Genomic DNA, 54,155 nt, shown 5'->3' with positions numbered 1-54,155 from the left:
TGAAATCTGCGGACAGCCAGCGGGACAGCGGCCCGGCCGGATGACGGTCGGTTCGCCCGAAGTCACCGACGGCAACACCGCATCGGCTGAGGAGGAGCGGATATGGGATACGATCGCGGCAAGCTCGACGCGCTGCGTCGCAAATATGGCGAGAGCCATGGCGGCGAGATGTTCGACCCGAAATTCCGCAAGGTCGCGGACAAGATTTTTTCCAAGAGCGGCACGCGGCTGGCGCCCTATTCCGGCATCCCGACCTTCCTCACCGCGCCCTATCGTGAAATCGCCGCCGAAAATCCGGACTTCGGCGACCTGCAGGTGGCGATCATTGGCGTGCCGATGGATCTTGGCGTCACCAATCGGCCGGGCTCGCGCTTCGGGCCGCGCGCATTGCGGGCCATCGAGCGCATCGGCCCCTACAACCATGTGCTGGAATGCGCGCCGACGCATGAGCTCAGGGTGGCCGACATCGGCGACGTTCCGTTCCAGAGCCGCTACCGGCTGGAGACCAGCCATGAGGATATCGAGCGGCGCATCAACCAGATCGTCGACGCCGGTGTCATTCCGCTGTCGGTCGGCGGCGACCACTCGATCACGCACCCGATCCTGAAGGCGGTCGGCAAGAAGGCGCCGGTCGGCCTGATTCACATCGACGCCCATTGCGACACCAGCGGCCTGTTCGACCTGACCAAATTCCACCATGGCGGCCCCTTCCGCAACGCTGTGCTCGATGGCGTGCTCGATCCGACGCGCACCATCCAGATCGGCATCCGCGGCTCGGCCGAATATTTGTGGGAGTTCACCTACGAATCCGGCATGACCGTGGTCCATGCCGAGGAGGTGACCGGACTCGGCATTCCAGCCATCATCGAGAAGGCGCGCAGAATAGTCGGCGATGGCCCGACCTATGTGTCTTTCGACATCGACAGCGTCGACCCGGCCTTCGCGCCGGGCACGGGCACGCCGGAAGTCGGCGGGCTGACGACACGCGAAGTGCTTGAACTGCTGCGCGGCCTCAAGGGCCTCAACATCGTCGGCGGCGACGTCGTCGAGGTGGCGCCGCAATATGACGCGACCACCAACACCGCGCATGCCGGCGCCCAGGTGCTGTTCGAGATCCTGAGCCTGATGGTGTTCAGCCCGGCCCTCAGAAGCAAGGGCGCCTGACGATCAAAGCAAGGCGGCCGCCGCGCTGGAGCCGGCGGCCGGCCCAAACAATCAAAAAGCTTCCAGAAGGGGAATGACAATGACAATCCGCTCGACATTCAAATCATCCATCGCCGCCGTCCTGGTCCTGGGCGCGGCAGGTTTCAGCCTTGGCACACAGGCGGCCAAGGCTGACGCGCTGGCCGATATCACCAAGGCCGGCACCATCAATGTCGGCGTCTTCGCCGATTTCCCGCCCTTCTCCTCGGCCAGCGCAGACATGAGCCTCAAGGGCTATGACATGGACGTCGCGCAGTACATCGCCGACACGCTCAAGGTGAAGCTCAATCCGATCGCCGTCACCGGCCAGAACCGCATCCCCTATTTGAACGATCATCGCGTCGATATCCTGATGAGCGTCGGCTACTCGAAGGAGCGCGAGCAGGTCATCGACTTCGCCGCCGCCTACGCGCCCTATTACATCGCGGTGATCGGTCCGGCGGCGATGTCGGTCAAAGGCAAGGAAGATCTTGCCGGCAAGTCGATCGCCGTCAATCGCGGCACGCTGGAAGATACCTCGCTCACCGAGGCAGCACCCGGATCGGCCGACATCAAGCGCTTCGACAACTACAATTCGGTGATCCAGGCCTTCATCTCCGGCCAGACCCAGCTGATGGTCGTCGGCAACGACGTCGGCGCGCAGGTGCTGGCCAAGCAGGACGTGCTCAAGCCCGAGCAGAAGTTCCAGCTTCTGACCTCGCCCTCGCATATCGGCCTCAACAAGAACGAGGACGCCCTCAAGAAGGCGGTCAACGACGCCGTCGCCAAAATGTTGGCCGACGGCAAGCTGGACGAAAGCTCGAAGGCCTGGCTGAAGACGCCGCTCAACCCCGACAACCTCAAGGATTGAGTTTTCCGTGGCCTTCGGCTGGCTTCCAGGTGCCGTGGGCGACATCGCGCACGGCGCGGCGACGACGATCCTTTTGATCGCCGTCACCACGCTGGCGGGAACGCTGCTCAGCATCCTCGGTGCTGCCGGGCGGCGAAACGGCCCCGCGCTGCTGCGCCGGGCCATCGCCTGGTATGTCGAGGTGATGCGCAACACGCCGTTCCTTGTGCAGCTGTTCTTCATCTTCTTCGGCCTGCCGAGCCTCGGCATCAGGCTTGACCCGATCCTGGCCGCCATGCTGGCGATGACGCTCAACATGGCGGCCTACACGATCGAGATCGTCGGCGCCGGGCTCGACGCGGTGCCGAACGGGCAGACGGAAGCGGCGCTGGCGCTCGGGCTGAGGCCGCGCCAGGTATTCATCAAGATCGTGCTGCCGCAGGCGCTCAAGATCATCTATCCCGCGCTGACCAGCCAGATCGTCATCATGATGCTGGAATCCGCCGTGGTGTCGCAGATCGCGGTGCGCGAGCTGACCTATGAGGCGGACATGCTGCAGGCGCGCACTTTTCGCTCGTTCGAGACCTATTTCGTCGTGACGCTGGTCTATCTCTTGATGTCAATGGCCTTGCGGCGGCTGCTGGTGTCAGGCGGACGCCGCGCGCTCGGAGCGGGCGTGTCATGATCGAGTTCACGCTCTGGGACATCGTGCGCAACCTTCTGCTTGCCGCGCGCTGGACGGTGCTTTTGTCGCTGGCCGCCTTCGTCGGCGGCGCGGTGGTCGGAATGGCGGTGCTGTTCCTGAGGATCGCCAAGAACAAATGGAGCCGGCGCCTTGCCTCCGGCTACATCGCCCTGTTCCAGGGAACGCCGCTTCTGATGCAGCTGTTCCTGATGTTCTTCGGCCTGCCGATGCTCGGCCTGCGCATCGAGCCCTGGACCGCGGCGGTGCTCGGCCTGACCTTCTTCGCCAGCGCCTATCTCGCCGAAATCTGGCGCTCCGGTGTCGATGCGCTGCCATTGGGCCAGTGGGACGCCGGCGCCAGCCTCGGCCTGCACTATCTGCAGGAACTCAGGCTGATCATCCTGCCCCAGGCGTTCTCGATCACACGCGCGCCGACGGTCGGCTTCCTGGTGCAGCTGATCAAATCGACCGCGCTGACCTCGATCATCGGCTTCGAGGAATTGGTGCGGACTTCGAATGCCATCAACAACGCCACCTTCGAGCCATTCAAGGTCTATGGGCTGGTGGCGCTGATCTTCTTCGTCATGTGCTTCCCGCTGACGCAATATGCGCGGTCGCTGGAGAAGCAGACATTGACGCGCTGAACCGCGAGCATGTTGTGTTGACCAACATCGACGCGACCGCAAGCTGGGAAGCTGTGTGCTGTTAGAGCGCTTGAATGCTCCATTTGGGCACGGATGACAGCTTTGCGCCGCATCCCAGCCGTTCAGACGACATCTGCGAGTTCCTTAGAGCGGACGGTCAACTAGGCGGGAGATTACGACGGCATCGGGGTGGTCTTCGAGCTCGGCCAATCATTCGCGTTGGCAGTGGAGTTGGATCCAGGGCGATACCACCACAATCGGTCCTGTCACATTGTTGGCGATGTGACGGACATGTTGGCTTCGATGAGTCTGTTAGGTAAGTAGCCATCCTAATTTTCAGCATGGCTGAAGACGACAGTGCCATTGTCCTTGCGAACTTCAACGCAAATGATCCCCTCGTCACCCCTTCGGGTCTGAAACATGGAGATTGCGTGATCTTTTGCCACCTTTTCGGCGTCAAAGATCACCTTGTCGATGATGCCCTGTCTTCCATACCAAATAACGGTGAACGCCATTCGCCGCCTCCATTCGAGGCACCATAGGCGCTCTTACCGGTACCTTCAAACGGCGTCTGTGGCCAAAAGGCGGCGCGAAACGGCCGCCTTTCCCCCAAATTCAGCCACCCATCTTCTTGGCCATCGCGCAGAAATCCGCATGCGACTTGTTGATCGTGGCGTCGCCGCAGTCTTTCAACACCGCCTTCTGTTCATCTGGCTTCATGGACATCCATGCGGTCTTGAAATCCGCTTCCGACCTTAGTGTTTTCATGCCGGCATCGGTGAAGAACGGCGACATCTTTGCCGGGTCGTCGAGCGCGGAGGTCCCGCCGCTGGAAGCGGCCAGAGCCGATCCAGTTATCATTGCGATCGCCATCGCGCTCATAGTGAGCATTTTGAAGTTCATTTCTCATCTCCTCACGCTTTACGTCGATCGTATGCAACGATCATCCCTCGAAACGTCATCGTGCAGGAAAGGTTGCCCGCCTGCGTCGAAAGATGGAATTCTATTCCGGGAATGCAGTTTGGACGCCAAGGGCGCGGAGACTCAGCCTGAACCGAAGTCCTGCCGTTGCTCGTCCAGCCGCCGACCTGACCTTCGTGCCCAGCGGTCGTTTCGCGGCAGTTCTGAAGGCGCCATTTGATGCGCCACAATGTTGGGACGAGCGACCGCCGAACCGACGGCCGTCTTGCGTTCAGTGCCCGAGCGCCAGCGACGGCGCGATGCGGTCGCGCCGTAGCCAGCGTGCCAGGAGCAGGGCCGCCACCACGGCCAGTCCCGACGACAGGCCGATCCAGATGCCGACGCCGTGGAAGCCGAAATGGAAGGCCAGCAGCACGCCAAGCGGCAGGCCGACGCCCCAGTAACCAATCGCGGCATAGATCATCGGCACCTTGGTGTCGTGCAGGCCGCGCAGCATGCCGGCGGCAACCGCCTGCGCGCCGTCGAAGACCTGGAACAGGGCAGCAAACACCAGGAACGACACGGCAAGCGCGATCACCCTGGCATTGGCCGGATTGCCGAGGTCGATGAAGGCGCTGATCAGGAGATGCGGCCAAAGCACCATCACCAGTCCCATCAGCGCCATGAACGAGACGCCGATGACGAAGGCGGTCCAGCCGGCGCGCGACACGCCCTCGGGATTGCCGGCGCCATGCGCGAGCCCGACCCGCACCGTCACCGCCTGGTTGAGGCCGAGCGGCACCATGAAGGAGATCGAGGCGATCTGGATGGCGATCGCGTGCGCGGCCAGAGAATCCGCGTCGATCAGGCCCATCAGCAGGGCTGCCGCGTTGAAGATCGTCACCTCGAAGGCAAGGATGCCGGCGATCGGCAATCCGAGCCGCAGCAGGCCCTTGAAGCGCGGCCAGTCGGACCGCCAGAAACGGCCGAACAGATGGTAGCGCCGGAATTTCTTCTCCAGCATCACCACGACAGCCATGCCGACGAACATCAGCGTGCTGGACAGCGAGGTGGCAAGACCGGAGCCGGCGATGCCCATGGCCGGCACACCGAGATTGCCGAACATGAACAGCCAGTTGAAAAAGGCGTTGCAGGCGACGGCGACGAACACGATGATCAGCGCCCAACCCGGCCGCTCCAGCGCCGAGATGAACGAACGCAGCACGATATAGCCGTAGAAGGGCAGCACCGCCCACTCCAGCCAGCGCAGATAGATGCCGGCCTGATGCGCCAGCGCGGGCTCCTGCCCCATGGCCAGCAGAATGGCCTCGCCGTGCCAAAGCACAAGCCAGATCGGGATCGCGATCAGGATCGCCAGCCACAGGCCCTGGCGCACGGTGCGGCGCAGATCGCGCACTGAGTGGCGGCGGCGGCCAAGCTCGGTGGCGATCATCGGCGAGGTCGCCAGCATCAGGCCGAGGCCGAAGATCAGCGGCATGAAATAGAGGTTGGCGCCAAGCGCGCCGCTGGCCAGCGTGTCCGCGCCGAGGCGCCCCATCATCATGACGTCGGTGGCGGTCATCGCCGTCTGGCCGAGATTGGTCAGCACCATCGGCCAGGCCAGCGCCAGCGTCGCCCTGATTTCCCGACGCCAAAGATTTTCCGGCGCGCGAGCGCCGGCTTCGATCGCAGACATTGTCCTGCTCTTTCAGAACACGGCGCGTCGGGCCACGCCCGGAAGCCGCACAGCAACGGCACGAAATGGCACCGTTTGCGCCGTCTATTGAACGAAATGCGACATGAAGGCAAGGGAGGAGGCGTCAGAACAGATTGAGCCAGCGCCTTGCCCGGGAACCGCCGCCTCGTTCCCTTGCCGGCCAGGGACTGCTACGGATCAGACATCGGCAACCGGCGAATTGTGGGAGGCAGGATGGCGTTCAGACGCAGAAAGAACACGGCAGCGATCCCGCGCACGGCGCCTTCCTTCGAGCATATCGTCACCGAGGCGAACGACAGTTTCCTGTGGCGGCTGGACGACTATCCCTGGGAGCGCAATGTCTGGAACTTCCACCCGGAGTACGAGATCCATCTGCTGCGGAAATCCTCCGGCGTGGTCCTCGTCGGTGACCATATCGGCGAGTTCGGGCCGGGCTACCTCACCATCGTCGGCGGCGGCCTGCCGCATGACTGGGTCACCGCGGTGCAGCCGGGCGAATTGATCGATGGCCGCGACATCGTGCTGCAATTCGATCCCGAGCGGCTGCGCGGGTCGGCTGACATGCTGCCCGAACTGCGCGAACTGGAGCCGTTCCTGGAACGGTCTCTGCGCGGCATCGTCTTCCACGGCGGGACCGCGCTTGAAGGCGCCGCGCTCATGGAACGGATGGGCACGGTGCATGGGTTGGCCCGGTTCTGCCTGTTCCTCGAACTGGTCGATCTTCTGGCCAGGACCGACGAGTATGAGCTGTTGTCGTCGCCGGACTTCCAGCCGGTCCTAGACGCCGCGTCGCTCGACATCGTCCAGCGCACGCTGACCTATCTGTTCCAGCATTTCGCCGAAGATCTGAAGCTGCCTGAGGTGGCCGAGCTGGCCGGCATGAGCGAAAGCACCTTCTCGCGCTTCTTCCAGAAGAACACCGGCAACTCCTTCAGCGACCATCTTGCCAAGCTCAGGCTGTGGCAGGCGTGCAAGCTCCTGGCCGACACCGATATTCCGATCACCGACATCTGTTTCCAGGTCGGCTACATGAACATCTCCAACTTCAACCGCGCCTTCCTGCGCAAGCACAAGATGACGCCGTCATCCTATCGCAAGCTGTCGCGGCAGCGCCTGGCGATGCGCGCATAAGCGCATCCTGAATCATCGTTTTGGACCAGATCGATACTCATGTGACGCGCTCCGTACTTGGGCGCAGTTTTTTGCGCTGCACAATGCATAAAAGTACAGGTCAGCTGCAACGGGGCTTCTAGCGTCGCCCAACGCAACTGCGCATTTTGGCGATGGGTGGCATGTCGTTCGGGCGATGGTGAGGATCGCGTAACCCGAGGACCTGCGCTTCCTGCGACGTATTCCTGGAGGAGAAAAGATCGTGAAACCAGTTCGGCTCGCTGCCAGCCTTGGCGCAGCTTTCGTGCTTTCCGCTACCGTTTCAACCCTAGCCCTGGCGCAGGCGCCGGTCTGCTCGGCACCGGTCAAGGTGCTGGCGCAGCCCCGCGATGGCCTGACGCTTCTGGAGGACTCCAAGGCCGAGTTCGAGAAGCTCTCCGGCGCGAGCTTCAAGATCGATTACCTGAACGAAAACGACCGCCGCGCCAAGTCGCGCGCGGACGCGTCCACCGTCGGCAACTACAACGTCTACTATGTCGATGAAGCCAATGTGGCGCTTTTCGCCTCGTCGAAGTGGATCGTGCCGCTGACCGATTATTATCCGGCTGATTACGACTATGCCGACTTCGATCCGGGCCGCCAGAAGGTCGCCACCTATGACGGCAAGGTCTGGTTCGCGCCGCTGACCGGCGGCGGCGACCTGATGGTCTACCGCAAGGACGTGCTGGAAGCCGCCGGCATCCAGCCGCCCAAGACGCTGGACGAGCTGATCGCCGACGTGCCGAAGCTGACCAATGCCGACAAGGGCATGTACGGCATCGCGCTGCGCGGCGCGCGCGGGTCGGGCGCAAATGTCTGGCGCTGGATGCCGTTCTTCAAGGCCTATGGCGGCAAGTGGTTCGACGGCGACAAGCCGGCCTTCAATTCGGACGCGGCCGTCAAGGCGACCGAGGCCTATCTGAAGCTGTTCAGGGATTCGGCACCGGGGACCCAGACCGGCAGCTGGGACGAATCGACCGGCGCCTTCCTGTCGGGCCAGGTCGCGATCCTCGTCGAATCGACGCCGCTTTCGGGCATGGCGGTCGACCCGAAGACCTCGCAAGTGGTCGGCAAGATCGGCTTCCTGCCGCCGCCCTCGCCGCTTCCCGGCGGCGGTTACGGCCACGGCCTCGCCATTGCGGCGAAGGCCAATGCCGACGACGCTTCGAAGAAATGCGCTGGCCTGTTCATCGCCTGGGCAACCTCGAAGGAAAATGAGAAGCGCCGGCTCGACGCCCACCAGTTCGGTGAGCTGAACCGCACCAGCATCCTGTCCAGCAAGGAGTTCGCCGACATCTACGGCGCCGATCTCGGCCAGGCGCTTGCCGAAACCGGCAAAGTCACGGCGGTGAACTTCTGGCAGGATCCGCGCTGGCCGGATCTCGGCGACCGCTGGGGCATCATCCTCGAGGAATTGATTGCCGGCACACGCACCGATGTCAAGGGCAGCCTTAACGAGCTCGAGGCCTACGCCAATGAGCTGGTGAAGAAATAGGCCCCTCCCTCTTGCGGCGCGCGGTTCGCGGCATTCCCTGGGAATGCCGGGACCTGTGTGTCGCAGGAGGGCCTGCCCTGTCCCGCGCGCGGGTTCCGCCATGTCCGGATATCAGAGACACAGCAAGGCCTGAGACCAATGCCTCGACGTTCATCCCTGCCGGTCACCTTTGTCGTGCCGACACTGGTCATTCTGCTGATCCTGTCGATAGTGCCGACGCTCTACGCGATCATCATCGCTCTGCAGAACCGCGAGCTGAGCTCGGCTGCCTATTCCTGGGTCTGGTTGTCGAATTTTGTCGACCTGTTCTCCGACCGCCGCTTCCTCAACGCTGTCTGGGTGTCGGTGAAGTGGGAGGTCGTCACTGTCGTCGCGACGATGGTGGTGGCGATCGGGCTCGGCGTGCTGATGTTCGAGGTCGCCTCGCCGCGCCTGCGCAACCTCTACTGTCTGCTGTTCATCATTCCGGTGCTGTTGCCGCGCGTGTCGGCGGCCTTCGTGTGGAAGTTCGCCTATCATCCGCTCTATGGCATCGCCACTTATCCCTACCGGCTGCTGACCGGCGGGCTGATCTTCGACCCGCTGTCCAAGCCGTCGACGGCGCTGTTCGCCGTCGCTTCGGTCGATGTCTGGCAGTGGGGCCTGTTCTTCGCGGTCATCGTGCTGAAGCTCTTGGAAACCTTGCCGCCGCAGCCGATCGAGGCGGCCCGGCTCGACCATGCCCGGCGCTGGCAGATCCATGCCTATGTCACCTTGCCGATGCTGAAGGCGCCGCTGATCAGCCTGATGTTCGTCAAGATGATCGAGTCGCTGCGCTCCTTCGACCTGATTTATGTGATGACCCGCGGCGGGCCGGGGGTCGCGACCGAAACGCTCGACATGTACGCCTTCTCGCAAGGCTTCATCGAATCCGGCAAGGTTTCCTATGCCTCGGCGATGGCCGTGCTGATGATGATCGCCACCGTCATCACCTTCACCATGCTGTGGAAGCGGGTGCAGGCATGAGGCTCGGCCGCATCATCGCCAAGGCCGTCCTGGCCTTCGCCGGCTTCCTCGCGGCGTTTCCGCTGCTGTGGACAGCGCTCAATTCGCTGAAGAATAGCGTGGATATCATCACCCGCGTTCCCCGCCTGGTGTTCACACCGACGCTTGCCAACATCAGCTACATAGTTGGCCGCGACAGCGTCGTCACCGGCCTCTACAATTCGGTCGTCGCTTGCGGCACAGCCGTACTGATCGGCGTCGTGCTCGGTTTGCCCGCGGCTTACGCGGTGGCGCGTTATCCCAACCGCTGGGCCGGCGACATCCAGTTCTTCGTGCTGTCGCTGCGCTTCCTGCCGCCGGTGGCGGTGGCGATCCCGCTTATGGTGATCTGGCTGCAACTCGGTCTCTACGATACGCTGCCGGCGCTGATCGTCACCTATTCACTGCTCACCATCTCGGTGATCATGTGGCTCGCCATTCCAGCCTTCCAAGGCGTGCCGAAGGAGATCGAGGAAGCCGCCTTCGTCGACGGCTACGGCGCCTATTCGGTGTTCTGGCGGATCGCGCTGCCCGTGGCTGCGCGCTCGCTGATCGGCGCGGTCGCCTTCAGCTTCGTGCTGGTCTGGAACGAATTCCTGATCGCGCTGATGCTGTCGAGTTCCAACGCCAAGACCTTGCCGATCGTCGCTTCCGAACTCTCCCAGCAAGGCATGAACGTGCCGTGGGGCATTCTCAACGCCTCGGTCGTGCTCCTGTCGCTGCCGCCGCTGCTGTTCCTCGGCGTGCTCAGCGGCTTCCTGAATTCTGTTTTCCGGCAAAAAAAGACTTGAAGTGAGGACTTACCCGATGCGGGCTTTGGTGCTTGAGAAAAAAGGTGAATTGTCGCTGCGCGAGATCGCGTTGCCGCTCGATGTCGGCCCCGACGATGTCAGGATCGCCATCCACACGGTCGGCGTCTGCGGCAGCGACGTGCATTATTACACGCATGGCGCCATCGGCAGCTATGTCGTGCGGGCGCCGATGGTGCTCGGCCACGAGGCTGCGGGCACAATCGTCGAGGTCGGCGCCAATGTCAGGAGTCTGAAGGTCGGCGACCGCGTCTGCATGGAGCCGGGTGTACCGAATCTGTCGTCGCGCGCGACAAAGCTCGGCATCTACAATGTCGACCCCGACGTCACTTTTTGGGCGACCCCGCCGGTGCATGGCATCCTTGCTCCCTATGCCGTGCACCCGGCCGCCTTTACCTACAAGCTGCCGGACAATGTCTCCTTCGCCGAGGGCGCGATGGTCGAGCCCTTCGCCATCGGGATGCAGGCGGCTAGCCGCGCCCGCATCGTCCCGGGCGATGTCGCCGTCGTCGTCGGCTGCGGCCCGATCGGCATCATGGTCGCCCTTGCCGCCCTTGCTGGCGGTTGCTCGAAAGTGCTGATTTCCGATTTTTCCGCGCCCAAGCTGAGGATCGCCGCGCAATATGCCGGCATCGTGCCGGTCAATGTCGGCGAGCAGTCGCTGGTCGATGCCGTCGCGGCAGCTACCGACAATTGGGGTGCCGACATCGTCTTCGAGGCGAGCGGCAGCGCCAAGGCTTTCGCCGATCTGTTCGACGTCGTGCGGCCAGGTGGCGCGGTGGTGCTGGTCGGGCTGCCGGTGGAACCGGTGGCCCTCAATGTGCCGGCGGCGATCTCGAAGGAAGTGCGCATCGAGACGGTGTTCCGCTATGCCAACATCTTCGACCGCGCCCTGCAGCTCATCGCCTCCGGCAAGGTCGACCTCAAGCCGCTGATCACCGGAACCTATGATTTCGCCGACAGCATCAAGGCGTTCGAACGGGCCGCCGAAGGCAACCCGCAGGACGTCAAGCTGCAGATCCTGCTTACCGGCGAAAAGGGCTGACCATGTCCGCGATCGTTTGCTCCCATGTCGACAAGGCCTATGGCGCCACCACAGTGATCCGCGATCTCAATCTCTCGATCGAGGAGCACGAATTCGTCGTGTTCCTCGGCCCGTCCGGCTGCGGCAAGTCGACCTTGCTGCGCATGCTGGCGGGGCTGGAGGACATCAGCGGCGGCGAGGTATCGATCGGCGGCAAGGTGGTCAACGACCTCAATCCGGGCGACCGCGGTATCGCCATGGTGTTCCAGAACTACGCGCTCTACCCGCACATGAGCATTTTCGACAACATCGCCTTCGGGCTGCGGCGCCAGAAGGTCCCCGCGCCCGAGATCCGCAAGCGGGTCGAAGCGGTGTCGAGGACGCTTGGGCTCGACCCCTATCTCGGCCGTAAGCCAGCCGAACTCTCCGGCGGCCAGCAGCAGCGCGTGGCGATCGCGCGGGCCATGATCAAGACGCCCAAGGTGTTCCTGTTCGACGAGCCGTTGTCCAATCTCGACGCCAAATTGCGCAACCATATGCGCGTCGAGATCGCGCGGCTGCACCAGTCGCTGAAGACCACCACCGTCTATGTCACGCACGACCAGCTGGAGGCGATGACGCTCGCCGACCGTATCGTGCTGCTCAAGGATGGCATCATCGAGCAGATCGGCTCGCCGGCGGAAATCTACGGGCGGCCGGGCAATATTTTCGTGGCCGGTTTCATCGGCACGCCGAACATGAATTTTATCGATGTGACGGTCGGTCGGGCAGGGAACGGCTGGACGCTGACTGGCGCCGGGACGGTGCTTTCGATAGACGGGGCGGGCTTTCATCTCCAGCCGGGCGATCGCGCTGTGCTGGGCATCCGGCCCCCGGACCTGAAGACGGCCGGTGTCGGCGCCGCCAGCCTATTGCAAGGCACCGCCGATCTCATCGAATTCCACGGCAATGACGCGCTGGTGACATTCGGCTCCGGCGGCAAGGAAATCAGCGCGCTCGTTCCGGCACGCGACTGCCCGGTAGTGCGTGCTCCCGTCCGCTATACATTCGAGGAGAATGACATTCACCTGTTCGACGCGACATCGGGCGCGTCCCTGCGCAGGCAATAGCGTAAAAGCCTACCGGATCGCGTCAAGCATCTGCCGCTGCCGGTGCATTTCCAGGAAAATCCGGTAGTCGCGATCGAAGCGGACGCCGGCCGCCGGATTGGCGGCGCGTGTCTTGCCACCCTGCTGCATGGCAAGGCAGGCGGCGTTGAGATCGGGGAAAAGCCCGGCGGCGGTCGCCGCCACCATGCCGGTGCCGAGCAGCACCGCCTCGTCGGCCAGCGGCTCGACCACCGTGCAGCCGGTGGCGTCGGCATAGAGCTCCATCAAAAGCGGGTTCTTGGTGTGGCCGCCGGTGACATGCAGCGTGTCGATCAGATAGCCGTTCTCGTTCAGCGCCTCCAGCACATGGCGCACGCCGAGCGCGATGCCGACGGCGGTGCGCCAGTAAAGCTTGCACAGGCTGTCGAAGGACGAATCTAGCGTCAGCCCGCTGACGACGCCAACGGCATGTGGGTCGGCAAGCGGCGAGCGGTTGCCGTGGAAATCCGGCAGCACATGCAGCCGGTCGGCAAGGCTCTCGCCCTCGGCGGCGCGCAGTTCGGCGACGCGCGCGGCGATCCTGGCATGCATGGCCGCATTCGGCTCGCCGCCGGCGCCGTGCCAGCGGATGATGTGGTCGAGCAGCGCCCCGGTCGCCGACTGACCGCCTTCCGACAGCCACAGCCTCGGCAGTGCGGCGCCGTAATAGGGGCCCCAGACACCGGCGAAAGGCTGCGGGTCGGGCGACATTGCCATGACGCAGGATGAGGTGCCGGCGATCAGCGCCAGATGGCGACCGATATTCTGGTCGTCGCCGGCAAAGCCACCGAGCACGCCAAGCGCCCCGGCATAGGCATCGATGACGCCCGCGCCGACCCGGCAGTTTTCGGTCAGACCGAGTTCTGCCGCTGCCTGCGCCGTCAACGGACCGATATCGGCGCCGACCGGACTGGCCCGTTCCGGCAGATTGCCGTGCTCAAAAAGATCGTCGAGGCCGACGAGTTCGAAGAAATCGCGCTGCCACGCGGTGTCCTGGTGCGCCAGATAAGTCCACTTCGCTGTCAGCGTGCATTGCGAGCGGGCCAGCGAGCCCGTCGCCTGCCAGGTCAGGAAATCGGTCAGGTCGAATAAATAGCCGGCTTCGTTCCACGTCTTCGGCAGATTGCGCTTCAACCACATCAGCTTCGGCGTCGCCATCTCGGGCGACATAACGCCCCCGATGTAGTTCAGCACCTCGTGGCCGCTCGCGGTGCATTCGTCGGCTTCGGCGATGGCACGGTGGTCGAGCCAGACAATGGTATCCCAGCGCTTGTCGCCGCTGGTCGACACACTGAGCTGGACGCCCTGCCTGTCACGCACGACCAGCGAACAGGTGGCATCGAAGGAGATACCGGCAATATGCTCGGCGGCGACGCCGGCCTTTTCCCGCGCCGCACGCACGGCGGTGCAGACGGCGGCCCAGATATCGCGTGAATCATGCTCGGCATGATCTGGCTTTGGCTGGTTCATGGCGATCGGCCGCTCGGCGCGGCCAAGCAAGGTACCACTGGCGTCGAGAATGCCCGCGCGAGCGCTCCCGGTGCCGACATCGACCGCGCAGACAAACTGTTTCGTCAAGATGCTCTAACTCTCGCTTCCAGGCCTGCAATCAAATCGGGCAATTGCAGCATGTCAGCGAATATAAAGTCCGGTTCGGTCGACGCAAGCCGCGCTTTCAATCCCGGATTGCCGGCGTGTGCGCCGCCGGTGAAGGCGAAGACGCGCATATCCGCCGCGAGCGCGGCCGCGACGCCGGCCGGGCTGTCCTCGATGACCAGGCAATTTCTCGGTTGCGCCCGCATGGCGGCGGCCGCGTGGAGGAAAAGGTCCGGTGCCGGCTTGCCCCTGGCAACCATGGCAGCGCTGAACAGATGCGGCTCCATTAGCGTGAGCAGGCCGGTGACGTCGAGCGCGTAACGAATACGTTCCAGCGTTCCGGAGGAAGCGACGCAGTACGGCAGGCCGAGCTTCGGCAGCATCGCCTTGACGCCGGCGATCGGCTTCAGCTCCTCACGGAACTTTCGCATGAGGTCGACGCGCATGGCGGTGAGATGCTGATCGGTGATCTCCAGGCCGAAGTCGCGGCCGAGGATTTCGCGCACGCTCTTCATGCTCTTGCCGAGGAAATGCTCGTAGGCGGCGTCTTCGCCGACGCTGCCGCCGGCAAGTTCGATCATGCCGAGCAGCGCCGAGACGGAGAGCGCCTCGCTGTCGACCAGCACGCCGTCGCAGTCGAAGATGACCAGTTCAGGCGTCATGATGCCGGCTGGCTCTCAGAGCTTGCCGGCGAGATAGCGCGTCAGCGTGGCGCGGGTGCCATTGGCCCAGAGCACGTTGAGCGCGTGGACGAAGGCGTCGACGAAGGCCGTGGCGCGGCCGACATCGCCATAGATATCGTCCATGGCAAGCCAGGCGGCGGGCGCGTCCTTTGCCGCCTTTGCCGTTGCCTGCAGCCGGTCCCAGCTCGGGTCGTTGGGCTCGATGACCGCCCCGCTGTCCGTCGTGCCGAAGCAGTAGCGGCACCACAGCGCCGATTCCAGCGCCAGACCGGCAACGCCTTTGCCGGCCTTCAGCCGGTCGGCGATGGTCGGGATGATGAATTTCGGCTGGCGGTTGGAGCCGTCGAGGCAGAGGCGGCGCACCGTGTCGCCGATCTTGGGATTGGAGAAGCGCTTCTCGATGAGCTGGTAATAATCTTCCAGCACCGTGTCCGGCACCGGCGGCACTGTCGGGATGATCTCGTCATGCTCGAGCTTGTCGAGAAAACCGAGCACCAGCGGCTCCTGCATCGCCTCATGGACGAAGTGGATGTCCATCAGCCCGGCCGGATAGGCGATGGTGGCGTGGCCGCCATTGAGGATGCGGATCTTCATCAGCTCGTAAGGGGCGACGTCCCTGACGAACTGCACGCCGACCTTTTCCAGCGGCGGGCGGCCATCGGTGAAATGGTCTTCCAGCACCCATTGCCGGAACGGCTCGCAGAACACCGGCCAATTGTCCTCGAGGCCGAAATCATCGGCAAGGATCTTGCGCTCACGGTCGCTGGTTGCCGGTGTGATGCGGTCGACCATGGCGTTCGGGAAGGCGACGTGGTCGCTGACCCAGCTCGCCAAATCCTCGTCGATCAGGCGGGCGAGGCCGATAACGCCATCCGACGTGACATGGCCGTTGTGGGGGATGTTGTCGCAGGACATGACCGTGAACGGCACGATGCCATCCTGGCGGCGTCGCGCCAGCCCGGCCAGGATGATGCCGAATACGGTTTTCGGCGTGGCGCCCGGCTGGGCGTCGGCGACGATATCGGGATGGGTCGGATTGAACACGCCGGAGGCCGGATCGATGAAATAGCCGCCTTCGGTGATGGTCAGCGATACGATCCTGATGGCCGGGTCGGCAAGGCGATCGATGATACCGGCCGCATCGCCCGGCATCAGGAAATCGATCATCGCGCCGGTGACGCGGGCACTCATATGGCCCTCGTCCTGCTCGACAACCGTGGTCAGCCAGTCCTGCTCTTCGAGCTTGCCGCGGCCGATCTTCTCGCCGTCGAACACGCCGGCGCCGACCAGCGCCCAATCATGACCGACGCCTTGACCGAACAGGTCGTCGAGATAGACGGCCTGATGTGACCGGTGAAAATTGCCGACACCGAAATGCACGATGCCGGCTTTCAACGCCGACCGGTCATAGTTCGGACCTGCGACCTTGGACGGAAGCGTGGCGAGGCTCGAGGAAGAGAGTTTCACGGTCATCTGCTTTACCCTTTGGCCGATTTGCAGCCCGACTGTTTCGCCTCCTTCGGGAGGGCGAGGATGAGGGGCCGCACCTGGTTTTCCAGTATGCTGCCCCTCATCCGCCCCCGTGGCGTCTTCTCCGGAGGAAATGAGAGAAGCGCCTTCCCCCTCAACTCGTCCTTTTCAACTCATCCATTGGCCGCCATCGACGTTGTAGGTCTGGGCGACGATGTATTCGGCCTCGTCACTGGCGAGAAACACGGCCATGCCTGCGAGGTCTTCCGGCTTGCCCATGCGGCCATACGGCACGCCTTCGCCGACCAGCCGTTTCTTTTCGCCTTTCGGCCGGTTCTCGTATTTGGCGAACAGGGCATCGACCTCGTCCCACATGTCGCTGTCGACGACGCCGGGCGCGATGCCGTTGACATTGATGCGGTGCTTGATCAGGTCGAGCCCGGCCGACTGCGTCAGCGAGATGACCGCGGCTTTGGTGGCGCAGTAGACCGCGACCAGCGGCTCGCCGCGACGCCCGGCCTGGCTCGCCATGTTGATGATCCTGCCGCCCTTGCCCCGCGCGATCATCGAGCGGGCGGCTGCCTGCAGCATAAACAACGTGCCGGCGACATTGACGGAGAAAAGCTTTTCGTAGCTCGCCCGAGAGATCTCCACGATCGGCGCCAGGTCAAACAGAGCGGCGTTGTTGATCAGGATGTCCAGACCGCCGGTTTTGCTCTCCACCGCTTTGACCGCAGCCTCGATGGATGCCTGGTCGGTGACGTCGAGCTTGACGGCATAGGCGTTGTCGCCGATCGCGGCCGCCGTTTTCTCGGCGGCTTCAAGGTTGATATCGGCAATCGCCACCGTGGCGCCTTCGCGCACATAGGCTTCGGCGAAGGCTTTGCCGATGCCGCGCGCCGACCCGGTGATCAGCGCCGATTTGCCTTTCAGCCTCACTACCCCACCCTCACTGGGCCATCGCCTTGCCGTCAGCGCCGAAGCGATGCAGCTTGGCCTTGTCGGGTGTAAGGTAGATCGTGTCGCCATGATGCACGGCCAGTTCGCCGTCGGCGCGCACCGTCAGCGGTCCGACGCCATCGGCCTGGACATGCAGAAACGTGTCGGAGCCCAGATGCTCGGCAACGCCGACCGTCGCCTTCCAGTCGCCCGCCGTGGTCGAGATCTGCATATGTTCGGGCCGGATGCCGATCGTCTTCGCGCGGTATTTGTCAGCCGGCGCGCCCTCGATCAGGTTCATCTTCGGCGAGCCGATGAAGCCGGCGACGAACAGGTTGCGCGGCGTCTTGTAGAGCTCCATCGGCGAGCCGACCTGCTCGATGTTGCCAGCGTTCAAGACGACGATCTTGTCGGCCATGGTCATGGCCTCGACCTGGTCGTGGGTGACGTAGATCATCGTCGTCTTGAGCTGGTGGTGCAGCTCGCTGATCTCGAGCCGCATGGTGCCGCGCAGTGCCGCGTCGAGGTTGGACAGCGGTTCGTCGAACAGGAAGGCCGAGGGCTGGCGCACGATGGCGCGGCCGATGGCGACGCGCTGGCGCTGACCGCCGGAGAGCTGGCCGGGACGGCGTTCGAGATAGTTGGTGAGATTGAGCACGCGCGCCGCGTCCTTCACCTTCCTGTCGATGGTCGCCTGGTCCTCGCCTGCCATCTTCAGCGGAAAGGCGATGTTCTTGGCAACCGTCATGTGCGGATAAAGCGCATAGGACTGGAACACCATGGCGAGCTTGCGCTTGGCCGGCGCCTCGCCGGTGACGTCACGGCCATCGATGTTGATGGTGCCACCGCTGGTGTCTTCGAGGCCGGCGATCAGCCGCAGCAATGTCGACTTGCCGCAGCCCGACGGGCCGACGAAGACGACGAACTCGCCATTCTCGATCACCAGGTCGAGACCGGGGATGATGGACGTCGATCCAAACGATTTGGAGACGTTCTTGAGCGTGATGTTTCCCATGGTTTCCTCCCCGAGAGCTATTTTTCGCCGATTGCTTCAGGCAATTTCCGTTACTTCACCGCACCAAAGGTCAGGCCGCGCACCAGCTGCTTCTGGCTGAACCAGCCCATGATCAGGATCGGCGCGATGGCCAGCGTCGAGGCCGCCGAAAGCTTGGCCCAGAACAGGCCTTGCGGGCTGGAGAAGGAGCTGATGAAGGCGGTCAGCGGAGCAGCGTCCGTGGTGGTCAGCCGGATGGTCCAGAATGCCTCGTTCCAGGCCAGAATGATGTTGAGCAGCATGGTCGAGGCGATGCCCGGCACCGCCATCGGCGTCAACACGTAGATGATCTCGTTCCACAGCGACGCGCCGTCCATGCGAGCCGCTTCCAGGATCTCGCCGGGGATCTCGCGGAAGTAGGTGTAGAGCATCCACACCACGATCGGCAGGTTGATCAGCATCAGCATGACCATCAGGCCGAGGCGCGAGTCCAGCAGGCCGAGATTGCGGAAGATCAGGTAGATCGGAAACAGCACGGCAACCGCGGGCATCATCTTGGTGGACAGCATCCACATGAGGATGTCCTTGGTCCGCTTGGTCGGCGAAAACGCCATCGACCAAGCCGCCGGAATCGCGACCAGCAGCGCCAGGATGGTCGAGCCGACGGAGAGCAGCACCGAGTTCAGGAAGAACTTGAAATAGCCGCTCTGCGCCTGGACTTCGGCATAGCTTTCGAAGGTCCCCGACGGGATCAGGTTGAAGCCCTGGATCGCCTCCTGTTCCGACTTGAACGAGGTGATGATCGTATAGAGGATCGGGAAGAAAATCAGCAGGGCGACGATCCAGGCGGCGACGGTCGCGATTGTCTTGTGCTGGGTGGTGACTGCGCGTGCCATGATCAGGTTCTCCCGTATCGGCGATGGTGGCGGCAGGGTCGACCCCCACTCCGGTTTGCTGCACAAACCACCTCTTCCCCGATCGACGGGGTAGAGGAAGGGCGCAGCTTCGATGCAGGCATTTCCTCTCCCCCGGGCCGGGGGAGAGGTGTCCCGCGCAGCGGGACGAAGTGGGGGTGGTTCAGCGCACGTGCCATCTTGACCTCCCTTACTTGTCCAGGTTCTTGCCGACGGCGCGCATGGCGAAGAAGGCGACGATGTTGGCGAGAATGACGGCGATCACACCGCCCGCGGATGCCTGGCCGATTTTGAACTCCAGCAACGCCTTCTGGTAGACAAGGAAGGGCAGGTTGGTGGAGGCATAGCCCGGGCCGCCATTGGTGGTGACCAGGATCTCGGCATAGACGGAAAGCAGGAAGATCGTCTGGATCAGGATGACCACGGTAATCGCCCGCGACATGTGGGGCAGCGTCAGATAGATGAAGCGGCTGATGAAGCCGGCGCCATCCATCTCGGCGGCCTCCTTCTGCTCGCCGTCGAGCGACTGCAGCGAGGTCAGGAGGATCAAAGTCGCGAAAGGCAGCCACTGCCAGGCGACGATGATGATGATCGCCGTCATCGGATGCTGCCCGAACCAGTCGATCGGTTGCGCGCCGAAGAAGCGGGCTATGTCGGCGAAGACGCCATATTGCGGGTGCATGATCATGTTCTTCCACACCAGCGCTGCCACCGGCGGCATGACGAAGAACGGCGAGATGACGAGAATGCGCACGATCCCCTGGCCCCACATCGGCTGATCGATGAGCAGCGCCAGCAGGATGCCGCCGATCACCGTGATCAGCAGCACGCTGACCACCAGGACAAGCGTGTTGAGGATCGACTGCAGGAAAGCCGGGTTGGAATAGAACAGCGCGTAGTTCGAGAGGCCGACGAAGCCATCGCGCATCGGATTAAGCGGATTGTACTGCTGGAAGGAGAACCACAGCGTGAGAGCGAGCGGAACAACCATCCAGACCAGCAGCAGCACCACGGATGGCGCCATCATGAATCGGGCAAGCGAACGGGTCTGCTGAGTAGCCATGACGGTCACCCTTCAAGGATCAAACTGAATTATCAGAGGCGTTGAAGGCGGCCGCCCGAACTGGGTTTCGGGCGGCCGTTGCCGGTCATGATCGTCGGCCGGCATTCGGCACCGGGAGGAGCCTTACTTGATATAACCGCCCTCGGTCATCGCCGCGGTCGCGGCGTCCTGGGCCTGCTTCAGCGCATCGTCGACGCTCGACTGACCGGCAAGAGCCGCCGAGAAGAGCTGGCCGACAGTGGTGCCAAGGCCCTGGAATTCAGGGATGGCGACGAACTGCACGCCGACATAGGGCACCGGCTTGACGGTCGGATGCGTCGGGTCGGCGGCGTTGATGGAATCCAGCGTCATCTTGGCGAACGGAGCCGCCTTCTGGTACTCGGGATTGGCATAGAGCGAGGAGCGCGTGCCCGGAGGTACGTTGGCCCAGCCTTCCTTCGACGCGACGAGCTCGGCATAGTGCTTGCTGGTGGCCCAGGAGACGAACTTCTCGGCGGCGTCGGCCTTCTGCGTGCCGGCCGGGATCGCGAGCGACCACGCCCACAGCCAGTTGCCGCGCTTGCCGAGGCCGTTATCGGGCGCCAGGGCGTAACCGACCTTGTCGGCGACGGTCGAGTTCTTCGGGTCGGAGACGAAGGACGCCGCCACGGTGGCGTCGATCCACATGCCGCACTTGCCCTGCTGGAAGAGCGCCAGGTTCTCGTTGAAGCCGTTGGACGAGGCGCCCTCGGGACCGTCGGCCTTCATCAGGTCGACATAGAACTGCAGCGTCTTCTTCCACTCGGGCTGATCGAACTGCGGCTTCCAGTTCTCGTCGAACCAGCGGGCGCCGAACGAGTTCGACATGGCGGTCAGGAAGGCCATGTTCTCGCCCCAGCCGGCCTTGCCGCGCAGGCAGACGCCGTTCACGCCACTGGCGCGATCGGTCATCTTATCGGCGGCCTGCTTTACAAAGTCCCAGGTCGGCGCGTCGGGCATCTTGAGGCCGGCCTTCTCCATCAGGTCCTTGCGGTACATGACGAAGGAGCTTTCGCCGTAGAAGGGCGCGGCATAGAGCTTGCCATCAACCGAGAGGCCGCCGGCGATGGCCGGGATGATGTCCTTGGCGTCGTAGTCGTCGCCGAGCTTGTCGAGCGGCAAGAGCCAGCTCTGCTTGGCCCAGATCGGAACCTCGTAGGTGCCGATGGTCATCACGTCATACTGGCCGCCCTTGGTGGCAATGTCGGTGGTGACGCGCTCGCGCAGCACGTTCTCTTCGAGCGTGACCCAGTTGAGCTGAATGTCGGGGTTGGCCTTGGTAAAGTCGTCGGTCAGCTTCTGCATGCGGACCATATCGCCATTGTTGACTGTGGCGATGGTGATGGATTCGGCGTGTGCGGCGAACGCAAGCGCGCTGGCGGACAACAAGCCCAGGGTGAGCGTGCGAAGTTTCATCAAATTCCTCCCATAAACCAAGATGAGCATTTGCCTTGGTTATGAGCAATTACTCACTTGGTGTGAATTATGTCAAGCCGGATTCGATGCTGCAGCGCAGCACGCAACCCGGCGCATGGCGGCAAACGATCGGCAATAGGGCTCGGATTGCCACCGCCTGGGATCCGGGCGGCAGGGCCGAAAGCCTCCTGAACGAGATGTGGTTTTCTTGCCCGGTCTGCCGGTCAGCTTGTCTGCCAGTCAACTTGTCCGCCGGTCAGCAGGCGATCTCGGCCAGCAGCCAGTCACGGAAGGCGCGGATCTTGGGCACGTTGCGGCGCGCCTCGGGGTAGACCAGCCAGTAGGCGTGCCCGTCGTCGCCGACCAGGTCGAAAGGCTGGATCAGCCGGCCGTCCGCGAGTTCGGACTTGAACAGCGCCCGGGTCAGGATCGCCACCCCATGGCCCGATATGGCCGCGTTGGCTTCGTAGGCCTGCGCGCCCATGCTGCTGCCGGGACGCCTGGCAAGGTCATGGCTGTGCACGCCGGCGGCCTCGAACCATTGTGTCCACCAGATATCGCTGGGATCGAGGATCGGCAGCTTGAGCAGATCGGCCGGTTCGTTGATGCCGCCGATGCTCGCCGCGAGCTTCGGGCTCAGCATCGGCGTGAAATCGGCATCGAGCAGCTTGTGGGCTTCCAGCCCCGGCCATTTGCCACCGCCCGAACGGATGGCAAGGTCGACATCCTCGCGGGCGAAATCCGTCAGCCGGCTCGACGTCTCGAGCCGCACGGCAAGCGACGGGTGCGCGATCTGGAACGCGCCGAGGTGGTGCGCCAGCCAGTTGGAGGCAAAGGTCAGCACCGTGGTGACACATAGCAGCCCGTCCGCGCCGCCGCGCGCGGCGGCATAGGCCTGGCTAAGAATGGCGAAGGCCTCGCTGACGGCCGGCGCCAGGCGTTGGCCGGCTTCCGTGAGTTCGATCTGTCGCGGCCGGCGCAGGAACAGCGGCGCGCCGACGCGCTCTTCCAGCACCTTGATCTGATAGCTGACCGCCGCTTGCGTCATGGCGAGTTCACCAGCGGCCTTGGTGAAGGAAAGATGCCGCGCCACCGCCTCGAATACCCGGATCGCCTGCAGCGGCGGGAGTTGCGAAAGCTGTGGCGCGCCGAGGTCAGGCATAAGGCGTCCTTATGGGTCGTTATCGACGTTCGATTGGCAAAGGCGGCCGGCAAGGCCGACATTGATGCTCAACCCGTCATTCGGGTTCAGGATAACGAAGGTTGGCGATCATGACCATGGCGCAGCAAAAATGCACTCCCGCTCCCGATCATCGCTGGATTTCGTGGCTTGTGAACGGGTTTGGCTGGTTCGCGACCAGAAAGAAGGCACATCTTGATATCAGGGACCTGTCGCCGCATCTGCTGCGCGACCTCGGTTTTCTCGACGGCAACGACCCTTTCGGCCGGCACCAATAGCCTTGCTGGCTTTATCACGAAGCCGTCAAATGCTGGCCAGCAGGGCGGCCGCCGTCCGCTCGTCGGTGATGAGCCCGTTGACCAGTCGGCGATTCACGGCCGCCATGATACCCGGCAGCTTGCGCTCGCCCATGGCAAGCGCAATGACCAGCGACTTCTCACGCGACGGCAGCGCCGCCGACGACACCCGGTCATTGGTGATGCCCTCGATCATGCGGCCTTCGCGATCGAACACCCAGCCGACGATTTCGGCGACGCCGCCGGCCTTCTGCAGGGCTTTCAGCTCGCTTTCGGAAATGAAGCCATCCTCGTAGAGCGGCGCCTTCGGCCCAAGGTCGCCAATGCCGATGAAGGTGACATCGGCCTCGGCGGCAAGCGCCAGCGTCGGCTGGATCATCGGCTGATTGAGCAGCATCTCGCGCTCCTGCGGCGAGGAGGCGATGACCGGCAGCGGCATCGGGAAGGACCGCGCCTTGACCCTGTCGGCCATGGTGAAGATGACGTTGTAGAAGGCGGCCGAACCGTCCGGCGAGATGTTGCCGGTCAAGGACACCACCTTGTGCTGCGGGCATTCCATCGGCGGCAATTGTTCGATCGCCGCCTTCAGCGTGCGTCCGGTGCCGATGCCCATGACGAGCGGTGTTGGCGACCGAAGCCGCCGCTCGATCTCGGCGGCCGCCGCTTCGGCGATGCCGATGGTCGTGGAGGATGAACTGGGGTCACTCGGCACCACCTCGACAAGGTCGAGCGCGAAGCGCGATTTCAGCCGCGCGGCAAGGTCCAGGCAGTTGGCGATCGGATGATCGACGCGGACCTTGATCAGGCCTTCCGACACCGCCAGCGACACCAGCCGCTGCGCCGTCTGCCTCGATATGCCGAGCGTGGCGGCGATCTGGTCCTGTGTGTTGCCGGCAACATAGTAGAGCCAGCCGGCGCGCGCCGCGTCGTCCAGCCTGTTGGTGCCGCCATCTTGCCGGGTATTCACGTCCTGCCTCCCGAAAACCGCCGATCATCAGGCGGTCATATCAGTTTCGCAGGGAATGGCCGCCTGCGCAATTGTCAATCTCAAGAGCAAATGCTTACACCGATACAGCGGAGTTTTCTTCACACTCATCCGGCTGGAGAAAGCGCGGCGGGTTCCGTTTTTATCGGAAGGCATGTTCTGCGGCCGCTAAAGGTTTATCTCCCGTCGCAAACCCTTTAAGGGATCGCAAAAAGGAGCGCTGCATGACACCGAAGGCGGTTTTCTGGGACATGGACGGCACGCTGGTCGACAGCGAACCGCTGCACGAGGCAGCCCTCATTGCAGCGATGCGCAATGCCGGCCTCACGCCGCCTGACGATCTGCATGAGCGCGTGCTCGGCGTCGCCGCCTGGCCGGTCTACGAAATGATGCGCGACGAGTTCGGGCTGCAACTGCCCTTCGACGAATGGATCGTTCATAAATATGAGCATTACCTGCCGCTGGTCGAGGTGCTGAAGCCGCGCCCAGGCGCGATCGAGGTCTTCAACGAACTGCGCGCGCTCGGTGTGCAGCAGGCGGTGGTCTCCAATTCGGACCGGATGATCGTCGACGCCAACCTGCACATGGTGGGGCTGACTTACCCCGGCATGAAGACGATCAGCCGCAACGACGTGCGCGAAGGCAAGCCGCACGCCGAGCCTTTCCTGCGCGCCGCCTATCTGGCGGAGGTCGATCCTGCGCACGCCGTCGCGGTCGACGACAGCTGGCCGGGCGCCATGGCGGGCCTGGCGGCGGGAATGAAGACCATCTTCTGGCCTGAAAAGCCGATGGAAGGACCGCCCGGCGCGGTCGTCATCAACAGCGCCGCGGAATTGCGGGCTCAGCTCGGACTGTAGCCCTCAGTTCCGGTACGCCGGCTCCTGTTCGTCGAGGATCGCCTTCAACTCGGCGAGATGGCGTTCGGCCTGGCCTGGATAGTCGTCCATCTCGCTCGCCGCCTTCTCGGCGATCGCGTCGGAGAGCGTGCGCAGCGGCCGGCCGGTCCACAACGCCTTGATGTAGGTCTCGGCGGCGCGCTCGAAATAGAACATGCGGTTGAAAGCATCGGCGACGGTGTCGCCGATAACCAGCACGCCATGGTTGCCCATCACCATCACCTTGACCTTGGGGTCGGCGAGAAGCTGCGAGCAGCGTTCGCCCTCTTCCTCGAAGGCCAGCCCGCCATAATGCGCGTCGACGACGTGACGGTTGAAGAACATCGCCGAATTCTGGTCGATCGGCGGCAGCGTCGAATCGGCAAGCGAGGCCAGCACGGTGGCGTGGATCGAATGGACATGCATGACGCAGCGCGCGTGCGGCACGTTGCGATGGACGGCTCCGTGCAGCCCCCATGCCGTCGGGTCGGGTGCATTCGGCCCTGAAAGCGTGTCGGGGTCGTTGGCGTCGATCTCGATCAGGTCACTCGCCTTGATGCGCGAGAAATGCACCTGGTTCGGGTTCATCAGGAACCTGGTGCCGTCGTCGTTGACGGCCAGCGAGAAATGGTTGGCCACCGCTTCGTGCATGTTGAGCCGCGCCGTCCAACGGAAGGCGCATGCGAGATCGACGCGCTCTTCGTAGAAGGGCAGGTTGGTCAGCGTTTCCTTCTGCAGGCGGGCAATGCTCATCCTAGAAATCCTCCGGTTTCGGCAAGAATGCCGCGCTCCGCTGGTGCCCGCAACCGCTTTCGCTTGGTGCAGACCGCCAGCTATGCCGCCGTGCTTGCGGCGCCAACAGTCCGCAGTCCGCCGTGCTCGACGATGAAATCGATCACCTCCTGCAGGCCCTTGCCGCGCGAAAGATCGGTGAAGCCGAACGGCCGCTTGCCGCGCATGCGGCCGGCGTCGCTCTCCATGACATCGAGATTGACGTTCACATAGGGCGCCAGGTCGCTCTTGTTGATGATGAGGAAATCGGAACGCGTGATCGCCGGGCCGCCCTTTCTCGGAATCTCTTCGCCCTGGCAGACCGAGATGACATAGAGCGTCAGGTCGGCAAGGTCCGGCGAGAAGGTGGCGGCCAGGTTGTCGCCGCCGGATTCGATGAAGATGATGTCGAGATCGGGAAATTTGCGGTTCAGCTCGGCGATAGCCTGCAAATTGATCGAGGCGTCCTCGCGGATGGCGGTGTGCGGGCAGCCGCCGGTCTCGACGCCGACGATGCGGTCCTCCGGCAGCGCCTGCAGCCGGGCCAACATCATGGCGTCTTCCCGGGTGTAGATGTCGTTGGTGATGACGGCGATGGAAAACTCGTCGCGCAGCGCCTTGCAGAGTTTTTCGGTGAGCGTCGTCTTGCCGGAACCGACGGGGCCGCCGATGCCGATACGAAGAGGACCGTTCGCTTGTGTCATGTCGGAAACTCCATAATGGCAAGAACCGCGAAGCCGAGCCCGATCAGCAGGCACAGCGGCGAATAGAGATTGGTATCGAGCCGCGCAAAAGGCTGTTCGGGTGCCAGCCGGCGCCACCAGGGCATGAAACCGGCGATACCGCGCCCCAGGAACACCAGACCGATCAGCATCGACGTGGCGGCAAGCCCCTCCCTTGGAAACGGCGAGGCAAAGAAACCGATGAGCGCCAGCGGCCACAGCGTTGCCAGGCCAAGGCAAGCGGCAACGGCGAAACTGGCGAATGGCGTCGGCATTTCGTCGACGCCGCGAAAACCGACGACGGCGTGGGCGCAGGACGCCGCATCCCTGCCCGGCCAGATGCCGCCTATGCCCCAATAGACGTGCAGGGCCGTGATCAGCAGCAGGACGAATGAGAGGACGAGGGCGAGGAGGATCATGAGCGGAACAGTCGTGAGTACTGGGTTTCGTGCTTCATCGCCACGATGTCGGAGATGAAGGCGCAGCCGCCGAGATCGTCCGGTATCGAGCGGGACGCGCGGGCAGCGGTCGAGAGCGCCAGCGGCTCGAACCCTGCCAGCAGCGTCGTGGCCTCGTTCTGGCCGATGACGCCGAGCCGGATCGCGGCCTGGACGAGGTTGGAGAAGAAGGCTTGCAGGAAGGCGGACAGCGCGTCCTGCAGCGCAATGCCGTTGCCGCCGGCGACAGTGCCGACAGCGACGCAATAGGCGCACTCGGCCGGCAAGCGCTCCAGCACTGGATTGGGCCAGGCGGCGGCGGCCTTAAGAAAGGCCGCACCTTGCAGCATGGTCTCGGTGTGGCGCTCGCGCGAGCCTGCCAATGCCTCGGCCAGTGCTGCGACTTCGGCCAGATCGCCGCCTTCGCGGGCGCGGCGCCAGCTCTCGGCGAACAGCACGGCATCGTTCCAGCCCGAACCCATCTCAACCAGCGTCTCCAGCCAGCCGGCAAGGCCAGCGGCATCGGTCACCAACCCATCATGCACCGCCCGCTCAAGGCCATGGCTATAGGCAAAGCCGCCGACCGGAAAGGCCGGCGACAGCCAAGCCATCAGCCGCAGCAGGGCGATGCCGGAGGGCTGGTCAGTCATGATGATGATCGTGATGCGAATGCGCATGGCTGTGCGAATGGGATTCGCCGTGGCCATGGCTGTGCGCCTCGGCGTGGGCGTGGCCATGCCCACCGGAGTAGGCGCCGCGGACCGGCTTGAACGGTTCCGAGACGTCGCGCACCGTGGCGCCGAGCCCCTCCAGCATCGCCTTGATGACGTGGTCGCGAAGGATGAGGATGCGGTTCGCCTCGATGCCGGCGGCGAGATGGCGGTTGCCAATATGCCAGGCGAGTTCGGTCAGATGCACGGCGTCGCGGGCGCGGATGTCATAGACCGCTTCGGGCGCCGCGACGATCTCGATATGGCCGCCATCCTCCAGCACGAGCCGGTCGCCATCGTTGAGGGCAATAGGCTCGCGCAAGTCGACCAGCACCTTGCTGCCGTCGGCAAGTTCGATGGCGCGGCGGCGCAGATGCCGCTCGTCATGGGCGAGAACCGCACGGCCGGATGGCGCGGTGGCTCCAACACTGCCCGCAGGCAGCACCGAGACGGCGCGCGGAAATTTGGTGAAGTCGGTGTTGAGGTTGAGCTTCATTTCATGGAGCCTCCGTTAGCTTGCGCCCGCGCACGGGCAGGCCGCGACAACACGCGGTCGAAATAGGCGTTGACGCGGTCGGAGTCGATCGGGAACCGGCCGGCACGCGCCCAGCCGCCCATGTCGCCGAGCAGCACGTCGACGGCCGAGAACCGGCCCAGCGCGAACAGCCTGTCGCCGAGCCGGCGGTCCAGCGCCTTGACCTCCGTGGCGAAGTCATAGGCCGCGGCAGGACCGACATCGACCCGAACTTCCCTGGGTAGGAGGAAGCGGTGGCGCAATTTGTTCCACAGCGGCGCTTCGAACTCCGACTGGGCGAAGTGCATCCAGGAATCGATTTCGGCACGGCCGGCGAGACCGGGATTGGCGCCCATCCCCTTGTCGGCGTGCTTCTCCGCCAGATAGACGCAGATCGCCGCCGAATCCGTCACCGTCAGCTCACGGTCGATGAGGATCGGCACCTTGCCCGACGGGTTGAGCGCATAGGCTTCCGGCGAGCGGAGCTTGACCTCGACGAATTCATAGGGCTCCCCGAGTTCCTCGAGCATCCAGAGGACGCGGCTGACCCGGGATCCGCGCGATCCGACGGCCTTGTACATCGTTGAACCTGCCTTTCCCCGGAACTCTAGATCATCGGGAGGTGTCATACGATCGTGTCGAAGAGCCGCAGGATGAACGATATCTGGTAGATGAGCGCGGCCGCGACGAAGGCGATGTGGAAGCGGCGGTCGCGCACCAGGATCGCGGCGATGCAGAGCGCGACGAAGACCGGCGTGCGGAACAGATATTCGTTGCCGAAGCGGGCGAAATGCTCCGGACCTTTCAACAGGGTGTCGATGACGTCGAGCAGGTAGCTCCCCGCCAGCAGTCCAAAGAACCAGGCCCTGCGCGAATAGAAGAAATCCTCATAGCTGGTGTAGTCCAGCATCGAATCCGGAAACAGTAGCGCGCACAGCAGGAACAGCGTGATGGCATAGAAAATAATGAAGAGGTATTTGCCGAAGGTCCACGTTTCGACGGCGTAGAGGTCGAACTCCCACCACCAGAAATGCACCAGCATCAGCAGGACCGAGGCGACCCAGGCCAGATGCACGGGATAGAGCCGATACTGGCCGGGATGCTGGACGATGCGCGCTACCCCCGACAGCAGGCGGGCGACGCCAAGTCCGATCACCATGCCCATGACGATGCGGATATGCGGGAAGATGTCATGGGCGGAGGCTATTTCGGTGGCCATGGATCTTGGGAGAAACGCTGGTGGGGAAAAAGAGGCAGCTAGCCTCGCAGGAAATCATCCATTGAAAGAGGGCCGCCAGGCCAAAATCTCCCATCGAGCGCCTGCTTGGCGTTGAACGGTGGCTCACTTGGAAATTGCGATTTCCGCAGGCCGGTCTCCTGAATGGCAATGGGCAACGCGTCTTTGTAGGACTGATCGAAGATTTGAGCGGGATAGCGACGAAGACTCGGACTATCCTTGAGGATACCTTCGATCCAGACACGCTGCTCGGAAATCGACGATTGCCAGCTGTGGCATCTGTGGCCCGGCTGGAATTCCCATTTCAGGAGGTGTGCAATCAACACCCGCATCCGACTGCGAATTTCTCTCCGGTCACTTCTCCCCAAGCTTTCTATCTCCTCGGCAAGGTTCTCGCGGTCGAGATCGGAGAGACGACCCTCGCGCAGCAACGCACCCTGCTCGGCGCACCACTGGGCGTAGTCTGTTTCATAGGGTGTCATGGCCCTGAGACGGTCAATCCTGTTCATATGCGCATAATGCCCTAAAGCGCGCCGCGTTTAAACGGCTTCTTGGCGCAGGCACCGGTGAGGCTCAAAACAGAAAATACCGTTGCGCCATCGGCAGCACCGTCGCCGGTTCGCAGGTCAGCAACTCGCCGTCGGCGCGAACTTCATAGGTTTCCGGATCAACCTCGATATGGGGCGTGGCGTCGTTGAGTACCATCGAGTGCTTGCCGATGCCGCCGCGCGTGTTCTCGACGGCGACGAACTGCTTGTCGACGCCAAGCCTGCCGTGCAAACCTGATTCGAGCGCGGCCTTCGAAACGAAGGTCACCGACGAATTGGTCCGGGCTTTGCCATAGGCGCCGAACATCGGCCGGTAGTGCATCGGCTGCGGCGTCGGGATCGAGGCGTTGGGATCGCCCATCGGGGCGGCGGCGATCATGCCGCCGATCAGCACCATGTCCGGCTTGACGCCGAAGAAGGCCGGGTTCCACAGCACCAGGTCGGCGCGTTTGCCGACCGCGATCGAGCCGATCTCCTTCGAGAGGCCGTGGGCGATGGCCGGATTGATCGTGTATTTGGCGATATAGCGGCGGACGCGGAAATTGTCGTTGTCGCCGGTCTCCTGCGGCAGTGACCCGCGCTGGCGCTTCATCTTGTCGGCGGTCTGCCAGGTCCGGATCGCCACCTCGCCGACGCGGCCCATGGCCTGGCTGTCCGACGAGATGATCGAGAAGGCGCCGATATCGTGCAGGATGTCCTCCGCCGCGATGGTTTCCTTGCGGATGCGGCTTTCGGCGAAAGCGATGTCCTCGGGGATCGACGGCGACAGATGATGGCAGACCATCAGCATGTCGAGATGCTCGGCCAGCGTGTTGGCGGTGTAGGGCCGCGTCGGGTTGGTCGAGGACGGGATGACGTTGGGAAGGCCGCAGACCTTGATGATATCCGGCGCATGGCCACCACCCGCACCTTCGGTGTGGAAGGCATGGATGGTGCGGCCCTTGATCGCCGCCACCGTGTTCTCGACAAAGCCGCTCTCGTTGAGCGTGTCGGTGTGGATCATCACCTGCACGTCGCAGTCGTCGGCGACCGACAGGCAGCAGTCGATCGCGGCCGGCGTCGTGCCCCAGTCCTCGTGCAGTTTGAGCGAGCAAGCGCCGCCCAGCACCATTTCCTCGAGTGCGGCGGGCAGCGAGGCGTTGCCTTTACCCGACAGGCCGATATTCATCGGGAAAGCGTCGAAGGACTGGATCATGCGCGCCATGTGCCATGGCCCCGGCGTGCAGGTGGTCGCCAGCGTGCCATGCGCCGGGCCGGTGCCGCCGCCGAGCATGGTGGTGATGCCCGACATCAGCGCTTCCTCGATCTGCTGTGGGCAGATGAAGTGGATATGCGCGTCGAAGCCGCCGGCGGTGAGTATTTTGCCCTCGCCGGCGATGATTTCGGTGCCGGGACCGATGACGATAGTGACGCCATCCTGCGTATCAGGATTGCCGGCCTTGCCTATTGCGGTGATTCGGCCATCCCTGAGGCCGATATCGGCCTTGAAGATGCCGGCACTGGCATCGATCACCAGCGCGTTGGTGATGACGGTGTCGACCGCGCCCTGGGCACGGGAAACCTGGCTCTGGCCCATGCCGTCGCGAATGACCTTGCCGCCGCCGAATTTCACCTCCTCGCCATGAATGGTGAAATCCTTCTCGACCTCGATGATCAGCTCGGTATCGGCAAGCCGCACTCTGTCGCCAACGGTCGGGCCGTACATCTGGGCGTAGGCGGCACGGGTTAGTCTGGCCATCAGCGATTACTCCCGAAATGCGGTATGGTCGAAGCCCGTCTGCACATTGTCGCCTTCCAATGGTCACGCAATGACCCGCTGGGCGACACCTTCTGATCCCATTTGGCGGTTGAGGTTGGGACGCCACCCCAAAGCGACCGTTTGCCAAATCGATGGAAGGAAAATCCATGCGCAAAACGATAGTTCTTGCAACCGCCGCCAGCCTCATGCTGGTTGGTGCCGCCAGTGCCCAGCAGCAGCCCGCGCAACAGCCCGCTCCGACCACGCCGGCTCCAGCCGCCCCTGGCGGTCAGCAGGCCGCGCCAGCGATCCAGAGCGTCAACGTCATCGACATCAGCGAGCTGCCGAAGGACACGCAGACGCAGGTCAACCAGGTGATCGCGCAGCGTGGCGACGCCGGCCTGCAGAAACTGCGCAGTTCGATCGACGCCACCCCCAAGGTGAAATCCGCTCTCCAGGCCAAGGGAATGACCTCGGCTCAGGTGGTCGCGGCCAGCATGGAGCCGAATGGCGCGCTGACCCTGATCACCAAGAAAGCGAGTTAAGGACCCGGCGTGGCGGGCCGGTATCCGGCCCGCCCGCCGAATCATGACGGGAACCGTGGCAGGGCCGGAGTCGTTTCGTTTCCTGAGCGTCGAAACAAACCGCGAAAGTGGACGATGACCGACACCACCTTGCCCGATGCCCGTTGGCTGCACGCCGTTGCCGCGGCTGCGTTTGTCGCGGCGAGCGTTCCCCAGGCAGCGCTGAACGCGCAGGGCCTTCAAAGCCCGGAGACCGTCGACCGGATTGTCGGCTCGCAGGTCAACCAGGAAGAGGCCAAGACGACCGCTGAGATCGGAAAGGTCAATTCGGCGATCGACCGCACGCGCGAAAACATCAGCACGGTGCGCAAGACGTCCAAGCTCGACAAGGTCGATATCGTGTTCCTGACCGACGCGGCGCGCAGCGAGGGCGGCCCGCCGCCGGCCATCGAGAACAAGGTTAGGCAGCATCAGGACGATGTCGCGGAACTGCGCAAGGAGATCGAGGCCAACGCCCTGCTCTACAATGCCATCGAGTCGCGGCGCGTGCTTGCCGATGATGTGCTCGCCGTGGAGTTCGATGATCCCGGAAAGATCATCATCTATGCGGCCGCCAAGCCGTCGGGCTGAGCGGCGCGCAGTGCTTGCGTTCATGCCTGCCCCGAAGCCATTCGCCGGCCTTGCGCGCCACGCATGAGACACCCTCACAGCTTGCCCATCACCTTCTGCTGGAATCCATAGACCTCGCGCTTGCCGCCGAGCGGCACCAGGGTGACGTCGCGTTCCTGCCCCGGTTCGAAGCGCGTGGCGGTGCCGGCGGCGATGTCGAGGCGCATGCCGCGCGCGCGCGCGCGGTCGAATTTCAGCGCCTCATTGGTTTCGTAGAAATGGTAGTGGCTGCCGACCTGGACCGGCCGGTCGCCGCCGTTGGCGACTTTCAGGATGACGGTCGGCAGACCCTTGTTGAGTTCGATGTCGCCTTGGGCGGGAATGATTTCGCCGGGGATCATGGGACCTCACACCACGCCGAAGGCGAGGCCGACGCCGATCGCCGCGCAGGCGGCACCCGCGATACGGGCCACACCGCGGAACCTGAGGCCGAGGCTCAGACCAGCGGCGATGCCGATTGCGTGAAGCAGCACGGTGGCAACGGCAAAGCCGGCCATATATTCGAGGCCGCCGGCATTTTCCGGCACTTCCGTGCCATGGGCATGGCCGTGAAACAGCGCGAACAGGCCGATGATGGCGACACCGGCCGAAACGGGGAGATCGACCGCCAGCGCCACCAGCAGCCCAAGCGCCACGACGGAGGCCAGTATGCCCGGCTCAACGAAGGGCAGCGGCACGTGCAGCATGCCAAATGCGCCGCCGGCCAGCATGACGCCGACGAACGCCGCCGGCCAGGCCCAGATCGCCTTGCCGCCCTTGAGGGCCGCCCAAAGGCCAACAGCGAGCATCACTGTCATATGGTCGAGACCCGACAGCGGATGCGTGAAGCCGACTATAAAGGAGGAGGTCGTGCCGATGCCGACATGGGCATAGGCGGGCATGGCTGCCGCGACGAGCAGGATCGCCGAGAGGCACAGGCGTTTGACAGGGACCATTTTATTTTGCCTTTCGTTTTGCGGTGTCAGGCGGCCTTGCGCGGACCGCAGCCCTCGGCCTTGAGCACGCGTTTGATCGAAGCCGGATATTTCTTCAGCATCGCGGCGGGACGGATCGGCCGGGCGGTAAAATCGCCGCCGCAGTTCGGGCAGACGCCGCCAAACACGTTTTCGACACAGCCCGCGCAGAAGGTGCACTCGAAGGTGCAGATCAACGCATCCTTCGCTTCGGGCGGCAGATCCTTGTCGCAGCATTCGCAGTTCGGGCGCAGCTCCAGCATTTTTCTCTCTCCTCACCGGATCGGTTCGTGCACGGTCACCAGCTTGGTGCCGTCGGGAAAGGTCGCTTCCACCTGCACGTCATGGATCATTTCGGCGATGCCTTCCATCACCTGCGCGCGGCTGACGACATGGGCGCCGGCCTCCATCAGCTCGGCGACCGGGCGGCCATCGCGGGCGCCTTCGACGACGAAATCGGTGATCAGCGCGATGGCTTCCGGATGGTTGAGCTTGACGCCGCGCTCGAGCCGCTTACGCGCCACGATCGCCGCCATGGCGATCAGCAGCTTGTCCTTTTCCCTTGGCGTCAGGTTCATGCGTCTTCCTGAAATGATGCGGACACAGTCACAGTGACCATAATTTGGGCAACCCCGCCCTTCCGTTGAGCAATTCGACGAGCGGGACCAGCCGCTGGCGCAGGTGGTAGCCGTCCCCGGCGTAAAGCCTCGCAAGAAGCTTGCCAGATGTCTTCACGGTCCAGACGCTGGCGCCACCCCGGTCGCCAATGATCTCCCGAACCGGATCGAGCAAGGCTTCCGCGCGCGGCGACACCAGCAGCAGCGTAGCCACGGCGACCGCGCCGCCTGATATCGCCGGACGGGACAAGGTGTCGGCGATGGCAGGTCCGATGCGGAAATCCTCGGCATGGATGAGGGTTCCTTCCCTGCGAACACGCCAGCGGTCGCGAAAAGTGCCCTGTGCGGCACGTTCGCCCATGGCCAGGCGGCCGAAGACAGTGGCTTCCAGCACCAGCGCCTCGGCTCCGGCCGCGAGTTCGACATCCAATGTGCGGGCAAAGGCGGCGCGGTCGAAGACGATGGTTTCCTGCGGCAGCCAGGCGATGCTGCCGTTCACACCCACGGTCAGCTTGACCCGCACTTCGGCATGGTCCGACGCGGCGCGATAGACTTTTTCGCAGGCCTGGGTCGTTATCGCGGCACTGGCATCCACGCCGATATCGACATCCCAACCGAGGCGGTCGCCGCCGGTCAGCCCGCCGGCGGTGTTGATCAGGACTGCCTCCAGCGGGCCGGCTGGAACGGCCGGCAGCCTTATCTTGGCGGAGCCGTCCTGATAGAGGCGCCGCAGCCGCGTGCGTCCGCCGATGCTGGCGCAACGAAGCTGCGCCTTGCCCGCCGCGCGCTGGGGCAGTTGACCTGAGAACTTCGTATTTTCGATCGTATCCACGCCATCAGGTTAAGCACTGTGGCGCTTTTGTCGACATATAGCTTGTTGCTTGATGACGTTTCCGTTTCTATAGAGGGAACCACCTTGGTACGGTCAGGCACCGCTTGGCGGGGGTAGAAGGCGAAGATCGCGACCTGATATCGAGGACAAGAAGGCGCTGTTCAGCGTCGGAAACGACAAGTGGGGAAGAAACCGAATGGCTGACCAGCTGGCAACGGACATCATCGAGAAGATCAAGGCCCATGCCGAGCCGGGCGGCGAGGAAATCACCACCACGACCGAATTGACGGCGCTCGGCATCCATTCGCTGGAGCTGACCGAGATCATCTTCGACCTCGAGGAGCAATATGGCATCGAGATCGAGATGAACACGGTCGATGCCTGGAGCAATCTGAAGAATGTCGGCGACATGGTCGAGGCCGTTCGCGCGCTGATCGCGAAAAAAGCCTGACCGAATGCTGAAGCGCGTCGTCATTACCGGCATCGGCGGGTTGTGCGGATTGGGCACCAATGCGCAGGCAATCTGGGCCGAGATGCGGGCCGGGCGGTCAGCGATCGGCCCGATCGACAATCCCTTCCTGCACGACCTGAAGGTCAAGACCGGCTGCGAGATCAAAGCGCTGCCGGATCACGGCATCGAGCGCAAGCAACTGGTGTCGATGGATCGCTTCAGCCTCTTGGCGGTGATCGCGGCGAAAGAAGCCATGCGGCAGTCCGGATTGATCCCGCATGCGGACAATACCTATCGGATGGGAACCATTGTCGGTGTTGGCGTCTGCGGGTTCGAGACGGTCGAGGAGAACTATCGCGCCATCCTGATCGAGGGCAAGAATCGCGCCGGCATCTTCACCGTTCCCAGGGTCATGCCGGGCGCAGCCGCCGGCCAGATCAGCATGCATCTGGGTTTGCGCGGACCGGTGTTCGGCGTCACTTCGGCCTGTTCGTCGGCCAATCATGCCATCGCCTCGGCGGTCGACCAGATCAGGCTCGGCCGCGCCGACGTCATGGTGGCCGGCGGCACCGATGCGCCGCTGGTGTGGGGCGTGCTGAAGGGCTGGGAGGCGCTGCGCGTGCTTTCGCCCGACACGTGCAGGCCGTTCTCGGCCGACCGCCAGGGGCTGGTGCTGGGCGAAGGCGCCGGCATGGCGGTTCTGGAAAGCTACGAACACGCGGTGGCGCGCGGCGCCACCATTTTGGCCGAGATTGCCGGCGCGGGCCTTTCGGCCGATGCCTCCGATATCGTCGCGCCGACCGTCGAGGGGCCGGAAGCCGCGATGCGTTTCTGCCTGGCCGATGCCGGGCTCAATCCCGAGGATGTCGATTACCTCAACGCGCACGGCACCGGCACCAAGGCCAACGACCAGATCGAAACCCTCGCGATCAAGCGCGTCTTCGGCGATCATGCGCGGGCGCTCTCCGTGTCCTCGACCAAGTCGATGCACGCGCATTGCCTCGGCGCCTCGGGCGGGCTGGAGATGATCGCCTGCGTCATGGCGATCCGCGAAGGCGTCGTGCCGCCGACGGCGAATTACCGCGAGGCCGATCCCGACTGCGATCTCGACGTGACGCCGAATGTCGCGCGCGAGCGCAAGGTGCGCGCCGCCATCAGCAACGGCTTTGCCTTCGGCGGCACCAATGCGGTGCTGGCCTTCAAGGCCATCTAATCCGGGCGGTCACTACCTGCCCCGGAAGGTCACTACCTGCCCCGGGCGGTTACTGCCTGCCCCGGGCGGTTCGGATCGATTGACTGTCCATGCATGGTGAAGCGTCGCCGCATATTGATCCGGCCGCGCCGCAGCCCTAGTTCTTGGCCGACCCCGCCGACATCGCGCCGCTTGGCGAAAATCCCCCTCAGGAGCTCTCGATGGCCGACTTGTCCGCCTTTCCGATCGCAACCCGTTGGCCGGCCAAGCATCCGGACCAGATCCAGCTCTATTCGGCAACGACGCCGAACGGAGTGAAGATATCGATCGCGCTGGAGGAGATCGGCCTGCCCTATGAGCCGCATCTGATCAACATCGGCAAGAACGAGAGCTGGACGCCTGAATTCCTGTCGCTCAATCCCAACGGCAAGATCCCGGCGATCATCGATCCCAACGGCCCGGACGGCAAGCCGATCGGCCTGTTCGAATCCGGTGCGATCCTGCTCTACCTCGCTGAAAAGACCGGCCTGCTCATCCCAGCGGATGCAGCGCGGCGCTACGAGACGATCCAGTGGGTCTTCTTCCAGATGGCGGCGATCGGGCCGATGTTCGGCCAAGTCGGTTTCTTCCACAAATTCGCCGGCCGAGAGATCGCCGACAAGCGGCCGCTGGAGCGCTACCGCGACGAATCACGGCGCCTGCTCGGCGTTCTCGACGTCAGGCTGAAGGGCCGCAAGTGGATCATGGACAACGACTACACCATCGCCGACATCTCGCTGCTCGGCTGGGTGCGCAACCTGATCGGCTTTTACGAGGCGCGCGATCTGGTCGGCTTCGATGATTTCGCCAATCTGGCAGCGTGGCTTGAGCGCGGCCTGGCGCGGCCAGCGATACAGAAGGGCCTGACCATTCCGGCGCGGAGCTGAACCTCCGGCCCTTGGGGAAGCGCGTCCCTACTTTGCTTTCGCCTTGGGTCCGCCTCTGCCGACCACGGAGGCGGCAAGAGACGCCACACCCCGCGCCGTGGCCACCACCGCTCCGGCGGCAACATTGGCTGCGGCGCGAACCTTCGAGCCGCCGCTGGCGGCCGGCTTCTTCGGGTGGGCGGACTTGGCAGCCGCTTTCGACGCGCTACCTGGCACGACTTTTTTCGGCGGCGCCTTGCCGAAGGCCTTTGTATCCTTGGAGCGCTGGGCGACCGCCGGGCCGGCCCCGGCCGTAGACTGCGGCGCCTTCGGTTGGGCTGACTTGCCCCTGGGCTTTTTTGCCTTGGTTGCCATCGGACGGAATCCCTCTTCTGGCATGATTGCCTGATCGGGATAACGTCTTGTAAGTCTTAAAGTTCCCGCCGAAAAATACTGAAAATTAAACAGGTTAATCGACCTTAACCGGGTTCACCGATGACCAGGTCGGCCGCCCGGCGCCGTGCCAGCACCCGTTCGATGTTGGGCATGTCGTTGGAGGCGATCCAGGCGCGCGCATCCGCCTCGGAACGGCCATGCTCGTGCCAGCGTTCCATCAGGCGGCGTTCGAGCTCATTGCGCGGCACGTCGACGAAGATCGAGAAATCGAACAGCGGTGCCAGGCGCGACCACGGCTCCTCGTCGAGCAGCAGGTAATTGCCTTCGACCAGGATGAACTTGGTCTCGGCACCGATGATCGCCGCGGCAGCGCGCGACAATTCCATGCCGCGGTCGAAGACCGGAATGGCGATCTCGGCCTCGCCGGCGCGGATGCGCTTCAAAAGCGTCTCGAAGCCGCCGAAGTCGAACGTGTCGGGCGCGCCCTTTCGCGCGCGCAGGCCGCGCGCGTTGAGCACGATGTCGTCATAGTGGAAGCCGTCCATGGGCACGACTTCCACCGCGCCTTCCGGCAAAAGGTCATGCAGGGTTGCCGATAGTGTCGACTTGCCGGCGCCCGGCGGTCCGGCAATGGCGACGATGAAGCGCTTCGCCTTGCCGGCGCGCTTGAAGATGGTGGCGGCGAGGTGGGCGATTTCGGACATTTTTTTGGCTCCTTCCGCAGGATTTTGGACGCATCTTGTCGGCAGTCGCAGGAGATTTCAAACCGCGATTTGCACGATTTAGAGCGAACAATTGTGGAAGTCAGCGCTGGCGAGTGCGATTAATCCCTTACGGCTTTGCGCTTCAGCTTGCCGGTGGCAGGCCGATACGCAGGAATTCGCTGTCGAACGGGACCTCCGATGCCGCGGCGCCAGCCAGCCGCAGGCGGCCATCCGCCGTGGTGATCTCCCGCGGGGGCTCGCCGCCCGACAGCGGCAACGCACCGATGACATGGCGGAACGAGACGCCGCGGCGCTCGCCGAGCGCGAATGCCGTCGCCACGCCCTCGCGCTTCAGCCAGTTGTCGCCGAGCGAGGCGGCGTGGCCAATCGCGGTGCGCCCATCCTCGATGCCGAGCACGCCGAGATGGCGGCCGCTCCACGGCGCGTAGTCGCGCCCGCCATTGCTGAACCACAGCATGGTGACCGGCAGTTCGGCCGGGTTCTTGAGCACCAGCACCAGATCGTCTTCGGCGTGGCGCGCAAGCGCGGTCCAGCCCGGGCCGCCATGGTCGGCCTCGACCAAGGTGAGGAAATCCTCGCGCCGGTCATCCATGCGGTAGTCCGTGAGATCGAGCGTACCGCCGCCGGCAGCAGGAAAATGGTCGAGATCGGACGACCGCGCCGGATACGCGAGCATAAAGCGGCCGCGCGCGGGGTCCGGCTCCAGCGGATCGGCTGGCGTGGCGGCAAACCGCTTCGGCGAGAAAGCCAGCCTGCCGCCGCCTTTCATCGCCGTCATCGGGTGATGGGCGACCGAGATCGCGCCGGATCCGCCGGAAAATACATGTTCCTGATAGAGGAAAGGATGGTCGTCGCGCAGCGTGAGAATCTTGTCGACGCTGGCGCCCATCACCTTGTGCCGCAGGCGGAAGATGGCGCGCCAGCCGCCACCCGTGGCGCCGCTGTCCACCACATCCCAGGCGCTGTTGGCCGGCCAGCCATGCAGCGGCGCCTCCTCGACATCGCTGCGCGAAAACGGCGCGCAGAGAAAGTCGCCAGAGAGCCGGACGGTGCCCTGCGGCAGGTCTGGAGGCAGCGTCTCGCTTGCGTCGACCCAGGGTGCGCGGTGCAGTGGCCGCAATTGGCGCCCGCCGCTCTCGATTGTCATGTCGGCGATGTGGCCGACCATGAGGTCGAGCGAAACCGAAATGCCCCTGGCCTTGATCGTGACTGTATCCATGGCGTTCTCACCCGAATCTGACGGGTGCCAAGAAGAACCCGTTCGGCGCGCAACGCAAGCGCGCGGGCGCGCATTTTGCATCAGATTTGCGTCCACCTCTCTACACGCCGAAGGTGCCAGCCCTATTGCCGCTTGTAGTCCCGTACCGGCGATTTTGTCCCGTCGGTATAGGTCACCTGCACCGACATCGACTTCACGCTGTCGGCGACCTTGAAATAGGGCTGGAAATCACTGGGGATGGCGTAGGGATCCTTGGCATTGCAAGGCGGCATGGGAAGCGCCTTGTCGAGCGTGGCGCCGTTCAGGCTGTAATGCACCTCCTTGATGGCGCAGCGGTAGGACAGCATCTGCGTGAAATAGACCAGCCCATGATTGCCGCTGGTGTCGAAGGCGATCCACGACGTCCAGAACTGGTCGAGGATCTGCTTGTTGCCCTGTTGCAGGGCGGCATCCGGATCGAAGCGGATGTCGAACGGGCCGGTCTCGCGTCCCCTGATGTCGAGATATTTGATCCCGATCGTGGTCGCCGCCGTGCTGTCGGGCAATTCAAAACTCGGATTGGGTATCGGCTTGCCGGTGCGCTGGTCGTTGAGCGCCAGCAGGCCGGTGTCGGTGAAGGGGCCGGTGCCGCCAAGACGCCAGGATATCGCGGTCGCCGGCTCGGGCAGCGAAATGGTCATCGACCAGCCCTGGTTGGAGCGCATCGGCGTCAGCGAAGGCGCGAAGCGGGCAGGGTTGAGCACGTCGCCAAGGGCCGCCAACCGGCTGCGGCTGCGGTCCAGCCAGTCGGCAAGCTGGGTCTGGTCGACGAAATATTTGAGCAGCCCGCCTTCTTTTTCGTAGGAGACGAATTTGGTCAGCGCCTGGGCTTCGCTGCGCTTGTCGGCCAGCGTCTGGCTGCCGAGACGATCTTCCGAAAACTCCTGCGCCTGGAGGTAATAGGCCGGCGCGAAGTCCGGATTGGCCGATATGAAGGCGCTGAGCTTGTCGAGCCGCTGCGCATCGTCGAACTGCATGACATGCACCAGCTTGATCGACAGCGCCTTGCCCTTGTCGGCCAGTTGACCGAACACTTCGCGGGCCCCGGCCTTGCCGTCCTGGACCCTGAGCAGCGTGGCAAAGCGTGTGTAGGGATCGATGGCATCGACATCGAAGCCGGCAAAAGCGAGGTAGGAGCGCCGCGCGTTGAGCATGTCGCCCGACAACTCGTAGACGCGGGCATTGTGGTAGAACTCGTCCGGCCGCTTCGGCTCGGCGATGGCGCCGCCTTGCGCGGCCAAGGTCGCAAACCCCTTGGCTATCGTGTCGATCGAGGCGGCGATCTGCTCGGTCGTCGCCTGCAGCTTTTCGGACCGGGCCACTTGCTGTTTTTGGCCGGCTGCGAGCGTTTCCGTGGTCTGCTTGACCGCTTCGACGGCCTTTTGCGTCTCGACCCCTTGCGCGGTTTGCTGCTGCTGGGCGGACGCGATCTGATCGGTTTTCTGGGCAACCGTGTCGGTCGATTTCTTGACCTGCTCGACCGTCTTTTGCGTTTCGGTGACGGTCTGCACGATCCTGGCGACCTTGGCCGAGACGATGCCCATCGACTGCTGCAGCCCGGCAACAACAGGCACCAGGCCGGCGATCAGCCCGTTCTGCGAATTAGTTTCCTTCTGCATGGCATAGACGCCGCCGGCGACGGCCGCCGCACTGGTGGCGAACACCAGCGCCGGCAGCGCCTTGGCCGCCAGCACCAGCCGCAGCACGATGGCGATGGCGATGATGACCGCCGCGATCGAGGCGGCCAGTGCGATATAGGCCGCGAACGGCGCCAGCGGGTTGAGGATGTCGGACACGGCACCGCCGATGAAGGCGATGCTGCCTGCCCATTTGCCGGTGCGGCTGAGCGATGCCCTGATAAGCGACGGCGCAGCGCCGCCAGCCCCGGTATTCGTCATGCCAAGCCCCCCAAGCCGCCCCTTGCCGTTTCCTTCCCACGGGAAACGCCGCATTGGCAAGCAAGGACAGGAAAAGGTAGTGTCCCGGTTTGAAAATTTAGTCGTTGAGCAACCCGCGTCTGCCGGGTTTGGGGGCTGCGGAGTCCATCTTCTCGCAAAGATCATCCAGGAGGGGTCTTCCTCCTCGACAGTCGAAATGCGCATGACGCGTACGGCATCGCCGATTACATCGGCGGGGCGCTTCGGATCTTAGGTCCGGTGGGCCAAGCTCACAAACCTGGGGCTAACCGCCATTAACCAAATGGACGCCACTGACGCGTTAGTTTAGCTTCGCCTTAACCCAAGCAGAACAGACTTGCCCTTGCCCCCCTTGCGCCCCCTTCCGCTCCTCCAGAAGTTGTTTGCAGCCTTGGCATTCGCCGTGTTGTTCGCCGGCTGCACGACGGTCGCGCCGCCCGACAGCGTGCTGGCCGTGCCGGCGCCGCCGCAGAAATACGCGGCCATCGTCGTCGATGGACGGAGCGGCAAGCAGCTGTTCGAGGTTAACTCGACGGCGCAGCGCTATCCGGCCTCGCTGACCAAGATGATGACGCTCTATCTGCTGTTCGAGGCGATGGAGACCGGCCGCGTCACCAAGGAGACGCAGATCCCGGTTTCCGACCACGCAGCCTCGCAGCCGCCGACCAAAATGCGTTTCCGGCGCGGCGAGACGATCGACGTCGATTCCGCCATCCGCGCCATCGTCGTCAAATCGGCCAATGACGTGGCGGTGGCGGTGGGCGAATATCTTGGCGGCTCGGAAGACCAGTTCGCCGCCATGATGACATCCAAGGCGCGCCAACTCGGCATGAGCAGCACCACCTTCCGCAATGCGTCGGGCCTGCCCGACGACGGCCAGATGACGACCGCGCACGACATGGCTGTGCTCGGCATGTCGTTGCAGCGGCGCTTCCCGCAGCATTTCCACTATTTCTCCGAAAGCGACTTCATGTTCCGCGGCAGGCTGGTGCGCGGCCACAACGACATGCTCGGCCGCGTGCGCGGCGTCAACGGCATCAAGACCGGCTACATCAGGGCTTCCGGCTTCAACATCGTCACCTCCTACGATGCCGACGGCCGCCAGCTGATCGTGGTGGTGATGGGCGCCGACAGCGCCCGCCAGCGCAACGACCATGTCGAAGCGCTGATCCAGCGCAGCCTGTCGCCTACCATGGCCGACACCAAGACCAGGCTGATGTTCGCCGAACAGCAGTGAGGTGAGGGGCCTCCCCATCTCTTCGTCATCCAAAGACCCGCAGCCGGCTATCGTCTTGCGACTGTCACGCAATCGTGCGGAAGACGTGGCATAGGCTGAGAAATCCGACAGTGGATATGCCCCGCCGCCATGGCGTATTCTAAACCAAGCACGACAGCAGGAGCCCATCATGAGCACCGTTCCCAAGGCATCCGAGCAGAAGTCGGCCGACAATGAGAACGACAGCGGCGGCGAGTATTTCGAGGCGCCGACCACGCAGGAGGATTTGCACGAGGTTTCCGACGAGCATTTCGACACGCCAGAAGTGCCGGACTCCGAACCATCAGGCCCCGGCGCATCGCGGCTGAAGCCGAAGAAAAAGCCATCGGCGATCTCAGGCCGCAAGTTCCGCAAGCGCGACCTTGTGCGCATCGACACGCTGCGCCCGAGCCTCGCCGACCGCATCCATGCAGACCACCCGGACCTGCCCAAGGGCGCGCGCATCAGCCGCGAGGAGCTCGGCCGCTATCGCATGCGCTACATGGAGGAGCTGCTGCAGCAGGAGCACGGCGAGTTCTCCGAGCTCGACCGCCAGGTGGTGGAATCGATCGCCCGGCAAGACACGATTTCAGAAAACAGTGAAGAAGAATTCGAGGAGCACCGGACGTTCGCCGACCGCGTCTCCGACGGCATGGCCGCCTTTGGCGGCAGCTGGTGGTTCTTGATCTCGTTCGGCAGCGTGCTTCTGGTGTGGATCGGCATCAACCTGTTCGAGGGCACGACCGGCGCCTTCGACCCCTACCCCTTCATCCTGCTCAACCTGCTGCTCTCCTGCATCGCCGCCATCCAGGCGCCGATCATCATGATGAGCCAGAAGCGCCAGGAGGTGAAAGACCGCCTGCGCTCCTTCAACGACTACCGCGTCAACCTCAAGGCCGAGCTCGAAGTGCGCCACCTGCACGAAAAACTCGACTACCTCATCTCGCGCCAATGGACGCGGCTGGCCGAGATGCAGCAGATGCAGCTCGATGCGATGCATGAGCTGGCGAGTGCGAAGAAGGCAAAGCGGGCGACGCGCGCACGGCGGCCGGTGAAGAGCCCGGCGGGAGCGTGAGGGTGGTGCGCAGCGGAGGAGGCCTCTGCTACCAAGCCAAGTTCGCAACGCAGCCAATTGCCCGTGAAGCCGCGCCCGCTTCCGCTAAGAAGCCGTGACTTGCCGGTTCACCGGCTGGTCGTTTTCCGGACTCTTGTCCTGAAAGCAGCCGTAGCTCAGCTGGATAGGGCGCTGCCCTTCGAAGCCCAAAGTCACAGGTTCGATGGCCGCGCTTTTAGGGGCGGACAGGATGCTTCGGCTCATGAAGGTAGTCGCCGACGCACTCTTTGCGTTACGCAAACGCACTTTTCCTGGAATTTGCCTTAGTACTCAATCGAGCTCGATCCAAGCTGGCGCATGGTCGCTTGGCTTCTCCCAGCCGCGCAATTCGACGTCCACGCCGGCATCGCGGAGTTTGTCCGAAAGGGAAGGGCTCACGAGCAGATGGTCCATTCGGAGGCCGGAGCTTCGATCGTAGCCGCCCCGGTATGAGAAGTTCCAGTAGGTGTAGATGCCCTTCTCGGGGTGGATGCGCCGGACGGCATCGATCCAACCATTCCCGAGCATTTCGGCGTAGGCTTGCCGGCTCTCCGGAAAGTACACCGCGTCCCCTAGCCACCGTCGGGGCACCACGGCGTCGATTTCGGTTGGAACGACGTTGTAGTCGCCGCAGAGAATGCTCATGGCGCCGTCTCCAAGCAACAGCTGGCCGTAGCTGATCAGGCGATCGAACCAGCGGAGCTTGTAGTCGAATTTTGGACCTGGCGCCGGGTTGCCGTTGGGCAAATAGAGACAACCCACGACAAGCCCATTCACCTCGGCCTCGATATAGCGGCTGTGCGTGTCGTCTGGATCCCCGGGCAGCCCGCGCCGACGTTCCAGTGGTTCTGCTCCCCGAGCGAGAATAGCTACCCCGTTGTAAGATTTCTGGCCGTGCCAGATTGCGCCGTAACCGACGCCCCTGATCGCGTCGGCAGGGAACTTGTCGTCGGATGTCTTGAGCTCTTGAAGGCAGACGATGTCGTACGCGGTTTCATCCAGCCATTTGAGCAGCACGGGCAGGCGGCCGTTGACGCCGTTCACGTTGAAGGTTGCGATGCGGGTCATTTGACTTTCCGTAGGCTAGGCCGCGCCTCTCAACGCCGGGCGGGTTACTACGATCCCGGTCTAAGTGCAAAATCGGGAGGTTCAACGGTACCGGATGCAGTTGTTTCTTGGCCTTTGACCCATCGGCCCAGGAGGCGCCGTGAGCAACTCGCAAAGGGCGTCCACCGAAGCAGCCGGAGAGCCAATGGGCCGCTCCGCGTCGGCCACCATGGAAAAGGCTGCCCCAACCGAATGCAAATGGGACAGCCTTCTCATGGCATAGCGGTGTTAATAGGCTTTTTTAGACGCCGCGGTCTTCGCGGTGTGCTTCTTGTGCTTCACCGGGCACTTGTGCTTCTTGGTCGGCTTGCAAGCCTTCCTGGCCACAGCGCTGTTCTGGTGCGGCTTCGCAGCCGTTGCCGTCTTGGTCATCGTGGTCGTTGCGGTCGCAGCTGGAGCGGTCGTCTTGGTGGCGGCGGCGGTGCCGGGAACCGGCATCGACAAAGCCAGGGCAACGGCAAGACCGAGGGCGGAGAGAAGGGACTTTTTCATGGTTTTTTCTCCTTGCTATGCAGGTCGGTTTTCGCTGCATCGGGATCGATCGGCGTCACGCCAAGCAGCTTCACAGCATTTGCGAGCATTCGGATTCCCTGTGCCTGCTTCTTGTTGGCGCAGAACCGGTTTCCCCTTCTTTGCAGTGCCTTCGCCGCGGTGACCTGCCTTGACGCGGCATGGGTTTCGAGGGCTTCGTCAACTTGGCGGCTGAGATTGGTGCAGCGCTCGGTTCGGGTCGCCGCAACGTTTGCCTCGCCAGCTTCGACCGGACCGGTGGCGAGCGAAACGCCGAGCAACGCACTCATCAAGCTGGTCGAGAACCTTTGCATCGCTTGTCGCCAATCCGAACAAGTGCCGCGGTGCGGCAGCCGATGAAACCCTCTCCAGCCAATTCTACGCCCGAACGATTTCTGGAATTTTTCTGGTTTATTTCTGAATTGTGTCTGAGGCTTCGCCCGCGTAAGAACGGTATATTGGGGGCCTAGGGGAGTTGCGAAGCCTTTCGGGCGGGTCCGCCCTGATCGCCTCGGGTGCGGCAACTTTCGCATGACTCTGGCATGAATTCGCCCCGGCTCGGCAAGCATCACCCGCCTCCGAGTCCAGCAAAGGCTCAGGCATCCCAGTTCCGCCGGGCCCGCCCTCTACTGCTTGGCGGCGGCTTCCAGGTAGGCGATCACATTGGCGATGTCGGCATCGTTCGGGAGCCCGGCGAAGGGCATCTTGTTGCCGGGCACCTTTGTCTTCGGCGACTTGATGTATTCAGCGATATTGGCCTCGTCCCAGACCAGGCCGCCTGCACCCGCCTTTTTCATCGCGTCGGAATATTTGGCCTGGAAGCTCGGCAGCGAACCTGCCTTTCGGCCGATGACGCCGTGCAAGGATGGACCGATCTTGTCCTTGTCGGTCGCCGCTTCATGGCAGACCATGCATTTGGTGAAGATCTTCTTGCCGGCATCGGCATCGCCCGCTGCAAAGGCCGGAGTGGTCGCGATAAATGAAATTGCAAGAAGGGCCGCGGTCAGTCTCATGGCATTCTCCTCCCTCAAATCGGCGCTGTCGGCGCCGTGGATGCTATCGCATGTCGCCCGAAAGTAACCTTGGTTTTGGGACAGCGACATGCATAAGGCTAAAACTAGCGGGTTGCATGGCTCCTTTTCGACGCCACGCGCTACAATGCCGCGCAGGGTAACGCATCACGCCGTATTTTGGTTGCAGACTGGGCCGCCGAACGCGACAAGGCCTGGGAACAATGCTATGATCCCGGCGGTGCAGGTCGCGGTTTCGCGTGGCCAGTCACGCAGACGGCAGCACCGAAAGCCGCGACCGAACCGGGCCCCATCCTGGAGGAATGGTCATGGCAAATTTCCATGTCTACGCAGCAGGCACCGGCAGCAAGCTCGAACATCCCGCTATCCGCCGGATAGGGGTAGCGGATGTTTTTGACGCGCTTCGCCGGGGATTTGACGATTTTTGGGAAAAACCCTCGCACTACGTCTTTTTATGCCTGATCTATCCGGTTGCCGGTATCGTGCTGATCACCTGGAGCTCCGGCGGCAACGCGCTTCAGCTCGTCTATCCACTGATGACCGGCTTCGCGCTTCTGGGCCCCTTCGCCGCGCTTGGCCTCTACGAGATCAGCCGCCGGCGCGAACAGCAACTCGACGCGTCGTGGCGACATGCCTTTGACGTCCGAAAATCGCCCGCCATGCCGGCTATCGCCGCTCTCGGGGTCATGCTGGTGGTGCTGTTCATCGCCTGGCTGGTAACCGCGCGCGCGCTCTATGGGTACCTCTATGGCGACGCCGCGCCGGCATCGTTCTTCGGCTTTATCGCAGATGTGCTGACCACGCAGCGCGGCTGGACGCTGATCATTCTGGGCAACCTCATCGGCTTTCTGTTTGCCCTTGTCGTGCTCAGCACCACGGTCGTCGCCTTCCCGCTGCTGCTCGACCGCGACATCGGCGCCTACGCGGCTGTCGAGACTTCGGCGCGAGCGGTCATGACGAACCCCGTGCCGCTGCTGCTGTGGGGTCTCATCGTCGCGGTTGCGCTGGGTCTCGGCTCGCTGCCGCTGCTCGTCGGGCTGGCCGTGGTCCTGCCCGTGCTCGGCCATTCGACCTGGCACCTTTACCGCAAGCTGATCGAACCGGCGCCAGCCCCTGCTCCTGCTCCTGCCCCAGCCAAGACAAAAACACGCAAAGGGAGCTGATCCGACTTGCCCAATGCATGCGCGCAAGGGTGACGCGGCAACGACATGCACAAAATAGAGGCGGCGTCGCCTTGCCGCCGATTGCTCGACGAAGGAGGGCGCCCACCCTGTAAAGAGGCGGTCGCTTCTGGTTCACGCCGGATGGCTGAAGCGAGCGACCCGCGCATCCCTCAGCAGATTGCGGAAGTCGCCGCCCGTGACATGCACCAGCGTCTTGTGATCGCCGGCTTCGAAATAGACGTCGTCTTCCGCGCCAAAGCTTTCGTCGAGAATGACCGGCACGCCATAGGCGGCGCCCAAGGGCGGCACGGCGCCAATGTCGCAGTCGCTGAACACCTCGCCGATTTCATCTTCGGAAGCGAGGCCAAGCCGCCTGTCGACCACGTCCTGCAACGTATTGAACTCGACCCGGTGGCTGCTCGGAACCACCGCCAGCGCATAGCCCATCTCGTGATGGACCAGCACCGATTTGGCGAGTCGTCGGCCCGGAACATGCGCTGCCTGCGCCGTCTGGCTGCTGGTCGAGGTTCGGTGGTGGGCAACGGTATCGTAGGCGATGCCCTTGCCGGCCATATAGTCCTGGAGTTTCCTTGCGATCGTCATCGTAGGCGCCTTTCTGTTGGAGGTGGGGACGCGTCAGAGAACGTGGCAACCATTGTCCTCCCGTCATTTTTCCTGTCAACGAAGAAACGCGATCCGGCGAGCCTTTATGGCCCCATGCCGAATGACAGGACACGGGTCAGCTCGGTGTAGCCGGACTCGAGAACCATGATCCACACGAACACCAGGATCAGCAGCGGCGGCACCAGGATCGCATAGGCAAGCGCCAGCCGCTCCCAGGCCATGTGCATGAACACGGCGACGATCAGCCCTGCCTTGAGCATCATGAAGGTGAGGATCAGCCCCCATCTGAGATAGCCCTGGAGGCCGAAATAGTCGATGCTGTAGGAGCCGGCGCTGAGGACGAACAGCCAGCCCCAGACGACGAGATAAAGCCTGATCGGGTGCTGCTGGCCCTCCGCGTGCCCCACCGCCTGGGCGGGAGCAGCGTGTCCATGCAGCCCGTGTTCGCGCGCTTCTGCCTGTGCCATCGCTCCACCTCACCAAAGATAGAAGAATGCGAAGATGAATACCCACACCAGGTCGACGAAGTGCCAGTAGAGCCCCATGATCTCGACGCTCTCGTACTGGCCGCGCCGGCTGGTGAAGAACCCGCGCGCGCCGGCTTCGAAGTCGCCGCGCCACACCTTGCGCGCGGTGATCAAAAGGAAGATCACTCCGATGGTGACATGGGTGCCGTGGAACCCGGTGATCATGAAGAAGGATGAACCGAATTGCACGGCGCCCCAGGGATTTCCCCAGGGCCGCACGCCCTCGGTGATGAGCTTCGTCCATTCGAACGCCTGCATGCCGACGAAGGTCGCGCCGAGCGCGGCGGTGACGAGCATCAGCACCGCCGTCTTCCTGCGATCGTGCCGGTAGCCGAAATTGACCGCCATCGCCATCGTGCCGCTCGACGAGATCAGCACGAAGGTCATGATCGCGATCAGGATCAGCGGAATGTCGCTGCCGAACAGATGCAGCGCGAAAACCTCGCTCGGGTTGGGCCAAGGCACCGTCGTCGACATGCGCGCGGTCATGTAGGACAACAGGAAGCAGCCAAAGATGAAAGTGTCGCTGAGCAGGAATATCCACATCATCGCCTTGCCCCAGGAGACGTTCTTGAACGCCCTCTGGTCGGACGACCAGTCGGCCGCGATGCCGCGCAGGCCTGGCGGCCGCGGAGCGACCGGTGCGGCGTGTTCCAGCGTGGTCTCGGCCATGAGCATTTCCTCCTTCGGTACGGCCCGTCGCGCGGCCGTCTAGGTCAAGAGCCCCCGGCAGATGTCGATCACGTTATCCGCCCAGCCCATGAGCACGCAGAAAAGCACCAGCCAGACGGCAAGCAGGATGTGCCAGTATATCGCGCAGAGCTCGGTCGACAGAACGAGGCTTCCGGACCGGGCACCTTGCCATGCGCGCACATTGACCCGGCCGAGCGCCACCAATCCGCCGATGATGTGAAGGCCGTGCATCGCGGTCAGCAGATAGAAGAAGCTGGCGGCCGGGTTCTCTGTCGCGAAATAGCCTTCGGCGGCGAAATCGCGCCAGGCGAGCAATTGCCCAGCCAGGAAAGCCACCGATGCCAGGGCGCCGGCGAGAAGGGCGAGCCGGAGATTGTCCAGTCGGGCTTTGTGCGCGGCAGACACCGCGCCTTGCAGCGCCGAGCTCGCCAGCACCAGCATGGCGGTGTTGAGCCACAGCAGCCTCGGGGCTGGAGCGGCCTGCCAGTCGGCATAGTCCATGCGCATGACATAGGCGCTGATCATGAGCGCGAAGAGCGCGCCGACCACGGCAAGGAACACGCCGAGCCCGATCTTAGCCGGATGCATGAGCGACGCTTCCGTCTGCGGAAACGCCGTGACCGGCCCGGCCTCGAGCCACGGCTTGGACATCAGCCGCTGGCGCGACAGCCACCAGCCGACAACGCCGGTTACGGCTGACAGCAAGATCAGGATCACGATCATGCGGGGCCGCCTTGCGTCAATGGGCGCGGATCGTTCTGTGCAATGAAGTCTTCCGGCGCGCCGGGCACGCTATAGTCATAGGCCCAGCGGTAGACCACCGGCAGCTCCTTGCCGAAATTGCCGTGTGGCGGCGGCGTGCCGGCCGTCTGCCACTCGAGCGTCGTCGCCCGCCACGGATTGCCGCCTGCCGGCCGCCCATGGCGAATGCTCCACAGCAGGTTGAACAGGAACACCATCTGAGCGAAGCCGACGACCAGCGCGGCCACGGTGATGAACGCGTTCAGCGTATGCACCGAAGGCGGGACGAAGGCCGTATCGCCGAGTTCGGGATAGCGGCGCGGCACGCCGACCAGCCCGACATAGTGCATCGGGAAGAAGATCATGTAGGTACCGATGAAGGTCACCCAGAAGTGGAAGCGGCCCATCGCCTCGTTGAGCATCCGGCCGGTGATCTTGGGGTACCAATGATAGATCGCACCGAATACCACCATGATGGGCGCCACGCCCATCACCATGTGAAAATGCGCGACCACGAACATCGTATCCGACAGCGGCACGTCGACCACCACGTTGCCGAGGAACAGCCCGGTCAGCCCGCCATTGACGAAGGTGACGATGAAAGAGAGCGCAAACAGCATCGGGATGGTCAGGTGGATGTCGCCGCGCCACAATGTCAGCACCCAATTGTAGACCTTGATGGCGGTGGGGATGGCGATGATCAGCGTGGTGGTGGCAAAGAAGAAGCCGAAATAGGGATGCATGCCCGAGACATACATGTGGTGCGCCCAGACGACGAAGGAGAGCGCGCCGATACTGACGATCGCCCACACCATCATGCGATAGCCGAAGATGTTCTTGCGCGCATGCGTGCTGATGAGGTCGGAGACGATGCCGAAGGCGGGCAGCGCCACGATGTAGACTTCAGGATGGCCGAAGAACCAGAACAGATGCTGGAACATGATCGGGCTGCCGCCATCGTGCGGTAGTGGGTTGGCGCCCATTTCCACGATCGCCGGCATGAAGAAACTCGAACCGATCGCGCGGTCGAACAGCATCATGACGCAGGCGACGAAGAGCGCCGGGAAGGCCAGCAGCGCCATGACCGTGGCGGTGAAAATACCCCAGACGGTCAGCGGCAGGCGCATCAGCGTCATGCCGCGCGTGCGACCCTGCAGCACGGTCACCACATAGTTGAGGCCGCCCATGGTGAAACCGATGATGAACAGGATCAGCGACACGAGCATCAGGATGATGCCCCAATCCTGTCCGCCGGGCGTGCCTGAGGTAATGGCTTGCGGCGGATAGAGCGTCCAACCGGCGCCTGTCGGTCCCCCCGGCGCGAAGAAGCTGCCGACGAGCACCAGAACGGCAAGCAGATAGATCCAGTAGCTCAGCATGTTGACATAGGGAAACACCATGTCGCGTGCGCCGACCATCAACGGAATGAGGTAATTGCCGAAGCCGCCAAGGAACAGCGCGGTCAAGAGGTAGATCACCATGATCATGCCGTGCATGGTCATGAATTGATAATACATGTCCGGCGAGATGGACGCGAAAGTGTCGGGAAAACCAAGCTTCAGGCGCATCAGCCAGGACAGCACTAGCGCGACCAGCCCGATGGACAGCGCGGTGCCGGCATATTGGATGGCGATGACCTTGGCGTCTTGTGAAAAGACGTATCTCGTCCACCAGCTGTGCGGGTGATAGAGTTCCACCTCCGCCACTTCCGCGGCCGGAATGAAGTCTGCTCCATGAGGCGTGACGTCAACCATCCCTGAACCTCTCCGCTCTTTCCGGTCCTCCTCGGGGCCGGTTTCATCAATGCCTTACTCTGCCTTCGCCTGTGCCGTCGCCGGTGCGGCAAGCACGCCCACCTTGGCGGGTGCCGACATCTGGGCAAAGGTCGACTGCTGCTGCAGCCAAGCCAGATAATCCTCTGGGGTGTCGACCTTCACGACGCCACGCATGAAAGCGTGACCGACGCCGCAAAGCTCGGCGCAAAGAACTTCGAAACTCCCTGTTTTGGTGGGGGTGAACCAGAAATAGGTGACGGTGCCGGGAACCATGTCCATCTTGGCGCGGAACTCCGGCACGTAAAAATCGTGCAGCACGTCGATCGAGCGCAGCAACACCTTGACCGGCTTGCCGATCGGCAGATGCAGATCGGTCGCCACGACGACGACATCGTCCTGACCGTTCGGGTCCTGCGGGTTGATGCCAAGCGGGTTCTCGGAACCGATGAGCCGGGCGTTCGAGGTGCCAAGCTTGCCGTCCGCGCCTGGCAAGCGGAAGCTCCATTGCCATTGCTGCGCAACGACCTCGATCTCGGTCGCGTCCTTGGGAACGGTGACGAACTGGCTCCACACGAACAGCCCAGGCGCCAGCAATGCCGCGACGCCGACAGCGGTGACCGCGGTCAGCCAGGATTCGAGCTTCCTGCTTTCGGGCTCGTAGTGCGCCCTCTGCCCTTCCTTGTGCCGGAAGCGGTACACGCAATATGCCATGAACAGCACGACAGCGGAGAAGACCGTCCCGGTGATCCAGAATGTGATGACGAGAGTGCTGTCGATATAGCCCCAGTTGGAGGCTATCGGCGTCCACCACCAAGGGCTCAGCACATGGAACAGCACCGAGCCGACGACAATCAGAACGAGTACGAGCACAACGGCCATCCTCGGTTCCTCCCGGCGTTCCGAGGGACTCTGTCCCGCAGGAAGGCCGCGCGCATTATGCGCGACTTACTTCGGAAATACTAGGGGAGGCGGCTGGCGGGGGGAACGTCAACCTTCGCAGGGGTGACGCGCGCGCGGCGGATGGTGAAGAGCGAGGCGGGGGCAGCGAGGGACAGCGCGGATTGACCGGAAGAAGCGTCCTCGGAAAGGCTCGGGTTCCTTAGCCCCGGCGGAGTGGGGTTCCGAAGGACGGGCGAGACCCGTGGCTCGCCGGCAGGTGGCTCGGCGGACACGGAGAGGCGAGCGCCATACGCGGCAAGGTCCTCGCCTTACGAGGGGAAATCTCCAATCCTCAATTGCCCGTTGAAGCCCGCGCCCGCTTCCGCTAAGAAGCCGTGACTTGCCGGTTCACCGGCTGGTTCGTTTTCCGGACCTTCGTCCTGAAAGCACCCGTAGCTCAGCTGGATAGAGCGCTGCCCTCCGAAGGCAGAGGTCACAGGTTCGAATCCTGTCGGGTGCGCCACGATTTTCGGGTCCGTTCCGGACACATAGGTTACGGTTTATACCGGAGACATGGGTAACACTTTTGGCCCGAAGGGGTTTTGGAG

At 63.4% G+C, this 54,155-nt stretch carries 61 protein-coding genes and 1 tRNA gene; 21 read left to right on the top strand and 41 right to left on the bottom strand.

All coding sequences use genetic code 11. The features are described from left to right. Positions 1-102 precede the first annotated feature (102 nt). The 4 genes from speB (at position 103) to FJ941_RS20170 (ending at position 3,361) form a co-directional block, all read left to right on the top strand. Positions 103-1,164 carry an agmatinase gene (speB, locus tag FJ941_RS20185; protein WP_140508307.1) on the top strand — a complete coding sequence of 354 codons (1,062 nt, stop codon included), beginning with the start codon at positions 103-105 and terminating at the stop codon, positions 1,162-1,164. A 79-nt stretch (positions 1,165-1,243) separates the two neighbouring features. Beyond that, positions 1,244-2,053, top strand: a complete 810-nt coding sequence (locus FJ941_RS20180) for a transporter substrate-binding domain-containing protein (protein ID WP_140508305.1) — start codon at positions 1,244-1,246, stop codon at positions 2,051-2,053. Then, entirely contained in the window at positions 2,049-2,717 is a 669-nt protein-coding gene (locus FJ941_RS20175; protein WP_181166576.1) for an amino acid ABC transporter permease, read from the top strand. The genes FJ941_RS20180 and FJ941_RS20175 overlap by 5 nt, the downstream gene beginning before the upstream one ends. Then, positions 2,714-3,361: an amino acid ABC transporter permease gene (locus tag FJ941_RS20170; RefSeq protein WP_140508301.1), complete on the top strand. Its 648-nt coding sequence runs from the start codon at positions 2,714-2,716 to the stop codon at positions 3,359-3,361. Before FJ941_RS20175 ends, FJ941_RS20170 begins: the two co-directional genes overlap by 4 nt. A 329-nt stretch (positions 3,362-3,690) precedes the next feature. Here FJ941_RS20170 and FJ941_RS20165 read toward each other — a convergent pair whose 3' ends face one another. From FJ941_RS20165 to FJ941_RS20155, 3 genes are all read right to left on the bottom strand, one after another. Further along, on the bottom strand, positions 3,691-3,876 hold the full coding sequence (locus tag FJ941_RS20165; protein ID WP_023781604.1) for a hypothetical protein: 186 nt from the start codon (positions 3,874-3,876) through the stop codon (positions 3,691-3,693). 100 nt (positions 3,877-3,976) lie between these two features. Then, complete coding sequence (locus FJ941_RS20160; protein WP_140508299.1) at positions 3,977-4,264, bottom strand: hypothetical protein; 288 nt, start codon at positions 4,262-4,264, stop codon at positions 3,977-3,979. 289 nt (positions 4,265-4,553) lie between these two features. Beyond that, complete coding sequence (locus FJ941_RS20155) at positions 4,554-5,957, bottom strand: MATE family efflux transporter (protein ID WP_140508297.1); 1,404 nt, start codon at positions 5,955-5,957, stop codon at positions 4,554-4,556. Between the two features lie 234 nt (positions 5,958-6,191). On the opposite strand from FJ941_RS20155, the gene FJ941_RS20150 reads away from it, so the two are divergent. From FJ941_RS20150 to ugpC, 6 genes are all read left to right on the top strand, one after another. Beyond that, complete coding sequence (locus tag FJ941_RS20150) at positions 6,192-7,109, top strand: AraC family transcriptional regulator (protein WP_140508295.1); 918 nt, start codon at positions 6,192-6,194, stop codon at positions 7,107-7,109. A 241-nt stretch (positions 7,110-7,350) separates the two neighbouring features. Then, positions 7,351-8,622 carry an extracellular solute-binding protein gene (locus FJ941_RS20145; protein WP_140508293.1) on the top strand — a complete coding sequence of 424 codons (1,272 nt, stop codon included), beginning with the start codon at positions 7,351-7,353 and terminating at the stop codon, positions 8,620-8,622. Positions 8,623-8,760: 138 nt separating this feature from the next. After that, complete coding sequence (locus FJ941_RS20140; RefSeq protein WP_140508291.1) at positions 8,761-9,627, top strand: sugar ABC transporter permease; 867 nt, start codon at positions 8,761-8,763, stop codon at positions 9,625-9,627. Continuing rightward, the gene (locus FJ941_RS20135; RefSeq protein WP_140508289.1) at positions 9,624-10,436 is read left to right on the top strand and encodes a carbohydrate ABC transporter permease; all 813 of its coding nucleotides are present in this window, start codon (positions 9,624-9,626) and stop codon (positions 10,434-10,436) included. Before FJ941_RS20140 ends, FJ941_RS20135 begins: the two co-directional genes overlap by 4 nt. Positions 10,437-10,452: 16 nt before the next feature. After that, positions 10,453-11,499: an NAD(P)-dependent alcohol dehydrogenase gene (locus tag FJ941_RS20130; protein WP_140508287.1), complete on the top strand. Its 1,047-nt coding sequence runs from the start codon at positions 10,453-10,455 to the stop codon at positions 11,497-11,499. Positions 11,500-11,501: 2 nt separating this feature from the next. Continuing rightward, entirely contained in the window at positions 11,502-12,587 is a 1,086-nt protein-coding gene (ugpC, locus tag FJ941_RS20125; protein WP_140508285.1) for a sn-glycerol-3-phosphate ABC transporter ATP-binding protein UgpC, read from the top strand. Between the two features lie 9 nt (positions 12,588-12,596). Here ugpC and FJ941_RS20120 read toward each other — a convergent pair whose 3' ends face one another. The 9 genes from FJ941_RS20120 to gcvA all read right to left on the bottom strand — a co-directional run bounded on the left by FJ941_RS20120 (position 12,597) and on the right by gcvA (position 22,860). Further along, entirely contained in the window at positions 12,597-14,183 is a 1,587-nt protein-coding gene (locus tag FJ941_RS20120; protein WP_140508283.1) for an FGGY-family carbohydrate kinase, read from the bottom strand. Beyond that, entirely contained in the window at positions 14,180-14,863 is a 684-nt protein-coding gene (locus tag FJ941_RS20115; RefSeq protein WP_140508281.1) for an HAD family hydrolase, read from the bottom strand. The genes FJ941_RS20120 and FJ941_RS20115 overlap by 4 nt, the downstream gene beginning before the upstream one ends. A gap of 15 nt (positions 14,864-14,878) precedes the next feature. Continuing rightward, a complete protein-coding gene (locus FJ941_RS20110; RefSeq protein ID WP_140508279.1) occupies positions 14,879-16,357 on the bottom strand; it encodes a mannitol dehydrogenase family protein in 1,479 nt (492 codons plus the stop codon). A gap of 165 nt (positions 16,358-16,522) precedes the next feature. Then, positions 16,523-17,293 carry an L-iditol 2-dehydrogenase gene (locus FJ941_RS20105; RefSeq protein WP_140508277.1) on the bottom strand — a complete coding sequence of 257 codons (771 nt, stop codon included), beginning with the start codon at positions 17,291-17,293 and terminating at the stop codon, positions 16,523-16,525. Between the two features lie 10 nt (positions 17,294-17,303). Next, entirely contained in the window at positions 17,304-18,308 is a 1,005-nt protein-coding gene (locus tag FJ941_RS20100; RefSeq protein WP_027145409.1) for an ABC transporter ATP-binding protein, read from the bottom strand. Between the two features lie 50 nt (positions 18,309-18,358). Beyond that, the gene (locus tag FJ941_RS20095) at positions 18,359-19,183 is read right to left on the bottom strand and encodes a carbohydrate ABC transporter permease (RefSeq protein WP_140508275.1); all 825 of its coding nucleotides are present in this window, start codon (positions 19,181-19,183) and stop codon (positions 18,359-18,361) included. Positions 19,184-19,391: 208 nt separating this feature from the next. After that, entirely contained in the window at positions 19,392-20,264 is an 873-nt protein-coding gene (locus tag FJ941_RS20090) for a sugar ABC transporter permease (RefSeq protein ID WP_027145411.1), read from the bottom strand. A gap of 123 nt (positions 20,265-20,387) precedes the next feature. After that, on the bottom strand, positions 20,388-21,698 hold the full coding sequence (locus FJ941_RS20085; protein WP_140508273.1) for a sugar ABC transporter substrate-binding protein: 1,311 nt from the start codon (positions 21,696-21,698) through the stop codon (positions 20,388-20,390). A gap of 256 nt (positions 21,699-21,954) precedes the next feature. Next, positions 21,955-22,860: a transcriptional regulator GcvA gene (gcvA, locus tag FJ941_RS20080; RefSeq protein ID WP_140508271.1), complete on the bottom strand. Its 906-nt coding sequence runs from the start codon at positions 22,858-22,860 to the stop codon at positions 21,955-21,957. A gap of 110 nt (positions 22,861-22,970) precedes the next feature. Between gcvA and FJ941_RS20075 the strand changes: the two genes are divergently transcribed. Further along, the gene (locus tag FJ941_RS20075; RefSeq protein ID WP_140508441.1) at positions 22,971-23,156 is read left to right on the top strand and encodes a hypothetical protein; all 186 of its coding nucleotides are present in this window, start codon (positions 22,971-22,973) and stop codon (positions 23,154-23,156) included. Positions 23,157-23,181: 25 nt separating this feature from the next. Here the strand turns inward: FJ941_RS20075 and FJ941_RS20070 are convergent, their stop codons facing one another. Next, positions 23,182-24,141 carry a sugar-binding transcriptional regulator gene (locus FJ941_RS20070; protein WP_140508269.1) on the bottom strand — a complete coding sequence of 320 codons (960 nt, stop codon included), beginning with the start codon at positions 24,139-24,141 and terminating at the stop codon, positions 23,182-23,184. A gap of 242 nt (positions 24,142-24,383) precedes the next feature. On the opposite strand from FJ941_RS20070, the gene FJ941_RS20065 reads away from it, so the two are divergent. Beyond that, positions 24,384-25,016 carry an HAD family phosphatase gene (locus FJ941_RS20065; RefSeq protein ID WP_140508267.1) on the top strand — a complete coding sequence of 211 codons (633 nt, stop codon included), beginning with the start codon at positions 24,384-24,386 and terminating at the stop codon, positions 25,014-25,016. Positions 25,017-25,019: 3 nt separating this feature from the next. Here the strand turns inward: FJ941_RS20065 and FJ941_RS20060 are convergent, their stop codons facing one another. From FJ941_RS20060 to ureC, 9 genes are all read right to left on the bottom strand, one after another. After that, a complete protein-coding gene (locus tag FJ941_RS20060) occupies positions 25,020-25,787 on the bottom strand; it encodes a class II aldolase and adducin N-terminal domain-containing protein (RefSeq protein ID WP_140508265.1) in 768 nt (255 codons plus the stop codon). An 80-nt stretch (positions 25,788-25,867) separates the two neighbouring features. Next, entirely contained in the window at positions 25,868-26,509 is a 642-nt protein-coding gene (gene ureG, locus FJ941_RS20055) for an urease accessory protein UreG (protein ID WP_140508263.1), read from the bottom strand. Continuing rightward, positions 26,506-26,946: a DUF3995 domain-containing protein gene (locus FJ941_RS20050; protein ID WP_140508261.1), complete on the bottom strand. Its 441-nt coding sequence runs from the start codon at positions 26,944-26,946 to the stop codon at positions 26,506-26,508. The genes ureG and FJ941_RS20050 overlap by 4 nt, the downstream gene beginning before the upstream one ends. Next, the gene (locus FJ941_RS20045; protein ID WP_140508259.1) at positions 26,943-27,614 is read right to left on the bottom strand and encodes an urease accessory protein UreF; all 672 of its coding nucleotides are present in this window, start codon (positions 27,612-27,614) and stop codon (positions 26,943-26,945) included. Before FJ941_RS20045 ends, FJ941_RS20050 begins: the two co-directional genes overlap by 4 nt. Further along, positions 27,607-28,170, bottom strand: a complete 564-nt coding sequence (locus FJ941_RS20040) for an urease accessory protein UreE (protein ID WP_140508257.1) — start codon at positions 28,168-28,170, stop codon at positions 27,607-27,609. Before FJ941_RS20040 ends, FJ941_RS20045 begins: the two co-directional genes overlap by 8 nt. Continuing rightward, positions 28,167-28,769 (bottom strand): glutathione S-transferase family protein, encoded by a 603-nt coding sequence (locus FJ941_RS20035; RefSeq protein WP_140508255.1) that lies wholly within the window; start codon positions 28,767-28,769, stop codon positions 28,167-28,169. The genes FJ941_RS20040 and FJ941_RS20035 overlap by 4 nt, the downstream gene beginning before the upstream one ends. Before the next feature lie 44 nt (positions 28,770-28,813). After that, on the bottom strand, positions 28,814-29,407 hold the full coding sequence (locus tag FJ941_RS20030; protein WP_140508253.1) for a hypothetical protein: 594 nt from the start codon (positions 29,405-29,407) through the stop codon (positions 28,814-28,816). A gap of 38 nt (positions 29,408-29,445) precedes the next feature. Then, positions 29,446-29,934 (bottom strand): DUF29 domain-containing protein, encoded by a 489-nt coding sequence (locus FJ941_RS20025; RefSeq protein ID WP_140508251.1) that lies wholly within the window; start codon positions 29,932-29,934, stop codon positions 29,446-29,448. 64 nt (positions 29,935-29,998) lie between these two features. Continuing rightward, positions 29,999-31,714: an urease subunit alpha gene (ureC, locus tag FJ941_RS20020; RefSeq protein ID WP_181169892.1), complete on the bottom strand. Its 1,716-nt coding sequence runs from the start codon at positions 31,712-31,714 to the stop codon at positions 29,999-30,001. Between the two features lie 164 nt (positions 31,715-31,878). Between ureC and FJ941_RS20015 the strand changes: the two genes are divergently transcribed. Both FJ941_RS20015 and FJ941_RS20010 read left to right on the top strand, forming a co-directional pair. Next, the gene (locus tag FJ941_RS20015) at positions 31,879-32,256 is read left to right on the top strand and encodes a hypothetical protein (protein WP_140508247.1); all 378 of its coding nucleotides are present in this window, start codon (positions 31,879-31,881) and stop codon (positions 32,254-32,256) included. A gap of 114 nt (positions 32,257-32,370) precedes the next feature. Next, entirely contained in the window at positions 32,371-32,865 is a 495-nt protein-coding gene (locus tag FJ941_RS20010) for a hypothetical protein (RefSeq protein ID WP_140508245.1), read from the top strand. A 74-nt stretch (positions 32,866-32,939) separates the two neighbouring features. Here FJ941_RS20010 and FJ941_RS20005 read toward each other — a convergent pair whose 3' ends face one another. From FJ941_RS20005 to FJ941_RS19985, 5 genes are read right to left on the bottom strand one after another with little or no spacing between them, the layout of a single operon-like run. Beyond that, a complete protein-coding gene (locus FJ941_RS20005) occupies positions 32,940-33,245 on the bottom strand; it encodes an urease subunit beta (RefSeq protein WP_140508243.1) in 306 nt (101 codons plus the stop codon). Between the two features lie 6 nt (positions 33,246-33,251). Beyond that, positions 33,252-33,839, bottom strand: a complete 588-nt coding sequence (locus FJ941_RS20000; RefSeq protein ID WP_140508241.1) for a HupE/UreJ family protein — start codon at positions 33,837-33,839, stop codon at positions 33,252-33,254. Between the two features lie 26 nt (positions 33,840-33,865). Continuing rightward, positions 33,866-34,120, bottom strand: coding sequence for a DUF1272 domain-containing protein (locus FJ941_RS19995; protein ID WP_140508239.1), 255 nt, complete (start codon positions 34,118-34,120; stop codon positions 33,866-33,868). Between the two features lie 12 nt (positions 34,121-34,132). Continuing rightward, complete coding sequence (locus FJ941_RS19990; RefSeq protein ID WP_015314510.1) at positions 34,133-34,435, bottom strand: urease subunit gamma; 303 nt, start codon at positions 34,433-34,435, stop codon at positions 34,133-34,135. A 28-nt stretch (positions 34,436-34,463) separates the two neighbouring features. After that, a complete protein-coding gene (locus FJ941_RS19985; RefSeq protein ID WP_140508238.1) occupies positions 34,464-35,306 on the bottom strand; it encodes an urease accessory protein UreD in 843 nt (280 codons plus the stop codon). A 196-nt stretch (positions 35,307-35,502) separates the two neighbouring features. Here FJ941_RS19985 and FJ941_RS19980 point away from each other — a divergent pair, with 196 nt between their 5' ends. The 3 genes from FJ941_RS19980 to FJ941_RS19970 all read left to right on the top strand — a co-directional run bounded on the left by FJ941_RS19980 (position 35,503) and on the right by FJ941_RS19970 (position 37,875). Beyond that, positions 35,503-35,757: an acyl carrier protein gene (locus FJ941_RS19980; protein ID WP_027145432.1), complete on the top strand. Its 255-nt coding sequence runs from the start codon at positions 35,503-35,505 to the stop codon at positions 35,755-35,757. Positions 35,758-35,761: 4 nt separating this feature from the next. After that, complete coding sequence (locus tag FJ941_RS19975) at positions 35,762-36,970, top strand: beta-ketoacyl-[acyl-carrier-protein] synthase family protein (RefSeq protein WP_140508237.1); 1,209 nt, start codon at positions 35,762-35,764, stop codon at positions 36,968-36,970. A gap of 200 nt (positions 36,971-37,170) precedes the next feature. Next, entirely contained in the window at positions 37,171-37,875 is a 705-nt protein-coding gene (locus FJ941_RS19970) for a glutathione S-transferase N-terminal domain-containing protein (RefSeq protein ID WP_140508235.1), read from the top strand. A 27-nt stretch (positions 37,876-37,902) separates the two neighbouring features. Here the strand turns inward: FJ941_RS19970 and FJ941_RS19965 are convergent, their stop codons facing one another. The 4 genes from FJ941_RS19965 to FJ941_RS19950 all read right to left on the bottom strand — a co-directional run bounded on the left by FJ941_RS19965 (position 37,903) and on the right by FJ941_RS19950 (position 42,131). Further along, on the bottom strand, positions 37,903-38,229 hold the full coding sequence (locus FJ941_RS19965; protein ID WP_027145435.1) for a hypothetical protein: 327 nt from the start codon (positions 38,227-38,229) through the stop codon (positions 37,903-37,905). Between the two features lie 104 nt (positions 38,230-38,333). Continuing rightward, the gene (locus FJ941_RS19960; protein ID WP_140508233.1) at positions 38,334-38,954 is read right to left on the bottom strand and encodes a nucleoside triphosphate hydrolase; all 621 of its coding nucleotides are present in this window, start codon (positions 38,952-38,954) and stop codon (positions 38,334-38,336) included. 142 nt (positions 38,955-39,096) lie between these two features. Next, positions 39,097-40,194, bottom strand: a complete 1,098-nt coding sequence (locus FJ941_RS19955) for a hypothetical protein (protein WP_140508231.1) — start codon at positions 40,192-40,194, stop codon at positions 39,097-39,099. 122 nt (positions 40,195-40,316) lie between these two features. Then, positions 40,317-42,131, bottom strand: a complete 1,815-nt coding sequence (locus tag FJ941_RS19950; RefSeq protein WP_140508229.1) for a methyl-accepting chemotaxis protein — start codon at positions 42,129-42,131, stop codon at positions 40,317-40,319. A 361-nt stretch (positions 42,132-42,492) separates the two neighbouring features. Between FJ941_RS19950 and FJ941_RS19945 the strand changes: the two genes are divergently transcribed. Together FJ941_RS19945 and FJ941_RS19940 are read left to right on the top strand one after the other, a co-directional pair. Continuing rightward, on the top strand, positions 42,493-43,386 hold the full coding sequence (locus tag FJ941_RS19945; RefSeq protein ID WP_140508439.1) for a D-alanyl-D-alanine carboxypeptidase family protein: 894 nt from the start codon (positions 42,493-42,495) through the stop codon (positions 43,384-43,386). Between the two features lie 169 nt (positions 43,387-43,555). Further along, complete coding sequence (locus tag FJ941_RS19940; protein ID WP_140508227.1) at positions 43,556-44,479, top strand: DUF1003 domain-containing protein; 924 nt, start codon at positions 43,556-43,558, stop codon at positions 44,477-44,479. 309 nt (positions 44,480-44,788) lie between these two features. Here the strand turns inward: FJ941_RS19940 and xth are convergent, their stop codons facing one another. The 4 genes from xth to FJ941_RS19920 form a co-directional block, all read right to left on the bottom strand. Continuing rightward, a complete protein-coding gene (xth, locus tag FJ941_RS19935) occupies positions 44,789-45,565 on the bottom strand; it encodes an exodeoxyribonuclease III (RefSeq protein WP_140508225.1) in 777 nt (258 codons plus the stop codon). A 267-nt stretch (positions 45,566-45,832) separates the two neighbouring features. Further along, the gene (locus FJ941_RS19930; RefSeq protein WP_140508224.1) at positions 45,833-46,096 is read right to left on the bottom strand and encodes a hypothetical protein; all 264 of its coding nucleotides are present in this window, start codon (positions 46,094-46,096) and stop codon (positions 45,833-45,835) included. Then, positions 46,093-46,428 carry a hypothetical protein gene (locus FJ941_RS19925; RefSeq protein ID WP_140508437.1) on the bottom strand — a complete coding sequence of 112 codons (336 nt, stop codon included), beginning with the start codon at positions 46,426-46,428 and terminating at the stop codon, positions 46,093-46,095. Before FJ941_RS19925 ends, FJ941_RS19930 begins: the two co-directional genes overlap by 4 nt. A 312-nt stretch (positions 46,429-46,740) precedes the next feature. After that, entirely contained in the window at positions 46,741-47,127 is a 387-nt protein-coding gene (locus tag FJ941_RS19920) for a cytochrome c family protein (RefSeq protein WP_140508222.1), read from the bottom strand. A 326-nt stretch (positions 47,128-47,453) separates the two neighbouring features. Between FJ941_RS19920 and FJ941_RS19915 the strand changes: the two genes are divergently transcribed. Then, positions 47,454-48,308, top strand: a complete 855-nt coding sequence (locus FJ941_RS19915; protein ID WP_140508220.1) for a DUF2189 domain-containing protein — start codon at positions 47,454-47,456, stop codon at positions 48,306-48,308. A 132-nt stretch (positions 48,309-48,440) separates the two neighbouring features. Here the strand turns inward: FJ941_RS19915 and FJ941_RS19910 are convergent, their stop codons facing one another. From FJ941_RS19910 to FJ941_RS19885, 6 genes are all read right to left on the bottom strand, one after another. Beyond that, complete coding sequence (locus tag FJ941_RS19910) at positions 48,441-48,911, bottom strand: aminoacyl-tRNA deacylase (RefSeq protein WP_140508218.1); 471 nt, start codon at positions 48,909-48,911, stop codon at positions 48,441-48,443. Positions 48,912-49,015: 104 nt separating this feature from the next. Beyond that, entirely contained in the window at positions 49,016-49,399 is a 384-nt protein-coding gene (locus FJ941_RS19905; RefSeq protein ID WP_140508216.1) for a cytochrome C oxidase subunit IV family protein, read from the bottom strand. A gap of 9 nt (positions 49,400-49,408) precedes the next feature. Beyond that, on the bottom strand, positions 49,409-50,131 hold the full coding sequence (locus FJ941_RS19900) for a heme-copper oxidase subunit III family protein (protein ID WP_027145445.1): 723 nt from the start codon (positions 50,129-50,131) through the stop codon (positions 49,409-49,411). Positions 50,132-50,170: 39 nt separating this feature from the next. Then, positions 50,171-50,875, bottom strand: a complete 705-nt coding sequence (locus FJ941_RS19895; protein WP_140508214.1) for a cytochrome c oxidase subunit 3 — start codon at positions 50,873-50,875, stop codon at positions 50,171-50,173. After that, complete coding sequence (locus FJ941_RS19890; protein ID WP_140508212.1) at positions 50,872-52,647, bottom strand: cbb3-type cytochrome c oxidase subunit I; 1,776 nt, start codon at positions 52,645-52,647, stop codon at positions 50,872-50,874. Before FJ941_RS19890 ends, FJ941_RS19895 begins: the two co-directional genes overlap by 4 nt. A 54-nt stretch (positions 52,648-52,701) precedes the next feature. Further along, the gene (locus tag FJ941_RS19885; RefSeq protein ID WP_140508210.1) at positions 52,702-53,547 is read right to left on the bottom strand and encodes a cytochrome c oxidase subunit II; all 846 of its coding nucleotides are present in this window, start codon (positions 53,545-53,547) and stop codon (positions 52,702-52,704) included. A gap of 446 nt (positions 53,548-53,993) precedes the next feature. Between FJ941_RS19885 and FJ941_RS19880 the strand changes: the two genes are divergently transcribed. Continuing rightward, positions 53,994-54,070 (top strand) — tRNA-Arg (locus FJ941_RS19880). Positions 54,071-54,155: the final 85 nt, after the last annotated feature.

This window comes from Mesorhizobium sp. B2-3-13, assembly GCF_006442195.1.
GTDB lineage: Bacteria > Pseudomonadota > Alphaproteobacteria > Rhizobiales > Rhizobiaceae > Mesorhizobium > Mesorhizobium salmacidum.
The sequence above is the reverse complement of the archived record's forward strand: the minus strand, read 5'-3'. Positions and strand labels throughout refer to the sequence as shown.

Excerpts from the sequence above, each read along its gene's own strand:
- speB (WP_140508307.1), top strand. The coding sequence starts at position 103 with ATGGGATACGATCGCGGCAAGCTCGACGCGCTGCGTCGCAAATATGGC.
- FJ941_RS20180 (WP_140508305.1), top strand. The coding sequence starts at position 1,244 with ATGACAATCCGCTCGACATTCAAATCATCCATCGCCGCCGTCCTGGTC.
- FJ941_RS20170 (WP_140508301.1), top strand. The coding sequence starts at position 2,714 with ATGATCGAGTTCACGCTCTGGGACATCGTGCGCAACCTTCTGCTTGCC.
- FJ941_RS20165 (WP_023781604.1), bottom strand. The coding sequence starts at position 3,876 with ATGGCGTTCACCGTTATTTGGTATGGAAGACAGGGCATCATCGACAAG.
- FJ941_RS20160 (WP_140508299.1), bottom strand. The coding sequence starts at position 4,264 with ATGAACTTCAAAATGCTCACTATGAGCGCGATGGCGATCGCAATGATA.
- FJ941_RS20155 (WP_140508297.1), bottom strand. The coding sequence starts at position 5,957 with ATGTCTGCGATCGAAGCCGGCGCTCGCGCGCCGGAAAATCTTTGGCGT.
- FJ941_RS20150 (WP_140508295.1), top strand. The coding sequence starts at position 6,192 with ATGGCGTTCAGACGCAGAAAGAACACGGCAGCGATCCCGCGCACGGCG.
- FJ941_RS20140 (WP_140508291.1), top strand. The coding sequence starts at position 8,761 with ATGCCTCGACGTTCATCCCTGCCGGTCACCTTTGTCGTGCCGACACTG.
- FJ941_RS20135 (WP_140508289.1), top strand. The coding sequence starts at position 9,624 with ATGAGGCTCGGCCGCATCATCGCCAAGGCCGTCCTGGCCTTCGCCGGC.
- FJ941_RS20130 (WP_140508287.1), top strand. The coding sequence starts at position 10,453 with ATGCGGGCTTTGGTGCTTGAGAAAAAAGGTGAATTGTCGCTGCGCGAG.
- ugpC (WP_140508285.1), top strand. The coding sequence starts at position 11,502 with ATGTCCGCGATCGTTTGCTCCCATGTCGACAAGGCCTATGGCGCCACC.
- FJ941_RS20115 (WP_140508281.1), bottom strand. The coding sequence starts at position 14,863 with ATGACGCCTGAACTGGTCATCTTCGACTGCGACGGCGTGCTGGTCGAC.
- FJ941_RS20110 (WP_140508279.1), bottom strand. The coding sequence starts at position 16,357 with ATGACCGTGAAACTCTCTTCCTCGAGCCTCGCCACGCTTCCGTCCAAG.
- FJ941_RS20100 (WP_027145409.1), bottom strand. The coding sequence starts at position 18,308 with ATGGGAAACATCACGCTCAAGAACGTCTCCAAATCGTTTGGATCGACG.
- FJ941_RS20095 (WP_140508275.1), bottom strand. The coding sequence starts at position 19,183 with ATGGCACGCGCAGTCACCACCCAGCACAAGACAATCGCGACCGTCGCC.
- FJ941_RS20090 (WP_027145411.1), bottom strand. The coding sequence starts at position 20,264 with ATGGCTACTCAGCAGACCCGTTCGCTTGCCCGATTCATGATGGCGCCA.
- FJ941_RS20085 (WP_140508273.1), bottom strand. The coding sequence starts at position 21,698 with ATGAAACTTCGCACGCTCACCCTGGGCTTGTTGTCCGCCAGCGCGCTT.
- gcvA (WP_140508271.1), bottom strand. The coding sequence starts at position 22,860 with ATGCCTGACCTCGGCGCGCCACAGCTTTCGCAACTCCCGCCGCTGCAG.
- FJ941_RS20075 (WP_140508441.1), top strand. The coding sequence starts at position 22,971 with ATGACCATGGCGCAGCAAAAATGCACTCCCGCTCCCGATCATCGCTGG.
- FJ941_RS20065 (WP_140508267.1), top strand. The coding sequence starts at position 24,384 with ATGACACCGAAGGCGGTTTTCTGGGACATGGACGGCACGCTGGTCGAC.
- FJ941_RS20060 (WP_140508265.1), bottom strand. The coding sequence starts at position 25,787 with ATGAGCATTGCCCGCCTGCAGAAGGAAACGCTGACCAACCTGCCCTTC.
- ureG (WP_140508263.1), bottom strand. The coding sequence starts at position 26,509 with ATGACACAAGCGAACGGTCCTCTTCGTATCGGCATCGGCGGCCCCGTC.
- FJ941_RS20050 (WP_140508261.1), bottom strand. The coding sequence starts at position 26,946 with ATGATCCTCCTCGCCCTCGTCCTCTCATTCGTCCTGCTGCTGATCACG.
- FJ941_RS20045 (WP_140508259.1), bottom strand. The coding sequence starts at position 27,614 with ATGACTGACCAGCCCTCCGGCATCGCCCTGCTGCGGCTGATGGCTTGG.
- FJ941_RS20040 (WP_140508257.1), bottom strand. The coding sequence starts at position 28,170 with ATGAAGCTCAACCTCAACACCGACTTCACCAAATTTCCGCGCGCCGTC.
- FJ941_RS20035 (WP_140508255.1), bottom strand. The coding sequence starts at position 28,769 with ATGTACAAGGCCGTCGGATCGCGCGGATCCCGGGTCAGCCGCGTCCTC.
- FJ941_RS20030 (WP_140508253.1), bottom strand. The coding sequence starts at position 29,407 with ATGGCCACCGAAATAGCCTCCGCCCATGACATCTTCCCGCATATCCGC.
- FJ941_RS20025 (WP_140508251.1), bottom strand. The coding sequence starts at position 29,934 with ATGAACAGGATTGACCGTCTCAGGGCCATGACACCCTATGAAACAGAC.
- FJ941_RS20015 (WP_140508247.1), top strand. The coding sequence starts at position 31,879 with ATGCGCAAAACGATAGTTCTTGCAACCGCCGCCAGCCTCATGCTGGTT.
- FJ941_RS20010 (WP_140508245.1), top strand. The coding sequence starts at position 32,371 with ATGACCGACACCACCTTGCCCGATGCCCGTTGGCTGCACGCCGTTGCC.
- FJ941_RS20005 (WP_140508243.1), bottom strand. The coding sequence starts at position 33,245 with ATGATCCCCGGCGAAATCATTCCCGCCCAAGGCGACATCGAACTCAAC.
- FJ941_RS20000 (WP_140508241.1), bottom strand. The coding sequence starts at position 33,839 with ATGGTCCCTGTCAAACGCCTGTGCCTCTCGGCGATCCTGCTCGTCGCG.
- FJ941_RS19995 (WP_140508239.1), bottom strand. The coding sequence starts at position 34,120 with ATGCTGGAGCTGCGCCCGAACTGCGAATGCTGCGACAAGGATCTGCCG.
- FJ941_RS19990 (WP_015314510.1), bottom strand. The coding sequence starts at position 34,435 with ATGAACCTGACGCCAAGGGAAAAGGACAAGCTGCTGATCGCCATGGCG.
- FJ941_RS19980 (WP_027145432.1), top strand. The coding sequence starts at position 35,503 with ATGGCTGACCAGCTGGCAACGGACATCATCGAGAAGATCAAGGCCCAT.
- FJ941_RS19975 (WP_140508237.1), top strand. The coding sequence starts at position 35,762 with ATGCTGAAGCGCGTCGTCATTACCGGCATCGGCGGGTTGTGCGGATTG.
- FJ941_RS19970 (WP_140508235.1), top strand. The coding sequence starts at position 37,171 with ATGGCCGACTTGTCCGCCTTTCCGATCGCAACCCGTTGGCCGGCCAAG.
- FJ941_RS19965 (WP_027145435.1), bottom strand. The coding sequence starts at position 38,229 with ATGGCAACCAAGGCAAAAAAGCCCAGGGGCAAGTCAGCCCAACCGAAG.
- FJ941_RS19960 (WP_140508233.1), bottom strand. The coding sequence starts at position 38,954 with ATGTCCGAAATCGCCCACCTCGCCGCCACCATCTTCAAGCGCGCCGGC.
- FJ941_RS19955 (WP_140508231.1), bottom strand. The coding sequence starts at position 40,194 with ATGGATACAGTCACGATCAAGGCCAGGGGCATTTCGGTTTCGCTCGAC.
- FJ941_RS19950 (WP_140508229.1), bottom strand. The coding sequence starts at position 42,131 with ATGACGAATACCGGGGCTGGCGGCGCTGCGCCGTCGCTTATCAGGGCA.
- FJ941_RS19940 (WP_140508227.1), top strand. The coding sequence starts at position 43,556 with ATGAGCACCGTTCCCAAGGCATCCGAGCAGAAGTCGGCCGACAATGAG.
- xth (WP_140508225.1), bottom strand. The coding sequence starts at position 45,565 with ATGACCCGCATCGCAACCTTCAACGTGAACGGCGTCAACGGCCGCCTG.
- FJ941_RS19930 (WP_140508224.1), bottom strand. The coding sequence starts at position 46,096 with ATGAAAAAGTCCCTTCTCTCCGCCCTCGGTCTTGCCGTTGCCCTGGCT.
- FJ941_RS19925 (WP_140508437.1), bottom strand. The coding sequence starts at position 46,428 with ATGCAAAGGTTCTCGACCAGCTTGATGAGTGCGTTGCTCGGCGTTTCG.
- FJ941_RS19920 (WP_140508222.1), bottom strand. The coding sequence starts at position 47,127 with ATGAGACTGACCGCGGCCCTTCTTGCAATTTCATTTATCGCGACCACT.
- FJ941_RS19915 (WP_140508220.1), top strand. The coding sequence starts at position 47,454 with ATGGCAAATTTCCATGTCTACGCAGCAGGCACCGGCAGCAAGCTCGAA.
- FJ941_RS19910 (WP_140508218.1), bottom strand. The coding sequence starts at position 48,911 with ATGACGATCGCAAGGAAACTCCAGGACTATATGGCCGGCAAGGGCATC.
- FJ941_RS19905 (WP_140508216.1), bottom strand. The coding sequence starts at position 49,399 with ATGGCACAGGCAGAAGCGCGCGAACACGGGCTGCATGGACACGCTGCT.
- FJ941_RS19900 (WP_027145445.1), bottom strand. The coding sequence starts at position 50,131 with ATGGCCGAGACCACGCTGGAACACGCCGCACCGGTCGCTCCGCGGCCG.
- FJ941_RS19895 (WP_140508214.1), bottom strand. The coding sequence starts at position 50,875 with ATGATCGTGATCCTGATCTTGCTGTCAGCCGTAACCGGCGTTGTCGGC.
- FJ941_RS19890 (WP_140508212.1), bottom strand. The coding sequence starts at position 52,647 with ATGGTTGACGTCACGCCTCATGGAGCAGACTTCATTCCGGCCGCGGAA.
- FJ941_RS19885 (WP_140508210.1), bottom strand. The coding sequence starts at position 53,547 with ATGGCCGTTGTGCTCGTACTCGTTCTGATTGTCGTCGGCTCGGTGCTG.